57 protein-coding genes, 1 tRNA gene, 1 other RNA gene and 1 pseudogene (2 of these 60 running past the window's edge) are annotated in these 57410 nt (G+C 46.3%); 34 read left to right on the plus strand and 26 right to left on the minus strand.

Translation table 11 applies throughout. The annotated features are described in order from the left end of the window. Positions 1–993: the end of a glycoside hydrolase family 15 protein gene (locus CR164_RS06630; protein ID WP_110023153.1), read on the plus strand. 1665 nt of this gene lie to the left of the window's left edge; only the last 993 of its 2658 coding nucleotides appear in the window; its start codon lies beyond the left edge, outside the window; its stop codon occupies positions 991–993. A 56-nt stretch (positions 994–1049) separates the two neighbouring features. On the opposite strand, the gene lpxD is transcribed toward CR164_RS06630, so the two are convergent. After that, positions 1050–2132 (minus strand): UDP-3-O-(3-hydroxymyristoyl)glucosamine N-acyltransferase, encoded by a 1083-nt coding sequence (gene lpxD / locus CR164_RS06635; RefSeq protein ID WP_110023154.1) that lies wholly within the window; start codon positions 2130–2132, stop codon positions 1050–1052. 139 nt (positions 2133–2271) lie between these two features. Here lpxD and CR164_RS06640 point away from each other — a divergent pair, with 139 nt between their 5' ends. The 5 genes from CR164_RS06640 (at position 2272) to CR164_RS06660 (ending at position 6377) form a co-directional block, all read left to right on the plus strand. Then, on the plus strand, positions 2272–3267 hold the full coding sequence (locus CR164_RS06640; RefSeq protein WP_110023155.1) for a ribose-phosphate pyrophosphokinase: 996 nt from the start codon (positions 2272–2274) through the stop codon (positions 3265–3267). 1 nt (position 3268) lies between these two features. Further along, positions 3269–3886, plus strand: coding sequence for a 50S ribosomal protein L25/general stress protein Ctc (locus CR164_RS06645; protein ID WP_110023156.1), 618 nt, complete (start codon positions 3269–3271; stop codon positions 3884–3886). Positions 3887–4014: 128 nt separating this feature from the next. Beyond that, on the plus strand, positions 4015–5505 hold the full coding sequence (locus CR164_RS06650; protein WP_110023344.1) for an ABC transporter permease: 1491 nt from the start codon (positions 4015–4017) through the stop codon (positions 5503–5505). A gap of 3 nt (positions 5506–5508) precedes the next feature. After that, positions 5509–6096, plus strand: coding sequence for an NUDIX hydrolase (locus tag CR164_RS06655; protein WP_110023157.1), 588 nt, complete (start codon positions 5509–5511; stop codon positions 6094–6096). Then, positions 6093–6377, plus strand: coding sequence for a hypothetical protein (locus CR164_RS06660; protein ID WP_110023158.1), 285 nt, complete (start codon positions 6093–6095; stop codon positions 6375–6377). Before CR164_RS06655 ends, CR164_RS06660 begins: the two co-directional genes overlap by 4 nt. 17 nt (positions 6378–6394) lie before the next feature. On the opposite strand, the gene CR164_RS06665 is transcribed toward CR164_RS06660, so the two are convergent. The 5 genes from CR164_RS06665 to CR164_RS06685 all read right to left on the minus strand — a co-directional run bounded on the left by CR164_RS06665 (position 6395) and on the right by CR164_RS06685 (position 12970). Beyond that, positions 6395–6712 carry a cupin domain-containing protein gene (locus CR164_RS06665; RefSeq protein ID WP_193525192.1) on the minus strand — a complete coding sequence of 106 codons (318 nt, stop codon included), beginning with the start codon at positions 6710–6712 and terminating at the stop codon, positions 6395–6397. A gap of 40 nt (positions 6713–6752) precedes the next feature. Continuing rightward, positions 6753–7583 (minus strand): DNA-formamidopyrimidine glycosylase family protein, encoded by an 831-nt coding sequence (locus CR164_RS06670; protein ID WP_146204145.1) that lies wholly within the window; start codon positions 7581–7583, stop codon positions 6753–6755. A 45-nt stretch (positions 7584–7628) separates the two neighbouring features. Then, a complete protein-coding gene (locus CR164_RS06675) occupies positions 7629–8417 on the minus strand; it encodes an HAD-IIB family hydrolase (RefSeq protein ID WP_110023161.1) in 789 nt (262 codons plus the stop codon). A 152-nt stretch (positions 8418–8569) separates the two neighbouring features. Further along, entirely contained in the window at positions 8570–10189 is a 1620-nt protein-coding gene (locus CR164_RS06680) for a radical SAM/SPASM domain-containing protein (protein ID WP_110023162.1), read from the minus strand. A 603-nt stretch (positions 10190–10792) separates the two neighbouring features. After that, positions 10793–12970: a ComEC/Rec2 family competence protein gene (locus CR164_RS06685; protein ID WP_110023163.1), complete on the minus strand. Its 2178-nt coding sequence runs from the start codon at positions 12968–12970 to the stop codon at positions 10793–10795. 97 nt (positions 12971–13067) lie between these two features. Between CR164_RS06685 and metF the strand changes: the two genes are divergently transcribed. Beyond that, the gene (metF, locus tag CR164_RS06690) at positions 13068–13949 is read left to right on the plus strand and encodes a methylenetetrahydrofolate reductase [NAD(P)H] (RefSeq protein ID WP_110023345.1); all 882 of its coding nucleotides are present in this window, start codon (positions 13068–13070) and stop codon (positions 13947–13949) included. A 102-nt stretch (positions 13950–14051) separates the two neighbouring features. Here metF and lysA read toward each other — a convergent pair whose 3' ends face one another. Next, positions 14052–15305: a diaminopimelate decarboxylase gene (gene lysA, locus CR164_RS06695; protein ID WP_110023164.1), complete on the minus strand. Its 1254-nt coding sequence runs from the start codon at positions 15303–15305 to the stop codon at positions 14052–14054. 231 nt (positions 15306–15536) lie between these two features. On the opposite strand from lysA, the gene rpmG reads away from it, so the two are divergent. From rpmG to rnpB, 4 genes are all read left to right on the plus strand, one after another. After that, positions 15537–15716 carry a 50S ribosomal protein L33 gene (rpmG, locus tag CR164_RS06700; RefSeq protein ID WP_110023165.1) on the plus strand — a complete coding sequence of 60 codons (180 nt, stop codon included), beginning with the start codon at positions 15537–15539 and terminating at the stop codon, positions 15714–15716. A 66-nt stretch (positions 15717–15782) separates the two neighbouring features. Further along, a tRNA-Leu gene (locus CR164_RS06705) sits at positions 15783–15864 on the plus strand. 156 nt (positions 15865–16020) lie between these two features. Then, positions 16021–16830, plus strand: coding sequence for a zinc ribbon domain-containing protein (locus CR164_RS06710; RefSeq protein ID WP_110023166.1), 810 nt, complete (start codon positions 16021–16023; stop codon positions 16828–16830). 134 nt (positions 16831–16964) lie between these two features. After that, positions 16965–17466: RNase P RNA component class A (rnpB, locus tag CR164_RS06715), an RNA gene on the plus strand. Positions 17467–17470: 4 nt separating this feature from the next. Here rnpB and CR164_RS06720 read toward each other — a convergent pair. The 3 genes from CR164_RS06720 to CR164_RS06730 form a co-directional block, all read right to left on the minus strand. Then, entirely contained in the window at positions 17471–17956 is a 486-nt protein-coding gene (locus CR164_RS06720) for a DUF456 domain-containing protein (protein ID WP_110023167.1), read from the minus strand. A 2-nt stretch (positions 17957–17958) separates the two neighbouring features. Next, the gene (locus CR164_RS06725) at positions 17959–18891 is read right to left on the minus strand and encodes a phosphatidylglycerol lysyltransferase domain-containing protein (protein WP_161953499.1); all 933 of its coding nucleotides are present in this window, start codon (positions 18889–18891) and stop codon (positions 17959–17961) included. Between the two features lie 147 nt (positions 18892–19038). After that, the gene (locus tag CR164_RS06730; protein ID WP_110023169.1) at positions 19039–19269 is read right to left on the minus strand and encodes a hypothetical protein; all 231 of its coding nucleotides are present in this window, start codon (positions 19267–19269) and stop codon (positions 19039–19041) included. Positions 19270–19742: 473 nt separating this feature from the next. Here CR164_RS06730 and CR164_RS06735 point away from each other — a divergent pair, with 473 nt between their 5' ends. Then, a complete protein-coding gene (locus CR164_RS06735; RefSeq protein WP_204901797.1) occupies positions 19743–20828 on the plus strand; it encodes an IS630 family transposase in 1086 nt (361 codons plus the stop codon). Between the two features lie 200 nt (positions 20829–21028). Here CR164_RS06735 and CR164_RS13005 read toward each other — a convergent pair whose 3' ends face one another. Together CR164_RS13005 and CR164_RS06740 are read right to left on the minus strand one after the other, a co-directional pair. Further along, positions 21029–21184: a hypothetical protein gene (locus CR164_RS13005; protein ID WP_153303688.1), complete on the minus strand. Its 156-nt coding sequence runs from the start codon at positions 21182–21184 to the stop codon at positions 21029–21031. 144 nt (positions 21185–21328) lie between these two features. Next, positions 21329–21508: a chlorosome envelope protein B gene (locus CR164_RS06740; protein ID WP_239994487.1), complete on the minus strand. Its 180-nt coding sequence runs from the start codon at positions 21506–21508 to the stop codon at positions 21329–21331. Positions 21509–22129: 621 nt separating this feature from the next. Here CR164_RS06740 and CR164_RS06745 point away from each other — a divergent pair. From CR164_RS06745 to CR164_RS06765, 5 genes and pseudogenes are all read left to right on the plus strand, one after another. Continuing rightward, positions 22130–22360, plus strand: coding sequence for a hypothetical protein (locus CR164_RS06745; RefSeq protein WP_110023170.1), 231 nt, complete (start codon positions 22130–22132; stop codon positions 22358–22360). Between the two features lie 360 nt (positions 22361–22720). Continuing rightward, a pseudogene (locus CR164_RS06750) lies at positions 22721–22966 on the plus strand (B12-binding domain-containing radical SAM protein); the annotation flags it as partial. A gap of 72 nt (positions 22967–23038) precedes the next feature. Next, a complete protein-coding gene (locus tag CR164_RS06755; protein WP_110023171.1) occupies positions 23039–24037 on the plus strand; it encodes a UbiA family prenyltransferase in 999 nt (332 codons plus the stop codon). A 318-nt stretch (positions 24038–24355) separates the two neighbouring features. Next, on the plus strand, positions 24356–26998 hold the full coding sequence (locus tag CR164_RS06760) for a PAS domain S-box protein (protein WP_110023172.1): 2643 nt from the start codon (positions 24356–24358) through the stop codon (positions 26996–26998). Beyond that, positions 26988–27719, plus strand: a complete 732-nt coding sequence (locus CR164_RS06765) for a response regulator transcription factor (protein ID WP_110023173.1) — start codon at positions 26988–26990, stop codon at positions 27717–27719. The genes CR164_RS06760 and CR164_RS06765 overlap by 11 nt, the downstream gene beginning before the upstream one ends. A gap of 58 nt (positions 27720–27777) precedes the next feature. Here the strand turns inward: CR164_RS06765 and CR164_RS06770 are convergent, their stop codons facing one another. From CR164_RS06770 to hflX, 3 genes are read right to left on the minus strand one after another with little or no spacing between them, the layout of a single operon-like run. Next, entirely contained in the window at positions 27778–28059 is a 282-nt protein-coding gene (locus CR164_RS06770; protein ID WP_110023174.1) for a hypothetical protein, read from the minus strand. A 38-nt stretch (positions 28060–28097) separates the two neighbouring features. Further along, the gene (ybeY, locus tag CR164_RS06775; RefSeq protein WP_110023175.1) at positions 28098–28514 is read right to left on the minus strand and encodes an rRNA maturation RNase YbeY; all 417 of its coding nucleotides are present in this window, start codon (positions 28512–28514) and stop codon (positions 28098–28100) included. Then, the gene (gene hflX / locus CR164_RS06780; protein ID WP_110023176.1) at positions 28504–29805 is read right to left on the minus strand and encodes a GTPase HflX; all 1302 of its coding nucleotides are present in this window, start codon (positions 29803–29805) and stop codon (positions 28504–28506) included. The genes ybeY and hflX overlap by 11 nt, the downstream gene beginning before the upstream one ends. Positions 29806–30012: 207 nt before the next feature. Between hflX and CR164_RS06785 the strand changes: the two genes are divergently transcribed. The 3 genes from CR164_RS06785 (at position 30013) to CR164_RS06795 (ending at position 33316) form a co-directional block, all read left to right on the plus strand. Next, the gene (locus CR164_RS06785) at positions 30013–30945 is read left to right on the plus strand and encodes a phytoene/squalene synthase family protein (RefSeq protein WP_110023177.1); all 933 of its coding nucleotides are present in this window, start codon (positions 30013–30015) and stop codon (positions 30943–30945) included. 133 nt (positions 30946–31078) lie between these two features. Continuing rightward, complete coding sequence (gene lysS / locus CR164_RS06790) at positions 31079–32545, plus strand: lysine--tRNA ligase (RefSeq protein ID WP_239994498.1); 1467 nt, start codon at positions 31079–31081, stop codon at positions 32543–32545. A gap of 87 nt (positions 32546–32632) precedes the next feature. Next, complete coding sequence (locus CR164_RS06795; RefSeq protein WP_110023179.1) at positions 32633–33316, plus strand: AlbA family DNA-binding domain-containing protein; 684 nt, start codon at positions 32633–32635, stop codon at positions 33314–33316. Between the two features lie 246 nt (positions 33317–33562). Here the strand turns inward: CR164_RS06795 and CR164_RS06800 are convergent, their stop codons facing one another. After that, positions 33563–34579, minus strand: coding sequence for an NAD-dependent epimerase (locus CR164_RS06800; RefSeq protein WP_110023180.1), 1017 nt, complete (start codon positions 34577–34579; stop codon positions 33563–33565). A 31-nt stretch (positions 34580–34610) separates the two neighbouring features. After that, complete coding sequence (locus CR164_RS06805) at positions 34611–35129, minus strand: UpxY family transcription antiterminator (RefSeq protein ID WP_110023181.1); 519 nt, start codon at positions 35127–35129, stop codon at positions 34611–34613. 103 nt (positions 35130–35232) lie between these two features. Between CR164_RS06805 and tgt the strand changes: the two genes are divergently transcribed. Continuing rightward, positions 35233–36366: a tRNA guanosine(34) transglycosylase Tgt gene (gene tgt / locus CR164_RS06810; RefSeq protein ID WP_110023182.1), complete on the plus strand. Its 1134-nt coding sequence runs from the start codon at positions 35233–35235 to the stop codon at positions 36364–36366. Positions 36367–36370: 4 nt separating this feature from the next. After that, complete coding sequence (gene rimO, locus CR164_RS06815; RefSeq protein WP_110023183.1) at positions 36371–37681, plus strand: 30S ribosomal protein S12 methylthiotransferase RimO; 1311 nt, start codon at positions 36371–36373, stop codon at positions 37679–37681. A gap of 226 nt (positions 37682–37907) precedes the next feature. Here rimO and CR164_RS06820 read toward each other — a convergent pair whose 3' ends face one another. Next, the gene (locus CR164_RS06820) at positions 37908–38984 is read right to left on the minus strand and encodes a KamA family radical SAM protein (protein WP_110023184.1); all 1077 of its coding nucleotides are present in this window, start codon (positions 38982–38984) and stop codon (positions 37908–37910) included. 429 nt (positions 38985–39413) lie between these two features. Here CR164_RS06820 and CR164_RS06825 point away from each other — a divergent pair, with 429 nt between their 5' ends. Then, the gene (locus CR164_RS06825) at positions 39414–39857 is read left to right on the plus strand and encodes a methyltransferase family protein (protein WP_161953500.1); all 444 of its coding nucleotides are present in this window, start codon (positions 39414–39416) and stop codon (positions 39855–39857) included. Positions 39858–40054: 197 nt separating this feature from the next. Here the strand turns inward: CR164_RS06825 and glpK are convergent, their stop codons facing one another. Together glpK and CR164_RS06835 are read right to left on the minus strand one after the other, a co-directional pair. Next, the gene (gene glpK, locus CR164_RS06830; protein WP_110023346.1) at positions 40055–41506 is read right to left on the minus strand and encodes a glycerol kinase GlpK; all 1452 of its coding nucleotides are present in this window, start codon (positions 41504–41506) and stop codon (positions 40055–40057) included. Between the two features lie 26 nt (positions 41507–41532). Next, positions 41533–41754, minus strand: coding sequence for a cysteine-rich CWC family protein (locus CR164_RS06835; RefSeq protein WP_110023186.1), 222 nt, complete (start codon positions 41752–41754; stop codon positions 41533–41535). A 201-nt stretch (positions 41755–41955) separates the two neighbouring features. On the opposite strand from CR164_RS06835, the gene CR164_RS06840 reads away from it, so the two are divergent. Continuing rightward, entirely contained in the window at positions 41956–42555 is a 600-nt protein-coding gene (locus tag CR164_RS06840) for a shikimate kinase (protein WP_110023187.1), read from the plus strand. Further along, on the plus strand, positions 42548–43627 hold the full coding sequence (gene aroB / locus CR164_RS06845) for a 3-dehydroquinate synthase (protein WP_110023188.1): 1080 nt from the start codon (positions 42548–42550) through the stop codon (positions 43625–43627). Before CR164_RS06840 ends, aroB begins: the two co-directional genes overlap by 8 nt. Before the next feature lie 271 nt (positions 43628–43898). Here aroB and CR164_RS06850 read toward each other — a convergent pair whose 3' ends face one another. Next, the gene (locus CR164_RS06850) at positions 43899–44693 is read right to left on the minus strand and encodes a type III pantothenate kinase (RefSeq protein WP_146204146.1); all 795 of its coding nucleotides are present in this window, start codon (positions 44691–44693) and stop codon (positions 43899–43901) included. A gap of 13 nt (positions 44694–44706) precedes the next feature. Continuing rightward, complete coding sequence (locus tag CR164_RS06855) at positions 44707–45210, minus strand: hypothetical protein (protein WP_110023190.1); 504 nt, start codon at positions 45208–45210, stop codon at positions 44707–44709. Positions 45211–45324: 114 nt separating this feature from the next. Between CR164_RS06855 and CR164_RS06860 the strand changes: the two genes are divergently transcribed. Then, a complete protein-coding gene (locus tag CR164_RS06860; RefSeq protein ID WP_110023191.1) occupies positions 45325–45744 on the plus strand; it encodes a secondary thiamine-phosphate synthase enzyme YjbQ in 420 nt (139 codons plus the stop codon). 252 nt (positions 45745–45996) lie between these two features. Here CR164_RS06860 and CR164_RS06865 read toward each other — a convergent pair whose 3' ends face one another. After that, positions 45997–48198 (minus strand): glutamine synthetase III family protein, encoded by a 2202-nt coding sequence (locus tag CR164_RS06865; protein WP_239994489.1) that lies wholly within the window; start codon positions 48196–48198, stop codon positions 45997–45999. Then, positions 48176–48700 carry an Lrp/AsnC family transcriptional regulator gene (locus CR164_RS06870; RefSeq protein WP_110023192.1) on the minus strand — a complete coding sequence of 175 codons (525 nt, stop codon included), beginning with the start codon at positions 48698–48700 and terminating at the stop codon, positions 48176–48178. Before CR164_RS06870 ends, CR164_RS06865 begins: the two co-directional genes overlap by 23 nt. Positions 48701–48988: 288 nt before the next feature. On the opposite strand from CR164_RS06870, the gene CR164_RS06875 reads away from it, so the two are divergent. From CR164_RS06875 to CR164_RS06900, 6 genes are all read left to right on the plus strand, one after another. After that, positions 48989–49192, plus strand: coding sequence for a hypothetical protein (locus CR164_RS06875; protein ID WP_110023193.1), 204 nt, complete (start codon positions 48989–48991; stop codon positions 49190–49192). A gap of 127 nt (positions 49193–49319) precedes the next feature. After that, complete coding sequence (locus CR164_RS06880; RefSeq protein WP_110023194.1) at positions 49320–50681, plus strand: FAD-dependent oxidoreductase; 1362 nt, start codon at positions 49320–49322, stop codon at positions 50679–50681. Positions 50682–50783: 102 nt separating this feature from the next. After that, the gene (locus CR164_RS06885) at positions 50784–51377 is read left to right on the plus strand and encodes a TIGR04282 family arsenosugar biosynthesis glycosyltransferase (protein WP_110023195.1); all 594 of its coding nucleotides are present in this window, start codon (positions 50784–50786) and stop codon (positions 51375–51377) included. Positions 51378–51379: 2 nt separating this feature from the next. Next, on the plus strand, positions 51380–52063 hold the full coding sequence (locus CR164_RS06890; RefSeq protein ID WP_110023196.1) for a TIGR04283 family arsenosugar biosynthesis glycosyltransferase: 684 nt from the start codon (positions 51380–51382) through the stop codon (positions 52061–52063). Positions 52064–52215: 152 nt separating this feature from the next. Further along, positions 52216–52851 carry a hypothetical protein gene (locus CR164_RS06895; protein ID WP_110023197.1) on the plus strand — a complete coding sequence of 212 codons (636 nt, stop codon included), beginning with the start codon at positions 52216–52218 and terminating at the stop codon, positions 52849–52851. Positions 52852–53055: 204 nt separating this feature from the next. Beyond that, positions 53056–54372, plus strand: a complete 1317-nt coding sequence (locus CR164_RS06900) for a sigma-54-dependent transcriptional regulator (protein WP_239994490.1) — start codon at positions 53056–53058, stop codon at positions 54370–54372. Positions 54373–54404: 32 nt separating this feature from the next. On the opposite strand, the gene dut is transcribed toward CR164_RS06900, so the two are convergent. Next, complete coding sequence (gene dut / locus CR164_RS06905; RefSeq protein ID WP_110023198.1) at positions 54405–54878, minus strand: dUTP diphosphatase; 474 nt, start codon at positions 54876–54878, stop codon at positions 54405–54407. A gap of 64 nt (positions 54879–54942) precedes the next feature. On the opposite strand from dut, the gene bshB1 reads away from it, so the two are divergent. After that, entirely contained in the window at positions 54943–55686 is a 744-nt protein-coding gene (gene bshB1, locus CR164_RS06910) for a bacillithiol biosynthesis deacetylase BshB1 (RefSeq protein WP_110023199.1), read from the plus strand. A gap of 82 nt (positions 55687–55768) precedes the next feature. On the opposite strand, the gene CR164_RS06915 is transcribed toward bshB1, so the two are convergent. Next, entirely contained in the window at positions 55769–56710 is a 942-nt protein-coding gene (locus tag CR164_RS06915) for an NAD(P)/FAD-dependent oxidoreductase (RefSeq protein ID WP_110023200.1), read from the minus strand. A gap of 104 nt (positions 56711–56814) precedes the next feature. Here CR164_RS06915 and CR164_RS06920 point away from each other — a divergent pair, with 104 nt between their 5' ends. Beyond that, positions 56815–57410 carry the start of a peptide-binding protein gene (locus CR164_RS06920; protein ID WP_110023201.1) on the plus strand. The gene runs 1081 nt beyond the window's last position, so 596 of the gene's 1677 nt are visible here — the first part of the coding sequence; it begins with the start codon at positions 56815–56817; its stop codon lies off the right edge, out of view.

Raw genomic sequence — 57410 nt, forward strand, 5'->3', positions numbered from 1 at the left:
CTTGGACTGTTCTCCGAAGAATTCGACAGCAACACCAATGAAATGCTCGGCAATTTCCCCCAGGCGTTCAGCCATATAGGTTATATCAATGCTGTTGTGGCCATTCTGAGTTCACGTGGACGTTCATTCGAAAAAGAAGTCCAAACGACCCTTGTCGACAGGTTACGCAAACTCATACCGCTTCAGACAGCTTTGAATGACGGTTCGCAAACAATAACCGCAACCGATGCCGAAATCGCAGCCCGCCTCAAACAACTTCTCGGCCGGCTGCAAGGGGCCTTCTTCAACATCAGCATGGGAAGGGTCAACTATCGAGCCATGAAACAATCGGAACGTTTCCGTGAGTACCTGCAGCTTGCCGCCAGTCTCAAGTCGTTCAATCCTGAGTCACTCGACAACGATAACGAAAAAAAAGCCTTCTGGATCAACATCTACAACATTCTCATTATCCATGGCGTCATTGAATTCGATATCAAAAACTCGGTTCTCGAAATCATCAACTTTTTCGGAAGAATAGGTTATACCATCGGCAAAACCTTTTTCACTCCGGACGACATAGAACACGGTATCCTCCGAAAAAACCGTCCGCATCCCGCATTCCCGCTTCGACCGTTCTCCCCTTTTGATTCACGACTCGCGTTCATGGTTGAAACATTCGATCCGAGAATCCACTTTGCACTTGTCTGCGCTTCGAGTTCCTGTCCGCCTATAGAGTTCTACAATCCGGAATACATCGACGAACAGCTCGATATTGCAACAAGAAGCTTCATCAACCGTGGAGGCCTTGAAACAGACAACGTGGGGAATACCGTTCGTCTTTCAGAGATATTCAAATGGTATGAACGTGATTTCGGGAACAATAAAGAGGAACTGCTCAATTATCTTGCCCGCTATGCCGATGAGGGAACCGCAGAGTTCCTTATTTCAAATCAGGGAAAACTGAAAATTGAGTATTTACCCTACAACTGGAACTTGAACAGCACCCTCGAATAACCTTTTGCTGCTCATGAGCAGCAAAAGTCAAAAGGGTCAACTCTTTTCAGAACGGCTCACGTATTTTTGCCTTCTGCCTGTTGACCTTTACCTTTCTGCATCTGTCTCACTTCCTCCTCGAGCGCATCGAGCTTCCGCTTCATTTTGTCGAGACTTCTCAGCAAGGCTTCCTGGCGAAGCTGATCACGGATAGGCTGAGCCGGTATTCCCCTCAACGTTTGAGCGCTTTTCTGCAGAGACTTTGAAACACCTGCTTTTGCAGCGACATGGGTTTTGTCGGGAAGGGAAAGATGACCGGCGAATCCGGCCTGTCCGCCTATCATGCAGTGCTTTCCAATGCTCACACTTCCTGAGATACCCGCCTGTGACGCAATGACCGTATTCTCTCCTATTCTGCAATTATGAGCGATCTGCACAAGATTATCTATTTTTACTCCTTTTTCGATAACCGTACTCCCCATGGTAGCACGATCGATGGTATTGTTCGCCCCTATTTCAACATCATCGTGTATCTCGACAATACCCATCTGGGGAATCTTGATATATCCACCATCCGGCTGTGGAGCAAACCCAAACCCGTCAGCACCGAGAACCGTACCACTGTGTATCGTGACACGGTCACCAAGGATGGTTCCGTCATAGCAGATAACACCGGGATAAAACATGCAATCCCGACCGGTAACCACACGCTCCATCAGAACGGTATTGGGTCCGATTACCGTATTATCCCCAATGACGCAGTGATCACCGATGACCACATGATCACCGATAGAAACGTTTTTCCCCAGCATGACATTTTCCCCGATAACGGCAGAGGGAGAAACCCCATCGGAAGCGATTACCCGGGGAGAGGAGAACATCTGGAGCACAAAAACAAATGCAGTATAAGGATCTTTTACTTTCAGGAAACTCAGGCTGTCGCTATATTGTTTAGTAGGTGTTTGCTCGCCGACAATAAGCAAGGAGGCTTCGGTCGATTCTATGAACCTGGTATATTTTTCATTGGCGACAAAGCTTACATTTCCTTTTGCTGCACATTCTATTTTAGCCGGTCCGTCAATAGTGACATTACTACTGCCGACAAGCTCAACCTTGTCAAAATAACGTTCAAGGAGTGCTTGTATCTCGTATATCTTCATTGTTAAATTTTTGCCAATTTTTATTATATTCGTCGGCATTGAGGTTTTTTGAAAGGTCCACGGCACGCGTTTTGAACCACAGGGAGGAGCTCAAACACAGCCTTAATATAATCTGTTTCATTTGAAAAAGCAGGGAGCCATGGCAAATCCGATTAAAATTTTTGCGGGACGAAGCAATACTGCTTTGGCCGAAAAAATTGCCGAGTATCTCGGTACGTCCCTTTGCAATGCAAAGGTAGAAAATTTTTCAGACGGAGAAATCTCGGTCAACTACTTCGAGTCTATAAGAGGCTCCGATCTGTTCATTATACAGTCGACCAATCCTCCGGCTGATAATCTGATGGAGTTGCTCATCATGATCGATGCAGCCAGGCGCTCATCGGCAGCAAGAATTACCGCCGTCATCCCTTACTATGGTTATGCGAGACAGGATCGAAAAGATCGGCCAAGAGTAGCCATCACCGCGAAACTCGTAGCCAATCTGCTGACAGTAGCCGGAGCGAACCGCATACTCACCATGGACCTGCATGCAGCACAGATCCAAGGCTTTTTCGATATCCCGTTCGACCACCTTTACTCGAGTGTGGTACTTATCGACCATATTCTCAGTATGAACCTCAACGGCAATCTCGTCGTTGCTTCACCTGACGTCGGTGGCGTCAAACTGGCAAGAGCTTTCGCCGAAGCCCTTGGAACCGACCTTGTCATCGTCGACAAACGGCGTCCGAAGGCAAACGTTGCCGAAGTCATGAATATCATCGGTGATGTAAAAGGCAAAGATGTCCTTTTGGTTGACGACATGATCGATACGGCCGGAACCTTGGTCAATGCCGCAAAAGCAATACAAGATGCCGGCGGCAGAAAGGTGTTCGCAGCCGCTACGCATGGCATTCTTTCCGGACCGGCCATCGACCGCATCAATGGTTCCGTACTTGAAAAAGTCATCATCACCGATTCCGTCGTAACCGGTCACGAACCGTCTCCTAAACTCGAAACCGTAACGGTGAGCAACCTGTTCGGCGAAGCTATCAAACGGATTTCAGGTGACGATTCGGTCAGTTGTTTGTTCGACAGTAAAAATCTTTCAAAAATCACCAACAATCACACTCAAGCGATAAAAGAGATCAAGGAATAGCATGGAAAGTATAGTACTCAATGTAGAACCTCGTGTTTGCAACAAAAACGAAGTAAAAAGATTACGCAAAGCAGGGAAGGTTCCTGCGGTTGTTTACCATAAAGGTGAAGAAACCGTTCATGTTTGTGTTAACGAACTCTCTCTCGACAAACTGGTCCACTCTTCGGAGTCACACATCGTCGACCTTAAATTTCCTGATGGCGAATCCAAGCGTTCTTTTTTAAAGGATGTCCAGTTCGATCAGGTTACCGACAGGGTCATACATGCCGATTTTCAGTTTTTCTCTGCCGGAGAAGTTCTTGAAATGGAGGTACCGACAAGTTTTACCGGAGAGTCTCCCGGTGTTGTTGCAGGCGGAAAAATGCAGATTATCCAGCACACCCTGACAGTCAAAGGCACACCGTCAAATATTCCTCAACACCTCACTATCGACACTTCAGGCTTGGAGCTCGGCCAAACAATGCATATCAATGAGATCCCGGCTGAAACCTACAGCGGCAAGTTTGAGATAATCGGTGACCCTGAAACTCCCGTTGTTTCAATTCTCGCGCCTAAGGTAGATACAGGAACGACTGAGACCGACGCTGAAGAAAGTGCCGAAGAAAAAGTCGAAGAGTAAAACGACTTTCCAGTTGCAAACAGTGATAAAAAGCTGCTTTTTGGATGAAAAGCAGCTTTTTTTGTGGAAAAAAAACCTTTTCAAAGGCAGAAAAAATCAATATTGAAGTTGTAAAGCAAAAGCCTGTGATGCCTGTGAAAAAATCGCCTCCAAAAAAGCAGTTTCCACTCCACGATCTGATTGTACCGGGACTAGGCCTTCTGCGTTTACAAAAGATCGGTTCGGGACTTTTCTTTCTCGTCTCCACAATAGTCTTCCTTGCAGTCTTTCTATGGCGCCATGAGCTCGTATTCATCAGTTTGCATTCGCTTTTTACCGGTCTTTCGCTTCTGGCTGTGTCACAGGAAAACTTCGGACAGGTTTTTACCTTTGAAATCCTTGAGTTCTGGGTAGCTGCACTTTACGTCATTCTAGTGCCTTTGTTTCTTGTTTTTTTCTCCAACCGGACATTGAAAAAAGCTCTTGCCACCAAACGGGACCATATCGACGCAGAGCTCAGCCTCCGTGAAATCGGTTGGCAATCTTTTAAAAAACATACCATCGCTCTCCAGGCATCGGTTATTGTATTCATCCTTTATTCAACCGCTTTTTTAGCCCCACTTGTATCCCCTTTCAATCCGTTTGAACAACAGGACTTTCTCGTTACAGCTTACAAACCACCTCTCACCACTATTGATGCGCTTGTACTGGAAGAGCGAAAAGGGGTAACCATTCCACTGCGAGAGGGAAACAGTCTGGAAGAAAAACTCACAAACACCCTTATAGGTGATTTTCAGGTACTGAAAACCCGCAACGAACCTCAAAAACTGCGCTTTGTCGATAGCTATCGGTTCGAGGGTGAAAACATCATTTATCAGCAGGGGCCAAGAGAGAAAAGTATACCTATTGAAGCACTTGCAGGAGGCAAAGAATACTCTGGCGGCAAACCTGACTTCATCGTTACACGCTCTTTTTTTCTTGGAACCGACCAGTACGGAAGGGATATCTTGAGCCGGGTTATTTACGGGTCGAGAATCTCGTTATCGATAGGTTTTCTGGTTGTCTTGATTTCAGTTACCCTCGGAACTATTGTCGGCGTATCATCAGGATATTTTGGAGGAATTGTCGATAACACGCTCATGCGTATCGTCGATATTCTGATAGCGTTTCCTGCCCTCTTCCTTATCCTCATCATCATTGCGACTTTCGGCAATTCCATTTTCCTGATAGTGATCACACTTTCATTCACAGGCTGGATGGGCGTCGCCCGAATCGTTAGAAGTCAAGTCCTTTCACTCAAGGAACAGGAATTCATTCTTGCTGCAAAATCGCTCGGCCTTTCAAACCTGCGAATTATCTTTCGACATCTCGTCCCCAACACACTCACACCGGTGATTGTTGCGGCAACGCTGCGAATCGGAAGTATTATCCTGACCGAAGCCGGGCTCTCGTTCCTCGGCCTCGGTGTCCAGCCCCCAACCCCAAGCTGGGGCAATATTATCAACGAAGGACGCGACAGCCTGCTCAACCACTGGTGGATTTCAACCTTTCCCGGTATAGCGATTTTAACAACCGTCGTGTGCTTCAACCTGATCGGGGACGGTGTCCGTGACGCACTCGATCCCAGAATGCGAGGATAATCAATGGCAATGAACAAACACACCGATCCGGAACCGTGGGAAGTGATCGAATCCCGCTACCTGCATAAAGAACCGTGGTTGACCATGCGAAAGGATTCAGTCAGGCTTCCGAACGGAAAAAACATCGACGACTTTTATGTATGGGAGTATCCTCCCTGGTTGAACGTTATAGCAATAACGCAGAACGACGAGATTGTATTGATCCGGCAGTATCGCCACGGGATAGGAAAAGTTTCGTTTGAACTGCCGGCAGGAGTTCATGACAAGCCGGGCGAAACACTTCTCGATGCAGCAAAGCGGGAATTACTCGAGGAAACGGGTTACGGTGGAGGAACCTGGACAAAGTGGATGGAACTTTCTGCAAACCCTGCTTTGCAGACAAATATCACGCACACGTTCCTGGCAACCGGTGTCAGCAAAATCTCCACACAGAAGCTTGATGAAACCGAAGAGATCACGGTACATCCCATGACGTCTCAAGAATTGGCGGCGCTTGTCGAGCAAGGGGAAATAATCCAGGCCCTTCATGCCGCTCCGATCATCAAATACCTCTGTTCACGACAATCACAGCCAGGGGAACATTCACCATGAAGAAAACCAAGAAACTGGAACTCCTGGAAAAAACCATTACAGACAGCGGTTACAAGTTACGATACGAAAAAGGAAATTTTCTTGGCGGTGACTGCCGTCTGAGAGATGACAACATTATCGTGATCAACAAATTCCTGCCGACCGAAGGAAAGATATTCACCATTGCACGGGTCCTGCACAAGCTCAACCCCGCCAACTGCCCCCCCGAAGTCAAAAAAATTATCGAGGACTCCGGTTTCAACACCGGCAACCAGCTGTCACTGATCGAGAGTGAACCGTGAGTTCGGATCAAAGACGTTTACGTATAGAAAACAGCCAGCCAGATCGTCGGCCTGTCTTTGTCGGTCCGGAGCACTTTGTGCCTCGTATGTGCAGGAATATCGATATAATCCCCCGCCCGCAAAACGATCTCTCTCCCATTCTCGAACAAAAGAGATCCTGATCCGTCAAGTACAATCACCCATTCGGATTCATCCTGATCGTACCAGCCGGTTTCAGGAGAAGAGTGACCATACGAAACAATCCTTTCGATACGGACATTCGAAGACCGAACCAGATCTTCAACCACTTCCTGTGACACATCTTCAGGTAAAGCAGAAAAGACGTTTCGAATCATAATGAAACAAAGGCTTGCTTACACACAAAACTCCGAATCCTCATTTCTGACAGTTCGGACAAACATAACACGCCCCACCCAAATATTGAATCTTCTCTATCGTAACCCCACATTCAGGGCAGGGACGGCCAACCGCATTCTTGTCCATCTTGCGAATATAACCTCCAGGATTGTTGTAAAGATCATATTCATCATATCTTCCTCCCATCTCTGTAACTTCCCCAACAGTATCGGTAATGGCGTGGTATAAAACCTGCCGTTGATCTGCAGTCAAATCAGCAACCATATGCCTTGGATGAAGATGAGCTTTAAAAAGAATATCCTGGGCAATCGCATTGCCCAGTCCGGGGATGATCTGATCTTGCGTCAATAAGGCTTTGGCACTTCGCTTCTTTCCATCGATAAGCTCATCTATCAACTCAGAGAAATACGCAAAGGTGAACTCAGGCTCTATCGGTGTCGTTCTCATTCCTTCGACATATTTTCTCCCCTGCTCTTCCCCTTTTTCATACAGTTCCATGGCTCCCCACATCTGAGTGGTTACGGTGAAAAACGAATCATTTTCAAATGTGATGTACAGATGATACTTTTTCGGCACCTTTGTTCCGGAAGGATGATACAGCGCCTTGCCCCCGCATTCACCAAGCAGCAAGACATAGCCAGGCTCAAGGGGAACGAAAAGCCACTTTCCTCTTGCGTAAGCTTCTCCTACGGTTTTCCCTTTCGTCAGCCGATCAAATTCCTCATGCGTCCTGTTGTACCAGACAAACTTTTGAGGGCTGTTACCCAACTGACCCCTTTGGACCGTCTTGGCCTTAAGCGAATCATTCATCTGCCTGGCCAAGGTCATAAACTCAGGTAACTCGAACATATCGACCTCCTGTGTTTCATTTTTCAACTACCACGTTTCAAACAGTTAATTCAGCAGATTCTCTAAAGCCCATCGAACACCGTCGCCATAAGGCAGAGGGGTGATGTATTTCGCTGTTTCCCGCACAGACTCCCGAGCGTTTTGAACCGCAACGCCAATCCCGGCATGTTTCAGCATGCTCATATCACTCTCACTGTCGCCAATAGCCATGACTTCAGACATCTCTATTGACATCGACCGGCATATCAGATGAAGTGCGCTCCCTTTTTCAGCTTCGGGGTGAACGACCAACGTGGAAATATAGCTTTCATCGGCATTGAGATGCCTCATAAGAGACACCGAAGCCCCATGCTTTTCAAGACAGTAATGATAAAGCGCAGACGCTTCATCGGCTCCATTGGCAGCAATGAGTACCGGCGGTTTTTCTGAATCAACAACCTGCATTGCATGTTCAACGCTGACGCGCGGAGTAAAACTTTTTCTTACTTCATTCTGAGTATGATATTCAACATCATCACGAATAATGGTAAGACTTAAACGCCGTTTGTCCGCAAACCTGGCAAGATCCACAGCGACATCGATGCCGAGAGAAAGCCTTCTCAGCTCTTGCCGGCATTCATCATGTATGACAGCCCCGAAATAACTGGCCCGGTATACTCCTTTCGGGAATAATCGAGCCACTTCGTCTATGCCTTGAGGTGGCCGTCCGGAAATCAGGGCAACATGCATTCCCTCAGCTTGAACCCGCTGTATCCCGGATAAAACCTCCTGAGAGACAACACCTTGCGAATCTGTCAATGTATGATCTATATCCAGTGCGACAAGTTTAATCATAGCATCATCATATTCTTTTTCGATCGTCGGCAATCAACCTTACCGCAGATGCGTACCCTGCCAGGAAAAACTCTCGTTCAACGACCTTTGAGAAAAGATGTTGCTCGGTTCGCTATATAGTTTCTCTTCGTGCAGTAATGCAACAGATGTCATCAACTCCTCTGGTATGAACCTGTATCTCTAAACAGCCTCGTCGAGCACTCGTGCCTCGGTAACCCCCTTATCGTCCAGAACAAATCCGAGTTAGACCATATGTCTTTAAAGCTGTCAGGATTTGTATAATCCAAACGATCGTCCATATTACTTGTAAACGGGCATGTTCTCAACACCCCAAAAGGATTGACGACAACGCTCGAACGACCGCATGAACACCGCCATGCTGTGTCGGAGCCTAAAACAACTGCCTCGAAATCATAGATCTCCGATGAAAGAAAATTAGTCCATTCATTGCACTTTTCCAGCAAATGTTTTTTCTGGTCCGGGGTGATTTCCAAGCCGCTTTCCTCAGGTTTATCCGAGTAGTAAACGGAAAAGTAGATTTTATTGACCGAAGTCTCCCTTACAAAAGAAACCATGTCGTTCATCACCTCATCATAATTCTGAGCATTCACTGTTACCGACACGCCAACTTGGGGAATACCAGCCTGCTTTAAATGTGCAATGGCTTCTTTAGCCACCAGATGAACATTGACTTTAGGACATCCTTCTTTGACGATTCGTATGGCATTGTCTTTTTCCAGAGAAAAACCGTCAAAACTCACCTCGATCTTGTTCACCCCCACCTCGGCCAGCATGGATGCTTCTTCTTTACCGATCAGCGTACCATTCGTTATCACCTTAACGTACACATCGTTTTTTCGTAGCCGCCGGACCACTTCATACAATAATTCCGGCTTAAGCAACGGCTCACCTCCCAAAATAGTCACATAGCTCACACCGGAATCGATGACAGGCTGTAAAACCTCGGTGAGAAACCGCTCATCCGACAAGACATTCACTTTTTGTGAAAGATGGTTCGTATAGCAGATTTCACAGGCGAGATTGCACTCATAGGTCAACTCGAGCAACGTATACAAAGGAAGCTCCGTATAGGTCAACAAGTTCTGAATACGGGCAATATTGAGATCCCACACTCTCTCCCGACTCTTCAAACAAGCCAGGCTGTCCTCTGAAAGACGGGACAAAAGACATCTTTCCAAAAACCCCATAGTTTCCAAATCACAGATAAAGGCCATATAATCGTCTTCTTCAACAAAGTTACCATACTCCCCTTTCAGCCTCACATACACATCCTTATACGACTCATCCTGTACAAGAAAATTGTAAGCCTGTGCATACAAACGGCCAAGAGCCATCATGGGATTATCTTTCATCTGACACTCTGCAGAAGCTATTTCATGTAAAGCCGATGTATTGTGAAGAAGAGTAACATCCCCGGAAACCGGCACAACCTTTACACCTTTTCCTTTCCTTGCTTTCAATCCACCGATCTCATCAGAGGCCAGTGTACCCGATACAACGCAAGTGGAAACCTCGGGCACCGTGTAGAAATGGCTGCTGTCAAAACCATTTTGGAGTGATACATAACCATCTGTCTGAAAAACAGGCTCTCTCCTCAAATACCAGTCTGCGACAGGAGGAGCAACTTCCGTCCTTTCTCCGGTTTGCAAACAAAACACCTCGGCTTCACCATTTTGAGAACATTTCGCGGCCACATAACCCGGATGTTTCTGAAGATTTTCAATAGCGGGACAATTATCTTCTTCCCTCATACTTCTCCTCCTTCTTTCTTGGTTAATGTGAGTACTCCTGTAAAAAAAGAACGACTACATGCAGTTCGGCCATGCACAGCAGAACACCTACTTGTTGAACTGTCGTTTTGACAATACCTGACGATTCAGTCACATTCCTGACTGAACTATCAACCGATGTAATAATTTGCCGGGCCTGTGCCGGATGATGCTCTTCATCGAAACCTTACGGATCAATGAAATTCGGCGCTACCGGGTAAAAATGGGGTACTGATGAAAACGGGGTACTGATGAAAACGGGGTACTGATGAAAAACATTAAGCCCTATAAAAGAGCTCAATGAATCCCGGCGGGACCATTACGCAAAAGAGCCCCTCTCTTTATTTATCCAACGACTCAAATGCCTCGTTGATCCCGACAAGTAGGGACAACCCGGCAGCAGTGCTTCTTTCATCTTGCACTTGAACCGTTCATGACAATAAATAGAGGAGCTCTGAATAATAGCCTTCGCCTTCTTTTTTATTTCAACGCTATATGGCAGTTTAGTCATAACTGACGAAAAAATCAAGAAAATCATCGATCATCGCTGGTTTCTCGTTCTTAACACACAGCAATAACGTTCGTTCAATCGATAGTCACCATTTCATGCTTTTCATCCAAATATCTCAACAATCCCCGCTCTCTCTCCTTCAGTCCGGAGGAAGACAAAACGATACACTCGGAAGGCTGTACTGTATCAAGCCACCTTTCAAACCTGAGATATTCTTCAATCCCAAAACGTTTCACCTTGACAATGACCCTTTCTGCAGTGGCGCTGTCGAGACGTAAGAGCGCGTTTATGTTCGCTGCGAAAACAATTGATGAGCCATCGCTTATCCATAGTTTCAGGAGATGCTTATGCGGCCTTGCGAGGACAAAATCCGGCAGAACGAGGTACTTGTCACGGGAAAGCATGTAATGTGAAGCACCGATGGCAGCGACAAGTGAGTCTTGTGATGCAAATTGGACGGCTGCGTCGAGTTTTTCAACCCCTGAACGACGCATCTGCCGGTTGATTGTTCCCTGATGATACAGCTTCGATCCCGCATCGATCAGAATCGACGAGCCTGAAGCCGAAAAAAGCAAAGCGACATTTCTTCCGACAGTAACCGTTGCAAGAAGAGGAGAATTTCCTGCACGAAGAACAGGTGTCCAGACAAAGTAGTTCACAGTGCATAATAAAGTGGTCAGAACAAGCACAGGTTTTTGACGATGCAGAAGGTACAGTGATGCGAGAATAGCCATGTAGTAAACTGTAATATCGAAAGCATCCGGACGTATCTGAACGACGGCCCAGTGCTGTGAACCGAAAAAATCCGTTAACCCGAGCGTGATTTTCGCAAAGAACCAGGCACTCGATGCAGGATATATCGCCAAACCGGGTAGCACGAGATTCAAGACAAAAGCTGGCAGCATCGTATACAGCATACAGCTCACAAGAAAAACCACCGGCAGATTCGCAATGAGCCCTGCAAGAGAAAATGTCCCGAAAAACCAGGCGATAACCGGTGCCACACCTATTACAGCAGCAAGGCTCACACTGAATGCATTCCATACCGGTCTGAAGATAGCCTGTTTCAAACCATTCCGGTTTGTCGAAGACCGGCTGAGTGTCGGGTAGAGCAGAATAATGGACGCAACCGCTGTATTGGTCATCAGGAACCCCGCACTGAACAGTTCGAGAGGATCGAGCGACAGAATGACAAGATCCGCCGCAGCGAGCGAGTTCAGCGGAAAAGATCGGCGTCCGGTTACCGAACCGCCGATCAAAACAACAGCCATAATCGACGCCCTTCTAACCGATGGAGCGTTTTCCGTCACCGAGCAGTAAACCAGCAATACAAACGCAATGAACAGAAACACCATCCACCGCCCGGCAACGGTCGTCCTGAACCTTTGCAGCAACACAAGCATAGCAATAACGATCAATCCCACATGCAGGCCCGAAACTGCAAGCACGTGAGCTGTCCCGGCTGCCTGAAATTGACGATACACCTCTCTATCGAGCAGTTCTCTTTGCCCGAGAAATATCCCTTTCAGGAACTGCCGCTCATGCCCCGGAGGCACAAGCTCGTCAATGCTCCTGGAAATGTATCTTCTGACGGGACGTACAAGAGTAACTTCAAAAAAGTCATGTTCATCGATCCCGTAATTACGCATCACCCAAGGCCCCGGACAGAAAAGTTCAGCATGAACCCCTTGTTTCCAGTAATGTTCATGAGCATTGAAATCACCGGGATTTGCCGCACCAGGAATCCGTGCGGGGGAACCCTTGATTCTAATCATGTCTCCCACTTCGACATCCAGCTGCTCACCTTCATCCAGCCTCAGAAACACCTTGATTTTCCCGGTAGCTTTCCGGGATTCACCATCAGAAAAAACTTCACGAACATCGAAAATCCATTGAGCCCCGTTCCCATACCTGTGCGGTCTGGACACAACTTTTCCATAAAGCAGCACTTTCTTACCAAGCTGGCTCATAACGGTATCCGATGCAACATATCTGAATGCATAGTCCGAGAATGCAGCGAAGCTGCTGAAAACGAAAAAACTGTAGGCAACGACCGTGGTGAACGATAGGCCGTGTTCCGGTACCTGACGTTTCAGCTTTGAAACCAGCAAAAAACAAAAGAGGCACAAAGAGGCGAGGGATAAGACAATCCAGAAATAAACCGAAAGAGAAAACCATACTCCGGCTATTATTCCCATGCAGACGGTCATGAGTAGACGCAGTGCAGGGAAGGGTGCAGAAATTGTTTTCATAACCGTAGCCGGAGAACGATTCGGTATGATTCGCTAAACTTGGTTAGTTTGCTATATTATTGTCTTTTTAACAATGGACGCAAAAAAAGCACTCTGCATGTTAGTAAAAGAGATTCTTCAATCGGCCACCAAACCCGTATTCAGTTTTGAGTTTTTTCCTCCAAAAAAAACGGCTGACTGGGATAAGCTTTTTCATACCATCTCGGAACTCATCCCATTCAACCCGTCCTATGTGAGTGTAACATACGGCGCAGGAGGATCAACCCGAAACCGTACGCATGATCTTGTCACGAAGATCCAGAGGGAAACCGGCCTCAGCGTTGTCTCTCATCTTACCTGCATCTGTTCCGGAAAAGAAGAAATACGGCAAATCCTTGATGAATATAGCAAACATGGAATCAAAAATGTACTGGCCCTGCGTGGTGACCTTCCCCCAGGAAGCGCCTCTTATGAGGAAGCGACAAAAGACTTCCCCCACGCCGTAGATCTTGTACGGTTTATTGCCGAGAACTTCCCGGACATTGGAATTGGCGTTGCCGGATTCCCTGAAGGGCATCCTCAAACCCCCAACCGACTTCAGGAAATCGAATATCTGAAGGTAAAGGTGGACCAGGGAGCGGACTACATCGTCACCCAACTGTTTTTTGACAACAGGGATTTCTTTGATTTCGTTGGCCGCTGCACCCTTGCAGGCATAAACGTCCCCATTATCCCCGGAATTATGCCGGTAACAACAAAAAAAGGATTGATCAGGATGTCCGAGCTCGCTCTTGGCGCCCGTATACCTGCACCGTTATTGAAAAGAGTGCTGGAAGCCTCCGATGATGACGAAGTTGTAAAGATAGGAATCGAATGGGCAACCATGCAGGTTAACGATCTGATCGGCAACCACATCAAGGGCGTCCATTTCTACACACTCAATAACGCAGAAGCCACCCGCAGAATTTTTCAGAACATCGCTGAAAGCACGAAGACCTGATAGCGACTGAAAGCAAAAAACAAAACCATGCAAAGGCCGGGTCACCGCCGTGCAATAAAAAGAATATTGCACGGCGGTGACCCGGATGATTCAGCATCTTTTTCAGAACACCTCATTCTGAATGAGTTGTTCAAATGAATCCCTTTTGCGGATAAGTTTCGCATTGTCCCCGTCGACCATGACCTCTGCCGGACGTAGACGACCATTGTAATTGTTACTCATAACCGAACCATAAGCTCCCGCCGACAAAACAGCAAGCATTTCCCCCTCTTTTACCCTATCAACGGTTCTCTCTCTGGCAAAAAAGTCGCCAGACTCACACACCGGCCCGACAATATCGGCCACCATAACGGAGTTATGTTGTGAAACAGCCACAATTTCATGGTAAGACTGGTACAGTGCAGGCCGGATCAGTTCGGTCATCCCTGCATCGACAATCACAAATTCCTTTCCCGCATGGTTTTGCTTGCGATACAAAACCTTTGTTAACAAAACCGTTGAATTGGCAACGATAAACCTTCCCGGTTCAAACAAGATAGTTGTCCCTGTTTTTTCAACCAGAGGGATAAGCTTTTCAGCAAAATGCCCGATCGGTGTGGCCGGTTTCTGAGGCTCATAGGTAACCGGAAAACCGCCACCTATATCAAAATATCGAATATCGAAGCCGGCCGATCGGGCTGCGGCAAGAACATCGAGCAGTTTTTCCAAAGCTGCTTCATAAAAATTCGCATCAAAAATCTGTGATCCGATATGCATATCCAGACCTGTCAGATCAACATGTTCAAGTGTTTTCAACAAATCAAACACTTCATCCAGATCCGCCTCGTCAATACCGAATTTTTCTTTACTGTCCCCGGTAGTAATATAGGGGTGTGTTTCGGCCGTAACGTTCGGATTGACACGAATCCCTACCGAGGCTTTCATTCCGAGACGTCCGGCAACATCATTGACCAAGCGCAACTCTGATACAGACTCTGCCTTGAGCATTACAATACCCGACTTGACACCATACTCTATATCCGAAGCTGTCTTACCGACACCGGCCATAATAATTTTTCCAGGTTCAACACCGGCCTGAAGTGCCCGAAAAAGCTCTCCCCCCGAATTGACGTCACATCCACACCCCTCCTCTGAAAGAGTACGGATCACATGCAGGTTGAAGTTTGCTTTCACCGAATAACAGGTAAAATGATCCAGTCCTGCAAAAGCTTTTTCAAAAGCCCTGTACTGGTTGATAAGGCTGTTTCGGCTGGTCACAAAAAGAGGAGTCCCGTACTCTTCTGCAAGCTTTTCAAGAGAAACCCCCTCGCAATGCAGTGTTCCATCGCAATAGGGAAATAAGTTACTGTCTAACACGTTTCAGATTTTCTTTTACGGGCATTTTGCTGACTGTTTCGTGCCCTGATTAAAAAAAGAACCTCTCAGTCTCATGTGAGGATTAAACAAAACGTTTCAAATCAGATGCAGTATAGCTGTTATCGCGGAAGCAAGCAAATACAGATTCTATAAGACTCGTTTTGGTATTGCAAAATCGCTGCTGATAGCTTATATTTGCAGCTCTTTATAATTAATCAGACCAAGGCAGCGATGGCAAAAAAAGAAAACAGGATAATCATTACCCTTGAGTGTACCGAAGCAAGAAAAGAGGGCTTGACTCCTTCAAGGTACACGACGACAAAAAACAAGAAGAACAACACGGAGCGTCTGATTCTCAAGAAGTATAATCCTTACCTCAAGAGGCATACTCCGCACAAGGAAATCAAGTAAGCGGTTTTTGGCAAAATCCGTAAAAAGATTTTATTTAGTATAGACGTGGAAAGCCAAAGAATCGCTGCCCGAATGGCGGAATTGGTAGACGCACTCGTTTCAGGGGCGAGCGCCGCAAGGTGTAGGAGTTCGAATCTCCTTTCGGGCACTAAAAAGCTGAAAAAAATTGACTATGCTCAACACGGTATTTAGTGGAGATAAAAATTACAAGTTTTCCCTGACCATAAAAGATTCGACTTTATATCATGCACCTTTTTAGTGAGGTGCTTTTTTTATTTTTTCAAAATTTTAAATATCAGCTGTAGTGGACCATACAAAAATCAATCTGGTTGTTCGTCTGCAACACCTCGATAATCAGATCGAAACCATAGAAAGCTTGCAAAAAGGGCTTCCTGAGGAAATCGATGCACTGGAAGAGGATATCGCGTTCACTTCCCGCCAAATCGAAGCCCGAGAAAAAACTGCCGCAGAAAGGGAAAAAAACCGCAGCAATCTCACTGAAACGATTGAAAACTGCAAGTCAAAAATCAAGAGTTTCAAAGACAAGCAAACACTGGCGAGGAACAATAAAGAATACGATGCTCTTTCAAAACAGATCGAGTACGAAGAAAAAGAAATTGCACAAGCGGAAATTCAGCTCCAGGACATAAAACATCATGAAGAAAAGACAAAAGAACTGCAAGATCAGGGTCGTCAGTTAATTGCTGAAAACCGCTATGACGAAATTTCCGAAGAGATGATGCCGGACGACATTCTTTCTCAACAACTCAAAGACCTGAAAATACAGGTTGAGCAGAAAAAAGAAGAGCTGGAAAGTATTGTCGTGGAAACTTCAGGCGAAGTCAGTTCGCTGAAAAAGCAAATCGCGGAGCAGAGAAAAATCGTCGAGAAAGAAGCGAAGCGGTTGTTGTCAAAGTACGACCATCTGAAAAACGGAAACATCCGCAACGCCCTTGTCAAACTTCATCGCCACGCTTGCTCAGGCTGCAATACAAGGGTCCCGACCAACCGCCACACGATCATTGTCCAGGGAGGATTTTATCTTTGCGAATCATGTGGTCGTATAGTCGTCCATGAAAGACTTTTCGAAGAAGCCGCTTCCGAGAATAATTGATTGAAAAGCGCCATGAAATCTGCGTGGCGCTTTGTGTTTCTCGCCACAGTTCCCATTACACAAACAGACGGATTTCAGATTTTGAACGGAAGTTTTAGAAAACAGGTTGTATCTTATTGAAAATCTGTTTACTGAAACCAAAGTGTGCAGTCGCCGCTTATTTTTCAGGATATGCGGAGGAAAGTCCGAACATCACAGGACAGGGTGCCTGTCGAGAGCTTTTGCTCAAGACGGGGAGCAGCAGTGCAAACTTCTGCTACAGAAAGTGCAACAGAAAGTATACCGCCCCGGGGGTTTCCGGGGTAAGGGTGAAAAGGGGGTGTAAGAGACCACCAGACATGCCAGTAATGACATGTGCTATGAAAACCTCCCCGATGCAAGGCTGAATAGAGAAACTTTTCCGAAAGGAAAAAGAATGGTCCGTTCAATTCTGAAAGGACACCTTTTTTAGGTATCGTAAACGGCTTGAGTACTCCAGGCAATGTGTAGAAAAGCTGCCTGAAAAAGTATTCTGGACGCGGAGGATGCTTAAAAAGGTGTCCTCAAGAGAGTTTCCGGGTGAGCCGCATTAGATAAATGACTGCAGCTTTGCCGCAAGGCAGAGAACAGAATTCGGCTTATAGCTTTGGTTTCAGTTTTTTTATAAAAACCTTGCAAACACAAAAACCCCTATCATTATAAACGTGATGGCTATTTTTGCAGCCATACCCGCGATAAGGCCAACCCAGGCTCCAAAACCTGCGCGCCCTGCAGCCTGAAAATCTCTCCGCACATATAGCTCACCGAAAAACGCACCAATAAACGGGCCAAGAACAATTCCTGGTAAGCCGAAAAACAACCCTCCAATCGCTCCGATGGCTGCCCCGATAACCGAATATTTACCGGCGCCATATTTACCCGCCCCAAGAGACCCGGCAAGAAAATCAATGCCGTATCCCAGAAGACAGAGAATCAACAGCACTACAAGTGTACCCTGGCCGACATAAGCAAAATCTTCAGCCCAGGCACCGACAACCAGCCCTGCGAAAACCAGTACTATGCCGGGCAAAGCCGGGAGCAAAAGCCCCGCAATTCCCGTGAGAACAAGAATAACGGAAAGAAACCATAGAAGCAATGTACCATCCATAATCAGCGATCAGAAAAAAACGGTTCCTTCAAAACATTAAACACCTTTTGTCCGACCAATGCCGCGTATCGCGTTTTGACAGCCATATCAGCAAGAGTAAGTAACGAAATTCCCTGCAACGAATAAAGGTAAACATCTCGCCATTGTGGATAGAACTTATTCTTAAAATAAAAGAGACCTCTAAAATCGTATACATCCCGGAACAGTTCGGCAATCAAAACAACAATGCTCTCTTCCAGCCGCGAGGGAACATTTCTTCTTTGCCCGAGATGAAAAAACGGAACTTCACCGAGGCTCCATTCAAAAAATCCTTCCTGGCGAAGCACATCAAACACTCCTGCCAGCAAAAATTCCATACTCCCGGGCGGGGAATTATCTCGCTTGAGCATAAGCTCTGTGTGCGCCAGAGCATCTTCACGAGTGGTGATCGTAACTGCGGCAAGCCATTCATCGGCAAAGGAACACAGGACAAAACAGCGGCATGCGTCAAATGGGTATGTCCTGAAAACATTGGCAAGTTGTGGTTTGGCGCTGTGCCTTGCTTGCCGCTGTAACGCCAAAAGGTGCCTTTTGTTCTCATCATTCAAAGGCACTTCAACAATTCTGCCCTTCTTTTCAGCTTGATGCAGGAGTTTACGAAGAGATTTTTTTTCAAAATGGCCGTTTTGAAGGCACAGAACCGCTTCGGCACCTGTCCTTAAAACTGCACCACCTTTTTGCTTGAAAAAACCGGCAGTTTGCTTCGAACACCCTCTCACGAGAAATCCTTCCGGAAAAAGATCTTCAAGATCCTTTTTTACAGACGAAAGCGTGTAATTCTTCGGGATATTTGCGAAGGGAATCCATGTTGCCCTGCTCAGGGGTAACGAAATACTTCTGTAAACAGGCTCGCATGTACCGGACCTTGCCCAGCTCAATGGCAGCGGTTCTTGCACAGACAATGTTATTGTACTCTTTGCTCTTCCATCAACGTTACATCTGCAGAAACATCTTTTTTGTCGCCTGCATTAAACGAAAATGGAGTTTAATCCATGCTCTTTAACGGGACAAAAGAAAAAAGTTCGATCAAAGTGTGTGAACTCTCAAAAAACCTTTTGAAGTTTTTCCTTTGACTTTGACGGGGTATCAGCGATTTCTCCGCATGATCCTACAGCTTGGCGGACAACGGAACCGACAGCATAAATTCCCAATCCCACGACAGCGATACCAGCAAGCCCGTGAAGGGTTGGTACAGCCACCGGCGCAAACAATACTGAGCCACCGGCAACACCAACAGCAGTCGTGATGATTTTATCTGGCTTATACTGCTCCATGTTCAACATCGTTTTTTTATTAGTCAAATACGTTATAAACTTTCTTAGCCCAGCCGGATTTTTTCAGGCTTCGAAAATGTCTTTTTTTCTTTGCCTACTCATCAACAAAGACAAAACACAATCTCTCTTCAGAAACAACCATTTTAAGGAATGTAAGCTAAAACCGATCTGTTGCAGTTTTCTTCGATCCAACAGCATATGAACTCCCCGAAAAGAAGATTTCAAAAACCCGATCTATATATTAAAAACCTCAATTGAGCCTCATTTCCTGCTTTTCGCTTCCGATCATCAGCCTTTTGGCATATTTTTCTCCAGCGACAAAACCTTCGATAAAAACCATCTCCCCAAATTCTTCAAGGGTCATATCAAGATCGATCTTCTGGCCAAGGTAGCTATTGTCTTGTCCGGTTAATTAATAGTTATATCGATAGAGGAATTTGCTATATTCCATTGAATGGAAATGATATGGAAATATGGCACCCAAGAATAAACTTTATCCAGTTCGCCCATTAGATAAGCCCGTGCTGGAAAAATGCATCCGATCACATACGGAGTCGCGGAATCTGGTTTTTCGGTCGCAGATACTCTTGCGATGTGATGCCGGACAAAGCGTTCAATCGGTCGCTCAGGAACTGGAGACAACGGCGAATACGGTCTATAAATGGCTCAATCGGTATCAGCGCTCCGGACTTGATGGCATCAAGGACCTACCCCGTCCAGGACAGCCCAAGAAAGCATCGGGCCACAAAGTCAAGGAAGTGCTCAGGATGACCCAGACGCAGATTCCGCGTGAGGCCACGCATTGGAGCCTGCGATTGATGGCAAAGCACGCCGGGCTTACCATCTGGCAAGTCCAGCAGATCTGGCATGCCGCCGGCCTCAAGCCCCATCGGCTGAAGACGTTCAAGTTCAGCAATGATCCGGATTTTGCTGAGAAGGTGACCGATATTGTCGGCCTCTACATGAATCCGCCGGAGAACGCAGTGGTCTTGAGCATTGATGAGAAGACCCAGATTCAGGCTCTTGACCGGACACAACCGATGCTGCCGCTCAGGCCGGGACAGGTACAGCGACGAACCCACGATTACAAGCGCAATGGCACCAGGAGTTTGTATGCTGCATTTGACATTTTAACGGGCCAGGTGCAGGGCAGGGTGACCCAAAGACATCGCGCAAAAGAATTTCTGGATTTCCTGCGTCAGGTGGAACGCAATACTCCAAAAGAACTCGATCTGCATCTGATTCTTGACAACAGTTCAACCCATAAAACGAAGCCAGTGAAGGCTTGGCTTGAGAGTCATCCACGGATCAAGGTGCATTTCACGCCAACCAGTGCTTCCTGGTTAAACGCAGTCGAAGGATGGTTTTCACAATTGGAGCGTCGAGCATTGTACCGTGGCGTTTTCTGCAGTGTCAATGATCTTCGCGATGCGATCCATCAATTCATCAAAACCTATAACGAAAAATTGGCCAAACCTTTCATTTGGAATAAAAAAGCATCGGCCATTCTCGATTCAGTTCAGCGTGCAAAAAATACTATTATTGCAACAACTAATTAACCGGACAGGACACTATGCATATTCTGGGCCTTCGTACATTTGTTCATTTTTCTTATATATGAAGTCCATGCCGCCCTGACCGCCTGCATCCATAGTTGTCTTATCATCATGGGTGTCTGTTTTGTGATTAAGATTAGAAAATTGAAATGCTCACCCGACCACCCACTGATTCAGCAAGAGGTGATTTCAGGCCCATCTGTTCAAACAATGAGAGACCTTACCAATGCCCCTGAGCCGCCTACATCTGCCGGCTTTCCGGCATAAAACTCCGAAACTGAAAAAAACAAAACCGACTGTCGATTTTCTGCAGCAGAAACAGCATCTACCGCACGTTCACCGAGCGGCAAATCAACCATGAATACCACTTATCAGTCAGTTATTCTTGTGCGAAAAATCCCGCGGTAAGGTTACCGCAACTGAACATCATTAGTGACGGATAACGACAAAACGAATCGTGAAAGCACGTCTCGCTACCGCTTGACGTGCTTTCATAACAAAGCTTATTTTTTTGAAGTAGCGGCTGCCGTGATGTCCTGCAATACCTGATTGACGGTAGCAACAGCGTTCCCGGCAAGATCTGCGGATGTTTTGCTCAAAGGCTCCAGAGCACCACTGAAAGCGTTAATCCCATTGGAAATCAGTTCAACCTGCATCTGCCCCAGTTTCCCAACCGTTTCCATGAGATTGTTGATTGCGTTTAAAGGTCATTAGCTGTTTCGTTTGCCATAACTGTTTATTTTTGGTTTGAAAAGACATGAAGAGACTATGCGAAAAAAACCAGGCAACAAGTCAAACTTTTCCTTGTGAAACCCTCTATTCCACTCTGAACTCTCTCAATCAAATCCATCATTACAGCCACGACAAACTCCACCTAAACCTTAGAAATACCACCTCAAATTACCTTACAGCAATTAACAACATCACAAACCTTTCTTCACCCCTAATAACAATCAAGGCTCAAAGGAAAAACAAAAAAATCACATTTATCACAAACAAAAATAACATAATTTTTGTAAGTTAAAATATTATTTGGCGCCGTTCCTCACGAAACAGACGACTTTTAAATTATTACACCAAGACGCCGGGTATTGGCAATGCTTTTCGATCGACAATACAAGCAATCCCCCCTCATTCATTCATCAAATTCACACAAAACCAGCAGCTTATCGGCAGCCAGGGCCAAACCCTCACAACCCGCTCCTTAATAGCAGGCAGGAAATGGAAACGCTGAGTAGCATAACAGAAAACTGAAACATCTCCTGCTGCACAGGACTAACCGCAACAATCAACAATGAAACGATATGACTATAGCTCAGTCAAAGCTCTTGTTTGAAACCCTCCTCTCGGATGAACCATTTCGCGATAGCATTCTTTCTGCCGGAAGTATGCTGGAATGCAAGGTATTGATAGAAGCCCGAGGCTTTGATTGTTCAATGTCTGAACTCAGAATGACACTCGAAAAGTACATCGAAGAACGAAATTTCGACAAGGAGCACAATTTTTCCTTATGGGAAAGCATCTTTCCGGAATAGCCAGTGCCACCATTTCAAGGAACGATTCGCTCAATCAGATACAACCAGGGCGTTTCCGCGCGGTATCAAGAAACACACCGCATTCCTCTTCAGCAGTATCGGTAGTAATTATTTCGCACCGGAGAGTTAACCTACATGCAAGTAAGCGCATATCAATCGACCGAAGTAACCGGTCACTTCGACAAAAAGTACAATGAGCAGTCCCTCCGACAGTTCACGCCCAAACAGAAATCCCGCAAGAAATGGCTTATAGTACAACCTGTAAGCAACACTAATATGATGGTTGATTCCGGCAGCGTGAGTATGCCGTCAAATCTCTCGATGGTCACTACACTTGCGGCTCATCTCTTCGATGTGACATTCGAAGAGCTGAAACCAAGACTGCGCCATTTCGACTGGGATAAGTACGACACCTATCGTTATATGTTCGCACCTGAGAACATGATCGGCGAAAAGCCACCCAAAAACTTCGTCAAGCTGCAAAAAGAGGTTTACAGAGGAGCCATCCCGCAGCGCATGCAAGGAAAGCCTCTGAATTGGGTCTGGCTGACCAATTACAAAATGAACCGTTTTACCGGCAAGCTGAAACCGGACCTTTACCTTTGATTCGATATCACTACGGTACATTCAGCCAACATTACGACAAATTGCAATCACTTTCTAAACACCGTTTTTATCATGACAGTAACAAAACGTTCAGGTATTATCGACAAAGCCAAAGCTCATCTCGAACTTCTCGACCCGGTTACCTGGATCAGTGCGTTTCCCTGCCTGGCTGGCGGGGTCATGGCTTCAGGTGCTATGCAGTCAAGCACCTACGATTACCTGCTTCTGTTTTTACTTTTCGTCATCTGGGGGCCTCTTGGTATTGGCTTCAGTCAGTCGGTCAACGACTACTTTGACCTTGAACTCGACAAAGTCAATGAACCTACACGTCCTATTCCGTCAGGACGCCTGACAGAGAAGGAGGCAATCTGGAACTGGAGTATCGTCCTGTTATTAGCTATTCTTATCAGTACCTGGATCGGCGTCCACATTGGAGGACAGCGCGGCTTTATTTTTACAAGCTGTCTTTTCATTGCACTTATTTTCGGCTACATTTACTCCGCCCCTCCTCTCAAGCTGAAAAAAAACATTTTCTTCTCGGCTCCTGCTGTAGGACTTTGTTACGGTTTTGTCACCTATCTCTCTGCCAATGCACTGTTTGGCGAAATTCGCCCGGAAGTTATCGGTCTGGCCGGGCTGAACTTCTTTATGGCTGTTGCACTTATCATTATGAATGATTTCAAATCTCAAGATGGTGACGCCAAAAGTGGAATGAAATCACTCACGGTCATGATCGGCTCGAGGAATACCTTTTTGGTTGCCTTTCTCATCATAGACCTTGTCTTTGCCGTGTTCGCCATTCTTGCCTGGACATGGGGCTTCCATATTTTGATGTATCTCATACTTGCCTCTCTCGCCGTGAACATCTTCATCCAGATTCCGATATACCGTGACCCGAAAACCGGGGCATCATTTATGCAAAATGCCGTTGATGACGGATTCGGAAACACCATAGGAAAAAGCGAAGTTCACGAACATAATGCCTTCCTGCGTTTTCAGGTCGTCAACAACATTCTTTTTCTCGTGAATCAGTTTTCCGCAGCGACCCTGATCGGTCTGAAGTATCTGTAATGCTTGTCACCATGCCACCATGCTCTTGGCTTGTCTTTACTTCCCCGCTCTTCCGGGGAAGTAAAATCTTGACCAAACGATCCTGCTCCTTGTGCTGAACGTTACTTCCGATAAGAGCCAGTAGCTTTTCATCTAAAAAATGTAACTTCTTCAATTGAGCGGCATTTAAATCAGTCTTATCGTTCATCAACAAACCATATTCATACAGCAGTCATTCGATACTCAACTTGAGGATCACAAACACAGTCAATAAGCCAAGAATCCTCCCTTTCATACAGTTTATTCCGTGTTCGATCCCAACCACTGGAGTCTAAGAACATGACCCATCCAGCCGACAACCAATCCGACACTACCGATTTCGCATTACTGGAATCTTTTGTGGAAGCCGTCTTTCTGATTGATATGAAAGGCTGTATACTCAATGCAAACTCATCATTTGCCAGAGAGTTTGGTAAATGCCGAAACGAATGTATCGGCGCTGATATCCATGCTCTCATTGTTACCCGTTTCAATTCATCGGCACTTGCTGAAAAATTCAAAACAAAAATTGAGAGCGTTTTCTATTCCGGGAAGAGAGCCGTTTCGGAAGAACAAATCAACGATACTTACAGGAAAATCACTATCAACCCTGTGCTCTCTCCAGAAAAAGAAATCGAACGACTGCTGGTAATCATCGAAGATATATCCGAGCAGAGGCACACTGACATTCAATGTAAAAAAGAACATTCCCTGAAAAATGCTGTGCTCGATATGATGCCCGGCTGCGCTGCAGCCCTGGATGCTGAAGGCCGATTACTTGTGTGGAACCAGTTCGCTCGCAAACTGATTCTTGGCAAGGGAACAAACAAAAAAAACGTTTCTGCAGATGATTTTTTCCCTGTAAAAGAAATTTTTCTCGACATCCTGAGTACCGGCAAAGAGAACAACAGCGAAGTAAAAATGTCCCCACCCGGCACAGGCGAGGAGCTCTGGATTGCAACCAGGGGAAAACGAATCACCATAAACGGGCAACAATGCGTTGTCGCTGTCGGGATCGATATCACTGAACAGAAACAAGCGGAAAAAGAGACTGAAAAAAGCCGGACAAGACTCACGATGGCGCTGGAAGCTGCTAAAGCCGGCGTCTGGGAATGGAACCCGAAAACAGGTGAAAGCATATGGTCGGATGAAATATGGGCATTGTACGGCCTTGAACCCTGCTGTAAAAAAACATCTTTTGAACTGTTTGCCAGCAGCATTCACCCTGACGACAGGAAAAGCACTCTTGAAACCTTACAAGCTGCAGCAGAAAACGAAACCGATCTCAATACCGAATACAGAGTTTGTCATCCGAACGGCTCTGTCCACTGGCTGATGTCCCGAGGAAAACCCTTGTTCGACTCAAAAGGAAAGATCGAACGTTACCTCGGAACGATCATCGACATCACCGAACGAAAAAAAATGGAACAGGCGCTGGCAGAAAGTAAAAAAAGATTCACGTTTGCACTGGAAGCCACGAATGCAGGAGTTTGGGAATGGGATCTGAAAGCCGACAATGTCTTCTGGTCGGACCGTATCTGGGCTTTATACGGTCTCGAACCCGACAGCTTGCCGACCGACCACAAGCTTTGCCAAAGCACCGTTCATCGTGCAGACAAGGATAAAACGTTTCAGGCTGTCATGTCTGCAGCAAGCAAAGAAATCGAAATCAATGTCGAATACCGTGTCTGCCATCCCGACGGCTCTATCCGTTGGCTTGCCTGCCGCGGCATGCCGTTGACCGATGCCGACCATAACCTGACTCGTTATATCGGAACGGTTATGGATATTACCGAACGCAAAGCTCTGGACACTTCTCTCAAGGAAAACGAGTTGCGGTTCCGAAGCATTTTCGATCACGCTCCTCTTGCCATAAGCATAGAAGATGTTGAAACCGGCACCTTGATCGATGCAAACACATCGTGGCTGAGTCTCCTCGGATACAGTGAGGAAGAAGTGATAGACAAGCCGGTATCACACCTCGGAGTCTATGCTGATATCAGTGAATCCGAGTACATCTCCGCTGCTTTTGAAAAGCGTGAAAAGATAAGCAACAAACCGGTAGTTCTTCGGAAAAGAAATGGCGAAATGATCAACGTTCTGTACTCATCGGAATTCATCACGCTCAATGAACAAGCTCTGGCTCTCGTTATGATGACGGACGTGACACTGCAAAAAACCCAGCAACAGAACATCAATCAACTTGAAAAGGCCGTTGCCGACCGCACAAAACAATTACAGGAAGAAGTGAAGCGACTCCAGCGTTTCCTGTCGATGATTTCTCATGAATACCGCACTCCCCTGGCCATTATTCGCACCAATCTTGACCTCGTTACGATGAAAAACAAGATGGGCGATTTTTCAAATAAAGAAGAATTCTTTAAAATAAACCGTGCCATTAACCGGCTCGTAGAGGTGTTGGAAGAATCCATTCAGGAAAGCCGCATTTCTGAATCGCACAAAAAATCAACATTAACCCAGTTCCAGATCGCTCCGGTCATCACTTCGCAGGTCGAAGTTTTTCGCAACATGTGGCTCGAACGCCCTGTAAAATATTCCGAATGCCTTAACCGGTGCGTAATGATAGGAGAACAATCCCAAATCAAGTTTGCAATTTTCAATCTACTGGACAACGCCCGGAAATATTCGCCAAAAGACTCAACTATTGAAATAGAATGCTGTTCCGAAGCCAGTGATGCTGTCATCAAAATACGAAACCAGGGAAACCGTGTTTCTCCGGATGAAGTAGAAAAGTTTTTTGAAAAGTATCAACGTGGCAGAAATTCCGTAAATACCGCTGGTGCAGGTCTCGGGCTATGGCTGGTAAGAAATATCATCGATCAGCATCACGGCAGCGTTACTCTTTCAACCAGCGACTCAGAAATCGAGGCAACCGTCCGTTTGCCACTTGTAAAAACAATCGCTCCCTCTTATGAACAATAACAAGCGAATCATCATTGTTGAAGATGACAAGGATTTTCGTGAAAGCATGGTAGAATCGCTTGTACTGTCCGGGTTCGATGTTACCGGTGTTGCTTCCGCCCTGGAGTTCTACCGTGAGCTCGCCACGAACAAATACCTTCTTGCCATTCTTGATCTCGGCCTTCCCGATCAGAATGGCATGGTACTTACCAAGTACATTCGAAGCAATACCGATATGCGTATCATTGTGCTGACAGCACAGTCATCCCTCGACAGCAGAATCACTGCCTATCAGGCCGGAGCGGACATCTATCTTCTCAAACCGGTTGACTTCTCCGAACTGGCGGCTTCAATACACAGCATCCTGGGACGTCTGGATTATCAATTCTTCGTTTCCCAAAAAGGAAACGATATCGAACCGGATTTGCTGAACAAAGAAACGAGAGAATGGCAGCTGATTCGCAGTGACAGGGACCTTTACAGCCCAAAGCATGAAATCATCAAACTCTCATCAAAGGAATTTGATCTGATCGAAGCACTGGCTTCATCCTCGAGCAAGATCGTTGCACGCCAGGATCTTTTAAACACTCTCGGCTATTCAAACAACAAATACGGCAACCGTTCTCTTGACGTCCTGATCTACCGCCTGCGCAAAAAAAAGGCAACGGGCAAAACAAGGATCCCTATTAAAACCTTTCACGGTTCCGGCTACGGTTTCTCAGCCCCGATTGCGATTGTCTGACAACCGTACTAACTGCATAGCAATGTTATCCAGCCTGCACAAAACGGGAGGGATTCCCTTACACTCTCTTCATATTGAAATTGATGCTGGTAAATTTCGCTGAGCGTTTCAAGGCAATTCCGGCGTCCTTCTTCAACGGATAAGATGTCCGAATAAGCTCCTCAAACGCCTGTTCACTTGTCGCCCCGACATCGTCATTTAAAAAAATAACACTGTCCCCGGTGACATCATCCGCATACCATTTCTGATAAAGCACCTGATAATCGCCAAGCGTTGTTTCCTGCTCAAAAATAACTGTAACCCCGTTTTCCTCAGGAACATTGTTAAACCTGGATGACATAAGAGATCAAAAAATAGTTTTAAAGAATTCTGCCCCTTTTATAGCAAACTCAGTTGGTCAAGGTAATAATCTTCCTTTTTTTTCATTACTGCTCTGGTACTGTCGTCACTATCCTCGTAACCCGTCAAATGCAATGCCGAGTGAATAGTGACGCGAAACAGTTCATTTTGAAAACTGGCGCCAAAACGTTTTGCATTTTTGTTAACGACATCAAGGGATATATAGAATTCACCATCAACGTCTTTTGCGGCACCATACTTGAATGTAACAGTATCAGTAGGATAATCATGTCCAAGAAAATCCTTGTTGATTCGATGTATCATCCTGTCCCCGCAAAAAACCGCAACAACCGACCCCACGGCATAGCCCTCGGATTCAATAACTTTTTCGATAATCACTTCAAGCTTTTTGTGCGGAATATCCCTTCTTGTGGTGTTGTAAAGCTCAAGCGACATGACTGCTTTCCTTTTCGACCGCCGCGATCCGGGCATCGATTTGTTTGAGGTTTCTGTAATGCGCCCTGTATTTCAAAATAACATCTTCATCAACATACTTTTTACCAATGACTTCAGTATGATCATAAAGGTACCCGATCAGCTTGTAGTTTGAAATGTGGGTTCTGAGGGTGCGTAATCGATAATCTCTGGAAATGTAATCGCCGATAGCGTCCTTGAGAACGCCGAGGTTAATACCCCGTTTGGCCGAGACGAAAAGAGCCTCCGGATATTTTTGGCGAAGCGAGCGAAGGGCCTCCTTATCTTCTACGGCATCAACTTTGTTGAAAACATTGATAATGTTCGTATGTTCTACCCCTATCTCCTGAAGCGTCTCGGTAACGATTCGTATTTGCTCTTCAAATCCTTCATGGCTCGAGTCGATCACGTGCAGCAGAAAATCAGCCTGCAAAACCTCGTCAAGCGTCGATCGGAAACTTTCAACAAGTCGATGAGGAAGCTTTCGAATAAATCCAACTGTATCGGAAAGCAACACCACTTTGTTGATTTTCAGCTGAAGTCGACGAGTCTTGGTATCGAGAGTTGCAAACAATCGATCTTCGGCATAAGCTCCTGTATTGGGACAAAGTCGGTTCATCAGAGTTGATTTTCCGGCATTCGTGTATCCAACAAGAGCTACACGTGGAATTTCACCACGCTCCTTTGTCTGTGTTGCATGCTGAAGAGCAACATCTCTGAGCTTTTTTTTCAGAAAAGAAATTCTCTTACGGACAAGCCGACGGTCCGTTTCTATCTGCGTTTCACCAGGCCCTTTTGTTCCGATCCCACCCTTCTGTTTTGAAAGATGGGTCCATAAACGTGTCAACCTGGGAAGCAGATATTCAAGCTGAGCAAGCTCAACCTGCATTTTCGCTTGTGCTGACTGAGCCCTGGTAGCAAAAATCTGCAGGATCAATTCGGTACGGTCCAGAACCTTGCAACCGAAAACACGCTCAAGATTCCTTGCCTGAACAGGGGAAAGATCATCGTCGAAAATAACAATATCGATCAGCCCACCTTTGATGAGGTGCTCCATTTCCTCAACTTTACCTCTGCCGAGAAACCATGCTGGATCTTTCTGTTTTCGCTCCTGAATAACACGTGAGACCACCTCTGCACCTGCAGTATCCGCCAGCAGTTCAAGTTCATTCAGATACTCTTCAGCGACCGATCTGGTTAGTTGCGGAAGAGAGCTAATGCCGACAAGCAGAGCTCGTTCCTTGGTTACTTCTTGGGTGATATAGGTATCCAATATCAAATAAATAATAAAAAGAATTAAACTACACGATGAAAGGCACTCCTGCCTCTCATCTTTACATATTGTTATATTAAGTGCTTTATTATATCTTGCCAACACTCCTTATAACTTAGTCGGCCTTTAGAAAGTTACACATTCTTTTCTTTCTTTGCTTTTAACGGGTTCCGGTGAAAGCCACGCTTACCAAAGCAGAAGATTTCAATGAATTACAGCTATAATGGAACAACAACTGTAAGTAGTTCTGGTAAAGAGCTTACGCTCGCAAATGCCTACCGATACTGCCGTCAGATAACAAGGCATCATGCGAAAACTTTTTACCTTGCAACGCTTTTTCTCTCGAAAAAACGGCGCAATCCAATATATGCTATGTATGCGCTGCTGAGAACAGTTGACGATCTGGTTGATCAGGCAGAAGACAAGCTGACCAACGGCAAGCTGGCCAAGGCGGAAATGAGCTCCATGATGGCTGACTGGAAAACCAGGCTAAACGAATGCTACCAGGGAAACCACCACAACGACCCGATCATGATGGCTTGGCAGGATACTCTTGAAAGCTGCCATATACCAATTGAGCTACCTCTGGATCTTATGGATGGCGTAGCTATGGATATTGATTTCAAACCATTTCAAACATTTGACGACCTCTATGTCTACTGTTATAAGGTAGCCTCGGTTGTCGGCCTCATGTGTTCGGAAATTTTCGGGTACCGCGATAAAAAAGCCCTTGATCATGCGATTGAACTCGGTATAGCCATGCAACTTACCAACATTCTGCGTGACGTCGGTGAAGATGTCGACCGGGGCAGAATCTATCTTCCTCTTGAAGATCTTGATCGTTTCGAGTACACACAGGAAGAATTTATGCAAAAACGGATAAACGAAAATTTCATAGAGTTGATCAAGTTCCAGATTGCCCGCGCTCGAAGCTACTATACCGCATCCGAGCAAGGAGTCCCAATGCTGGAAAAAGACAGCAGGCTTGCGGTTAAAATCAGTAGCCTGAATTACAGTGACATCCTAAGGACCATTGAAGACAACAACTACGATGTTTTTTCCCGAAGGGCTTACAGGTCTCTCTACCAGAAACTGCGGACCATCCCTGTTATCTGGTACAAAATGCACGCTCCCGGGTAGAGCCATATCATCATCAACACACAATAAAATAATAAGTTAACAAAGTTCTTACATGAACAAGGCACAAGAAAACAATATACAACATAATGCATCGGTCGAAGAGAGTGCAGAGTTACTTGCTTTGAACGATCAAATGAAAAGACGAATCGAAGAACGAAACCAGCTTGCCGAAGAAGGAGTCGAGCCATATCCCTATGGGTTCGACATCACCGCATATTCAAAACAAATCATCGATCGGTACCAGGATGACAAACCTGAAACCGTTTCGGTTGCAGGCAGGATCATGACCATAAGAAAAATGGGAAAAGCCTCCTTCTTTCACATTCTTGACAAAGAAGGAAAAATACAGATCTACATCAAAAGAGACGAAGTAGGCCAGGAAACTTACAGAGTCTTCAAACTGCTCGATATCGGAGATATTGTTGGTATAAAAGGGTACACCTTCCGAACGAAAACCGGTGAAATCTCAATTCACGCCGAAGAGTTCCAACTGCTCAGCAAATCGTTACGGCCTATCCCGATTGCAAAGGAAAAAGAGGTTGACGGGCAAAAAGTCACCTACGATGCATTCAGTGACAAGGAAATGCGTTACAGGCAACGTTACGTTGACCTGATCGTTAACCCGGAAGTTAAACAAACCTTCGTGAAACGTTCCGCCATCATCTCTTCGATGCGGAATTTTTTCACCGAACGAGGCTATCTCGAAGTTGAAACACCGATCCTTCAGCCTGTTTACGGCGGTGCGGCAGCAAGGCCGTTCACTACCCACCACAACGCGCTGAATATGGAGCTCTATCTCAGGATCGCCAACGAACTTTATCTCAAACGTCTTATCGTCGGGGGGTTTGACGGAGTTTTCGAATTCGCCAAAGATTTCCGCAACGAGGGCATCGACCGTTTTCACAATCCGGAGTTTACCCAGGTAGAACTTTACGTCGCTTACAAAGATTATTACTGGATGATGAACCTGGTCGAAGAACTGATCTATACAACAAACCTGTCGATAAACAACAGTGACTCGACCTGTTTTCTCGGCCACGACATAAACCTGAAACCACCCTATAGAAGGTTGACGATCGCCGATACGATACTTGAATATTGCTCTGTCGATATCGCGGGAAAATCTGAAACCGAGTTGAGAAACATGGCAAAGGATCTCGGCCTTTCGCTCGACCCTAAAATCAGCTCCGGCAAGATCATCGATGAGATTTTCGGAGAATTTGTCGAACCGAAACTGATTCAGCCAACGTTTATCACAGATTACCCGACCGAGATGTCACCCCTTGCAAAAAAACACCGCTCCAAAGATGGGTTGGTCGAACGTTTCGAGCTTATTGTAGGCGGCAAAGAACTTTGTAACTCGTTTTCCGAACTCAATGATCCGGTTATACAACGAGAACGGCTTGAAGCCCAGGCAAAACTACGCCAGCGCGGTGACGATGAAGCGATGGTTGTCGATGAAGATTTTCTTCGTGCCCTTGAATACGGCATGCCTCCTTGCGCCGGCCTGGGCATCGGTGTCGACAGACTTGTCATGCTGCTGACAGGGCAGGATTCCATAAGGGATGTCATATTTTTCCCGCACATGAAACCGGAATGAGTCGACTGGTTTCGTTTTTCAGAAGTACTCCGGAAAAGCCTGTTCCGGGAAACTTTTGTGCTCTTTTAACTTTAAGATTCAAGCACCATGTCACTCACCTGGTCTCAGCTTGAAGATATGCCTCTGCTCGACATCATCGGGCAGGGGGAAACAAGACACATCGAATTCAAACGGTTGGTACATTCCCCGAAAAAAATAGCCAAATCCATCGTCGCTTTCGCCAACACCGAAGGCGGTATTATTCTTATCGGCGTGGACGATGATAAAAGGATTACGGGTATTCACAGCGAAAAAGAGATGCTCGAAATCGTACATGATGCGGTAAAGTGGCATGTAGAACCGGTACTTCGAATTGAAACGGAAGTGGTCGAGTATAAAAAGCGGCTGGTGCTCATGGTCATCGTTCCTGAAAGCAGCGATAAACCCCACTACCACATTTCAACCGAACACGATGACAACCCTACCCTGAAAAAAGTACATACAAAGAAAGTGTACCTGCGAGAAGAAAGCCATAACAAGGTTGCCTCTCCCGACAGGATCTTTCTCATGGAATCGGCAGGCGATCCCTTGAAACTGTCCTTTGGTACAAATGAAAAAATGCTGCTGGGCTACCTGGCGAAAAACGCAACAATCACAGCCCAGGAATTCAGCTCACTTGCGGGTATCCCTTTTCAGAAAGCCATGCAGACTCTCGTTGCTTTGGTACGGTCGGGGGCCATCAAACTCTGCACTGATGGCCAGGAAAGCTACTATTGCCTGCAGGATGCGTGATGTTCGTGACGAGTAACAAGTAACGAGAAAAGAGAGCAGGTTAATCTCCATCAGACCGTTGGCTTTTTGCTGGAGCGAAAAAAAGAAATAAACGGTTTTCCGAATCACTTTCTTCTCTGGTCACTCGTCACTGGTCACTCGTCACTGGTCACTCGTCACTGGTCACTCGTCACTGGTCACTCGTCACTGGTCACTCGTCACTGGTCACTCGTCTCTGGTCACTCGTCTCTGGTCACTCGTCTCTGGTCACTCGTCACTAATCCCATAATACTCCCGATACCAGTCAACAAACTTCTGTATCCCTTCCTCGACAGGAGTCTGAGGATGATAGCTCACATCCTGAATCAGCTGTGCTACATCGGCGTAGGTATCCGGTACGTCGCCCGGCTGTAAGGGAAGAAATTCTTTTTCCGCTGTTTTCCCCAATGCCTTTTCGAGAGCTGCTATATAATCCATAAGCTCAACCGGCTCGCTGTTACCTATGTTGTATACCCGCCAGGGCGCCTTGCTTGATCCCGGGTCGGGTTTGAGCCCCGACCAGTCAGGGTTAGCAACAGCCACGTGATCGAGGGTACGAATCACCCCTTCAGTAATGTCATCGATATAGGTAAAATCCCTGCGGTGCTTTCCATAGTTGAACACCTTGATCGGCTTGCCGTCAAGAATAGCTTTGGTAAAGAGAAAAAGCGCCATATCGGGCCTTCCCCACGGGCCATAAACCGTGAAAAAACGCAGCCCTGTCGTCGGAATTCCGTAAAGGTAACTATATGTATGCGCCATGAGTTCATTTGATTTCTTTGTGGCGGCATACAATGAAAGAGGATGATCGACATTGTCGTGAACAGAGAACGGCATAGTCTCGTTCGCTCCGTAAACGGAACTCGAAGAGGCATAGACAAGATGTTCGACGTGATGGTGCCTGCACCCTTCGAGAATATGTGTGAAACCGACAATATTGCTATCGATATAGGAATGAGGATTTTCAAGCGAATAACGCACACCGGCCTGTGCCGCCAGGTTCACGACCCGGTTGAATTTCTCAACGGCAAACAGCTCTTCTATTCCCTCTCTGTCAGCAAGATCGAGCCTTATGAACCGGAAGTTCTCCGATTCCTGCAACAGTTCGAGACGGGCGTTTTTCAATGCAGGATCATAATAACTGTTGAGGTTATCTATACCTACAACCTCGTCTCCTCGTTCGACAAGGCTACGGCTCACATGGAAGCCGATAAAACCGGCCGCTCCGGTAACCAATATTTTCATAAATGTCAATGGGGTTAGTGGAATTAGGACGTCAGTGATTTTGTATAGGCTGAAGGAACTCCGGATTGATAAGGACTTCGATCCCCTGCATAATGCTGTCGAAATATACGACAAGTTTCGCCCCACGCCCCTCTTTTCGAACAACACCTTCAAGACCGAGAAATGGACCGGTAATCACCTTGACTTTCTGGCCGGAAGGCATCCCTGGAAAAACGTCCTTGAGAGCATCAGGTTCGCCTGCAAGAATTTTAATCCATTCAATATCCCTGTCGACAATAACCGAAGGGACATTCCGTATACCGACGAACTTCACGACACCATCGGTATCGAGAACCCTGTAATGATCACTTTTGTAAGCTATTTTCACAAAAACATAGCCTTTGAAGAGAGGCAAGCTTACTTTTTTCTTCCGGTCACTCCACTGGCGCCAGGTCTCGACAAGCGGCAGATAGCTGGTTATTCCTTTTTCCAGAAAAAACTGGTGAACTTTTTTTTCAAATCGCGAACGCACGTAGACAGCATACCAGTACTGGCCCTTTTGACCATTCATAGCGTAAAACTAATAATTTTTACTTCTCAACCGAATTCGATACACTATGCTGCATATCGTAGATTTCGTATAACGTGAAACTGCATCATTCTATTCACATATAATGAATTTTAGCGTTATCCACAAAGATTCCCGCACCGCGGCACGCAGTGGGCTCCTGCGAACCGATCACGGAGAAATACCAACCCCTGTCTTTATGCCGGTCGGTACAAAGGCAAGCGTGAAATCGGTTGAACCTGAAGAGCTCACAGCACAGCAGACGCATATCATCCTCGCCAACACCTATCATCTTTATCTCAGGCCCGGAAATGGTATTGTCGGTAAGGCTGGTGGTGTACATCGATTCATGAACTGGCACAAGCCCCTTTTGACCGACAGCGGAGGATATCAGGTTTATTCTCTTTCCGAGCTCAGAACCATCGATGAAGAGGGCGTCCGTTTCAAGTCGCATATCGACGGTTCCATGCTGTACTTTACACCCGAAAACGTTATCGATACACAGAGAATTATCGGCAGTGACATCATGATGCCTCTTGACGAGTGTCCGCCGTGGCCGGCAGAAAAAACATATGTGCAAGAATCAGGTGATATGACGGTGCGATGGGCAGAGCGGGCAAAAAAGCATTTTGAATCAACACAACCCCACTACAATCACAGTCAAGCCCTTTTCGGCATTACCCAAGGTGGCACCTATGCTGACTTGCGAACACAGGTCAGCAAAGAGCTTGTCGACCTGGATTTCGACGGCTATTCCATCGGTGGCCTTGCCGTTGGCGAGCCTGCCGAAGAGATGTACCGTATCCTCGAACTTTCCCATACGGTTCTTCCTGAAAACAAGCCCCGTTACCTGATGGGGGTCGGCACGCCCGAGAATATTCTCAACGCCATCGAACGGGGTGTCGACATGTTCGATTGTGTCATTCCCACCCGTGAAGCCCGAAACGGACGGGTTTATACAAGAAACGGCCATATCAATTTGCGTTCCGCGCGATTTGCCGAGGATTTCACGCCAATCGACGAAGGATTCGACAACCACGTCTGCAGAAACTATTCGAGAGCATACATACGCCATCTGCTCAATGTCGGAGAGATACTCGGACTCAAGCTCTGCACCCTGCACAACATCTCATTTTTCATGTGGCTCACCCGTACCGCAAGGGAACAGATTATCCGGGGAAGTTTCAGAGAGTGGAAAGACAGTTTTCTCCAGACATTCAACGCCGGTAAACAATCCTGATACCATGCTCCGCAACAACAGATCGATCTTTCTCCTGAGCCTCGGCTGCTCCAAGAACACTGTCGATTCCGAAAGGCTCATCAATCAGGCAGAGAAAAACGGGTTACGCTTTGTAGAAAATGCAGACGATGCCGACATCATCATCATCAACACCTGCGGGTTCATTGCAGATGCCAAAACCGAATCGATAGATGAAATGCTGGCTGCCGCAGAAAAACGAAAACAAGGCGAAATAGCGGCACTTTATGTCATGGGCTGCCTCAGCGCCTTGTATGCACAGGAACTTCGAGCCGAACTGCCGGAAGTCGATCACTTTTTCGGCACTTCCGATATGGAGAAAATCATCGAAATTCTCGGTGGAACCTTTTCCCCAAAGCATCTGCATGAACGAACCTTGCTCACGCCTCCCCACTACGCCTGGCTGAAGATCGCCGAAGGATGTAACCGCACCTGTTCATTTTGTGCAATCCCGAAGATGCGCGGCGCCTATACCAGCGAATCTGTCGAAAACCTGCTCGAAGAAGCCATTCTGCTCAGGAACAAAGGTGTACAGGAAATCAACCTGATTGCTCAAGACATCAGCGTCTATGGTTACGACCGCTACGGTTCATCCCGACTGAACGCCCTTTTGCTTGAACTCTCGGACCTTGACTTCCACTGGATCAGACTGCTCTACGCCTATCCGCAGAACTTCCCGACCGAGGTTGTCGATACCATGCGTGAGCGTGAAAACATCTGCAATTATCTCGACATGCCGGTTCAGCACATCAACGACCGCATCCTCAGTTCGATGAAACGCGGAATCGGCAAAGAAGACACTGTCCGCTTGCTGGAATCGATCCGGGAAAGCAATCCTGATATCAGGCTACGAACCACCATGATAACCGGTTATCCGGGAGAAACGAGGGAGGAGTTCGAAGAACTGATCGACTTCATTCGGATATTCCGCTTCGACCGGCTCGGCTGCTTTGCCTACAGCCATGAGGAGCATACCTCTGCCTACGCAAACCTCGAGGATACTGTACCGGAAAAAGAAAAAGAGAAGCGGGTACAGGAAATCATGGAGCTGCAGGAAAACATTTCGAGAGAGAACAATAAAAAATTCGAGGGACAGTCAATAGAAATCCTGATCGATGAAGTTGACGGTTCAACCGTCTACGGTCGAACGCAATATGATGCTCCGGAAGTTGATAACGAATGTATTGTGAACATCGAAAACAATGCTGTCAAACCCGGAGACTTCTGTACAGTGTATATCGAGGACAGTACCGCCTACGAGCTATATGGGGTCATCGAACCGGCCAACCTTGAATGACAGACAACAAGCAGCAAACAACTGCCTTACCTCGCCTATTCGGACAGCTCAATCTAAACAACAATAAAATAGAAAGTTAGAATAGCAGCTCAATTTCTCATATAGCTGCTGCGCAATAAAAATTTTATCACGATCGATTAACAACAATCAACAACTTAGCACGTCTCCCCTGCTCATTTCTATACTTTTTGCCCCGTTATCACATTTAAATAATCTACGATGACATTTATTCAGGAATATTGGGAATTGTAGTGGTCTTTCCCTGGTGGTTTCGCAACGCGTATTCTTTTTCATTTTTATCGACGATGTAATAGTCCGGCATCAATGGAATCTTGCCAATGTTGGTTGCCAGGACATACATCGGTTGTGCAAGACCAGTGGTATGACCGCGCAATGCATCACGGATCAACTCGGCTCCTTTTTCTACAGGCGTTCGGAAATGATCGATGCCAGGAGCAGGTTCACAGTAAAAAACATAATATGGTCTGATGCGAATGCGTAGTAGTTTCTGATGCAGCTCTCTAAACGTCTCGACATCATCATTGATTCCTTTCAGTAAAACCGCCTGATTTCCAACATTGATACCACAGCTCATCAGTTCGTAGACGGCTTTCTCTGTTTCATCCGTAATCTCTTTTGGATGATTACACTGCGTATTAATCCAGACGGGAACTTTATGAAAGCCACCGATAGCCTTCTTCAAGCCTTCAGTGATCCGGTGCGGCAACACTATAGGCAGACGGGAACCTATACGAATCATTTCTATGTGCGGTATCTCGCGAAGCCTCCCTATCAGATGCCCCAATTTATCGTCGGATAAAAGCAATGGATCGCCTCCCGTTATAAGTACATCACGAATTTCAGGATGTTCGGCGATCCAGGCCAACCCTTCATCCACATCCATACGCAGTTGCAGATCCTGATCGACAACGAGCTCCTTGCGGAAGCAATGTCGACAATAAATCGCACACGTTTCGATAACCGTAAAGGCAATACGATCGTGGTATTGACGGGCAATACTATCGGGCCGGACTTCGTCGGTTGCCCTGTTTTCTTTCCAAACCAGATAATTATCCATTCCGAATTCGTTAACCTGTTCCTGCATCGATGGAATAACCTGTTTACGAATTGGGCAGTTTGGATTATCGTTGTCCATCAATGAAGCAAAATAGGGAGATACACCCCATTTCGTTTGTAACGTTTCAATAGCGTGCCTTTCGTCCTCAGTTACATTGATGTACTTCTCCAGCTTCTCAAGTGAATTTACTTGATTTTGCATTTGTCTCACCCATTCTTCCGGCATTGTTTCTCCTATAATATTTGGTGATTTCAGCGCTATAGTCACAGAAGAGCCATGAATTATAATAAACCTGATTATTTCCGATTTTCAAGGAACGGTTTTTAAGTGGCACGTGAAATATTCAGGGTATTGACGATTTCAGGTAACCATCGCTTCGAACAAAGAATCAAAGAAACAGTAAGTATCCATAAAAAAAGATAGTAGGAAGAAGGCCAAAGAAAGAAAAAGGCCTTTAAAACACAATTCAGAAGGGCGCTGAGTTATTGTATTTTTGCGTTATGGAGAAGTCGACCCTGTCCTCTGCAGTGTTTATTTGGATCTCCCAATCAAAGTGTTCAAATGTTTTGTTTCAGAGAACCGAGTCCCCTATGTTTGTTGTCTCAGAAGTTTATTACAGGAACACGGCAAGTATTACAGATAGCCCGGAAAAGTATGAAAAAAATCACACCTCCTTTTTTGTTTATTATCTGTATAGTTATCATGGCAGGGCTTTGGTGGATGCTCCCCCTTGTTCGTTTTGTCCCATTCCCGATAAACCTGCTTGGAGTTCTTGTCTTTGCCGTCGGGCTGGGCATCGCCAAACGCGGTTCGGATGTCTTCGAGAAAGAAGGAACGAATATAGAGACATTCAACAATCCGGATATATTGGTCACCGACGGCCTCTTTCGAATAAGCAGAAACCCGATGTATCTCGGTTTTCTTACAGCTCTGGTTGGAATGGCTGTTATGCTGGGAAATTTGTCATCCTTCCTGGTTGCTTTTGTTTTTTTTATCGTAACCGACCGTTGGTACATCACATTTGAAGAAGACGCCATGGCTAAAGCGTTTGGCAAACGGTATGCGGAATACAAAGCGAAAACAAGGCGCTGGCTGTGACACTTTACCGCAAGTCCGCTTCTTCTCATACCACTCGTCATTCTCTATTCGACCTCACACCTCTATCCACCCTAACTCCACGGTCGATCATCCTCTTTTTTACCTTGACCGCGCCATATCACTGCCAGCAACAACACTGCGTTGTCATTCGTAACAGTATAAGAGAGAAACTCTGCCATACACCACAATATTGTGCATCACCCTGCAAGCGTCTGCCGCACCGCGCGGTTCCAACCCTCGAGACACTCTCCCCTTCTTTCCTCATCCATTTCAGGCTCATAGCTGCACTGGAGATGGCGTAGTGACTGCAGCTCATCCGCTGAACCCCACACGCCGGATCTCAGACCGGCAAGAAAAGCGGCTCCGAGCGATGTCGATTCGGTATTGTGCGGCTTATGTACGGCCACACCGAGCATGTCCGCCTGGAACTGCATGAGTAAGCTGTTTTCCACCGCTCCTCCATCCACGATAAGCGATTCCGGCAATACCCCTGAATCCGCAACCATGGCGAGGAAAACATCATAGGACTGATAAGCGATCGACTCGAGTGCGGCTCGGACTATATGGTTCTTGTTAGCTCCTCGTGTCAGACCTACGATGCTCCCTTTTGCATCAGCGTGCCAATGCGGCGCTCCAAGACCGGTAAAAGCCGGAACGATGTAGACTCCCGCGCTGGATGCCGCCTCTTTCGCAATCGCTTCCGATTCCGCGGCATGCTCAATAAGTCCCATCTCATCCCTGAGCCATTGCATCACTGCACCGCCGATAAAAACGGATCCTTCGAGCGCATAACAGGGCTTTCCCGCAGCATCGATGGCAAGTGTCGTCAAAAGACCGTTCTTCGAACGAATGAAGCGGTCTCCTGTGTTCATGACCATAAAACAGCCTGTTCCATACGTATTCTTGACTTTGCCTTGTGTAAAACAGCACTGCCCGAACAAAGCAGACTGCTGGTCACCGGCTACCGCTCTTATCGGAACGCCGCGAAGCTCGCTTATGGACTCTACGGTTCCGAAATCATCCATCGGATTTTTCACTTCCGGTAATAATGAGCGTGGCATGCCGAAAACTTCCAAGAGATCATCATCCCACTTTTTTTCCCTGATGTTATAAAGAAGCGTTCTCGAAGCATTGGTATAATCGGTTGCGTGGACTTTTCCACCCGTCAGATTCCACAAAAGCCAACTATCGACAGTGCCGAACAGCAGGTTTTCCGGGTTGTCAACCGGGCAGTGTTCGAGAATCCAGCGGATTTTTGTCGCACTGAAATAAGGGTCGAGAGGCAGACCTGTTTTTTCTGTGATCATCTCCGCTTCTGCTGCATACCGGCTACATAGGTCATTGGTCCGCCTGCACTGCCATACAATTGCATTACAGATTGGACTGCCGGTTGTTTTATCCCATACAATTGCCGTTTCCCGCTGGTTCGCGATGCCTACAGCCGTAACTTCCCCGGGAAATGCAGCTTTCAGCTCAGCAACCGTATCGACAACGGTTTTCCAAATTTCAACCGGATCATGTTCAACCCACCCTTCCTGGGGATAGATCTGGCTTATCTCCCGGTAGCTATCGGCGATGATATTACCACCCGAATCGTAGAGAACCGACCTCGTTCCGGTTGTTCCCTGATCTATTGCGAGAATACTCATGCCGCGTTGAACTTCGTTAACAGATTTCATGACAATTCACCCGCACCTGCTTTTTTCACCAGCTTTTCAAGACAGTCCCTGCATAAACAGGTATCATAACGATCGGCGAGATACTCTCTGACTTCCGATGGTACGTTTACCGAAGAGCACCAGCATTCCGCCGAGAGCTTGCATTCAAAGGAAGCTCCGCATACCGGGCAGGTAGCATTGCCTCCTTTTCCATCGCTTTGCCTGTCATGTTTTTCCATTGTAATCCTGTTTTTGTTCGTGATTCAACCAATATAGGTTACCACCTGCTTTTTTAACGTATATTCCGCCTATAAAGCCCACCCCTTCTGCAATCTCTTCAGGCAAAAACGTTGCAGGTTTACAAAGAAAGTATTTTTATTCAGTTATGTAGATCAAACATACTTTGAAACGCTCGATTCAATGGTCAAACAGAGCATGAAATGAAACAACCTTCGCTTATATTCCTCACTGGCTTCAGCGGCTCCGGTAAATCAACTATCGGGCCGTTGCTCGCCAATTCGCTGGGCTACGATTTTCTGGATCTCGATAAAGAAATCGAGCTGTTTGCCGCCAAATCCATCAACAGAATATTTGCTGAAGAGGGTGAAGCACATTTCAGAGATCTTGAACATACAGTCCTCGAAAAGCTTGTCGGCAGAACCGAACTGGTTGTTTCGCTGGGTGGTGGCGCCTTGCAGCACAACCCATGTTTTTCTCTGATAATCGCTTCCGGAACTCTGGTGTACCTCCACTCGAGTCCTGAAATTCTCGCTAAACGGTTGAGCCATAAAACAGACCGGCCATTGATGAAAGGCGACAATGGCGAACGTCTATCCAAAGAACAGATCGAAAAAAAAATTTTTGCCTTGCTTGAACAGCGTGAACCCCGTTATAAAACCGCACAGATTATCATTGAAACCGACACAAAAAGAATAGGTTCAACGGTAGAAGAGCTAACGAGAAAGATCGAACGGTACGTCCGAAGAGCAGAAAAACGGCAATTTGTAAACAAACCAAAAAAGCATACAAAAAGTGAGTGAAATTATCGTCAGCACCCCTGTCCACAACCGACTGGAGCAACTGTTTCTCAAGCACAATCTGTCAAAAAAAACCGTCGTATTGTTTGATGAAAATACAAAAGAACTGTTCGGGCGGGACATTCTGACAGCTTTGAAAAATCAGGGCTTTACTTTTGTTGAACTGGTTGTGCCCGCCAGGGAAACTTCAAAAAGTTTTCGTACAGCATACCGCCTTTACGGAAACCTGATCGAGGCCGATGTTGACCGAAGCTGGAACCTCCTTGCTGTTGGAGGAGGAGTAGTTGGCGACCTGGGCGGTTATATTGCTGCAAGTTACTACCGAGGCATACCAATTGTTCAGCTACCGACAACGTTACTTGCCATGACTGACAGTTCCATCGGCGGCAAGGTTGCAATCAATCATCCGCTCGGAAAAAACCTGATCGGCTTTTTTCATATGCCTGAGCTGGTACTGATCGACCCGTCATATCTAAAATCGCTTCCTGAGCGGGAAGTATATGCAGGTATGGCCGAAGTGGTGAAATACGGGTTTATCGCCGACATGGAGTTCCTACGATATATCGAAAAGCATTTCGATGACATTGTTGCCATCAAAGATCCTTACGTGTCGGAAGCTGTCCGCAAAAGTGCAAGCATAAAAGCGGATATTGTGGAACAGGATTTCAAGGAGCAAAGCGGCTTACGGGCGACACTGAACTTCGGGCATACGTTCGCTCACGGTTTTGAAAAGCTTGCCGACTATCGTCATATTCGTCATGGAGAAGCCGTTGCGGTAGGCATGATCTGTGCGTTGCACCTTTCACGCAAACTTGAAAAAATAAGTCAGGATGAATTGCAACGGGGACTTGCCATATTGAGCAAATTCAAGTTCCGCAGGGGCCTGGTACAGAAAAGGTTCAAGGATATTCCGGCCGAAACCATTCTGGAAAGCATGCTTTCGGATAAGAAGAAGGTGGACAAACAGCTCCGCTACGTTTTGCTTGAAGGACTTGGCAAGGCGTACCTTCACCCGGAACCTCTCGATGACGGTATCGTCATCGAAGCAATCGAGAAAGCAAAGAAATGCTGTTGAGCATGAAAGAATCAAGGAGCCAGAGGTCAGTACTTGACACGGGAATTCATCCACTCGGGGCACTCAGAAAACCGCAGTGAACGTATCGAGAGCAGATTACAAGCTACCACCAGAGGATATATTCACAAACAGATGGCGCTGAAAAAGAGAATTGTTGTTCAAGTTCAGGGAGTGTCCAGACGCCGGAGCTGAATGTAGTATAAGATACAGGAGCATCGGAAAAGCCTGGAAAGATGCAGAAATTGGGCAAAACGGTCTTTTTCAACACCATCTAAAGATTCATATCCAACAATACCTTTGCCCCTTTCAACACCGCCTGCTCATCAATTACCGGTGGATTTTCCATGACCGAAGCAACAAGCCTGCTGTTTCCGCCTGTTCCGATAATTCTTACCGTATTCTCTTGCAACTCATCAGAAAGGAAACGGTGAACACGGGAAAGCAGCCCTTCAACCTGTTTGACACACCCCCAGAATACCCCGCTTTGCATACAATCGGCTGTTGACTTTCCAAGAAGCGGTATCGGCTCCTCCGTTATTTCTACCAAAGGAAGCTTCGCCGTACGATCATGCAGCACTGCGGTCATCAGGTCGAGCCCGGGCAAAATCATCCCGCCAAGATAAACACCTCGTGAGCTTACAACATCGAAGGTAATGGCTGTTCCGATATCAAGAGCGATAATAGCTTTATCTGGCCAGCTTCTACAACTCAACGCGCAAAGAGCCAGCCGATCGGCACCTAGAGTATGCGGGGGATCGTAATCAAGCGCAAACGGCAAGGATAACGAACTGTTGATCTCCACAACCTTTCCGGAGAGAGTGCTCGCCAGGATACTTAAAAACAGCTCACCGACAGAGGGAACAACACTACAGACAGCGGCATGGTAAACGGAAGGATGGTTGTTGAGAATCCTTCTGGTCTGATCCAGAACCTCTTTCCTGCCCTCGAGTTTTTCTGTCTGGATTGTATAAGTCGCAATACACTGCTCTCCTTCAAAAACCGCACAGTCTGTAACAGAGTTGCCTATTTCTATAATCAAAACGACCATCATTGACAAAGATACCACCGAAGGAGGCTGCTCAGCGCTCAAACGGAACGTTGGTAAGAACGGACAACTCGTCGAGCATTTTCTCGAAACCCGGCAGGTTTTTTGTAACGAAAACAGAATCCTTTGTTTGACCGGTCTCGGAAACCACAAAATATTTCGATGGGGGATTGAAGGTGACAGGTTCTTTATAGATCCTGACGATATCGCTTAGAGCAAAATTTTTATCAACACCTCTCCGATAGTTGTACGAAAGTGTATTCTCATCAAGCGTTATAACATCCCCTGCCTGTCCATGCTCGGCAATAAAACGTGTGTTGTACGCTTGAGGAATGGCGAATGAAACCGTTGTCAACAAAAGAAGAACCGTACTTTTCCACAAACACCCCAGGTCGATACCATAACTGAACTTGCCGAACCTGAAAAAAACACCCCAGCCGACAGCAAGCAGCGAAAGCCCTAAAAGCCAGGTAAAAAAATAATAGCTGTCAAGCCACCACGTGGGGTAGGTTAATGGATATTGAAAAACCTGCTGCATTATATTCTTTTTCTGAAACCTTTTATTAAAGCCATAAAAAATAAAGGTTTTTAACCTGTAGTTTACAATAAAACGATATTTCAGCAATTCTCTCAAACAAAAGCATGCACAACCATGAAATCATTCCACAAAGAGCTCTGGATGAACGTACCTGACCGGATGGGATTCGTGAACATTACCCGGAACGTCGAGCAGGCGCTTTCTGAAAGTGGCATCAGTGAAGGTCTTTGTCTTGTCAACGCAATGCATATTACCGCTTCGGTGTTCATCAACGATGACGAACCTGGGCTTCATAGTGACTACAAACGATGGCTCGAAGAACTGGCACCTCATGAACCGCTCAGTCTTTATCGGCATAACCTGACAGGCGAAGACAACGGTGACGCACATCATAAACGCCAGATCATGGGAAGAGAGGTTGTTGTCGCTGTAACCCGGGGAGAACTGCATTTTGGCCCATGGGAGCAGATTTTTTATGGCGAGTTCGATGGAAGAAGAAGAAAAAGACTGCTGATTAAAATAATAGGGGAATGAGAATGGTCGGTTGACAGCACGGCCAGTTAACAGAAAAGCTTTCTGGAAAACAAGGAGTCAAGCAAAAAAAGAGGCTCTCTCGAAAGAACTGCTTCACGACTATCGATCACCATGCATACGTTTCCGGTAGAGAGTCATGCCGCACTTGATGCGGCATCCATACTGACTTTCTTTGAAAGATGGATCCCCGGGTCAAGCCCGAGGATGACTATGTAAAAAAAATTGTATGACTAATGAGACAGCCCCGTTATTTTAGTGTTCGAAAAGCATTTCCGAGTAAGTCGGCAGCTCCCATTTATCCCTGTCCACCATAAACTCGAGTTTGTCAGCAACTTCGCGGACTTTGTCCATAGCTGGCAAAACGACATCGGCAGAGTAATCCGCCATGTCGAATCCTTCTTCCAGAGTATCCATCTTTTCGATGACCGCGTCAAGCTCGGCAGTCAAGTCGATAACTGCCCCAAGGCTTTCGGCGAGTTCCTTGAGATGACCGCCCTGGCTTTTAAGGGTTTTACCCGATACCCCGACCCTCTCGGCAGCATCCACCAGTGCGTTGAAGGAAATGGCAATTTCTCCCTGATACTCCGAAACATTCGGAATAACGAAGGTCTTGAGCATCAGTTGCAAGGTTCTTGCCTCGATATCGATACCCTTGACGTAACGCTCGAGACGAGTGTTGAGCCTTGCGTCAAGTTCTTCCTGTGACAAAACGGAATACTTGACAAACATCTCACGTGTATCGCTGTCACGCAGCACCCGCATAGCCTGCGGCGTGTTTTTAAGATTCGGAAGCGCTCTGTCAGCCGCAGCTTGCTGTAAGTTTTCACTGTAGTTATCGCCCTGGTAACGAACAGGTTTGGTTGCAGCGATCTCGGCACGAAGAACTTCCTGAATCGCCGCGTCCTTGTCAACTCCGGAATCGATCTTGCTTTGAATCTCATCTGCAAGCTCATCCATTGCTTCAGCCATAAGTGTGTTCAGCACCATGTTCGGCACCGAAATAGGCTGGGAAGAACCTACCGCGCGGAACTCGAATTTGTTTCCGGTAAACGCGAACGGTGATGTACGGTTACGATCGGTATAATCCTTGTTCAGGACCGGCAGATGAGCAAGGCCGAGGTTAAGCACCTGTTTTTCGGTTGCGAAATCAACTTTGCCACTCTCGATAGCGTCAAGCACCTTTTCAAGCAGTTCACCGAGGAAAACCGTCACAACAGCCGGTGGGGCTTCGTTTGCACCAAGACGGTGGTCATTGCCTATACTGGCAATTGAAGCTCTCAGAACACCTGCACGTTTGTAAACACCTTTCAGAACGGCAACAAGGAACACAAGGAACTGTATATTCGATTCAGGAGTATCCCCGGGCTCGAGCAGGTTCATGCCTTCAGCTGTTCCGATCGACCAGTTGTTGTGTTTACCTGAACCGTTTATACCTGCAAAAGGCTTCTCATGCATGAGAAGTGCGAAACCTTTCCTTTCGGCAACTCTTCGCATCACTTCCATAACAAGCAGATTATGATCCGCCGCAATGTTCGCACGCTCGAAAATCGGAGCGATTTCAAACTGATGCGGAGCGACTTCGTTATGACGGGTTTTTGCGGGAATACCCAATAGATAGAGCTCTTCTTCAACCTCTTGCATGAACTCGAGAACCCTGTTTGGAATGGCACCGAAATAATGATCTTCAAGCTGCTGGCCTTTCGGAGGCATAGCACCAAGAAGCGTGCGCCCGCTCATCACCAGATCGGGACGCATCGAGTAAAACTTGCGGTCAACAAGAAAGTACTCCTGCTCCGCCCCCGCATAGGTATTGACACGGCTGATGCCGGCCACACCAAGAATACCGAGCAGTTTGATCGCTGATTTGCTGACGGCATCCATGGAACGAAGCAGTGGTGTTTTTTCATCGAGTGCTTCACCATGGTAGGAGATAAAGACCGTTGGAATACAGAGCGTCAGCCCTTTACCGCCTTTCATGAGAAAAGCCGGGCTTGTCGGATCCCAGGCTGTATAGCCGCGCGCCTCGAAAGTAGTTCTCATACCTCCTGAAGGAAAACTCGATGCATCGGGTTCGCCCTGAATGAGCTGTCCACCCGAAAAGCGCTCGATAGGAGTTCCATCCTTATCAAAAGTCAAAAACGCATCATGCTTCTCTGCTGTCGCACCTGTCATTGGCTGAAACCAATGGGTATAGTGGGTAGCCCCGCTTTCCATAGCCCATTCTTTCATGCCGTGAGCAACAGCTCCGGCAATTTCCTCGGAAAGCTTATTACCGGTTTGTATGGTTTTCTGCAATGCTCGATAAACCTCTTTTGGAAGTTTTTTTCGCATCGCCTTGTGATCAAAAGTCAAAGCACCGAAATACGATGATACCGCATTTTTGTTATTGTTTTCCAACAGCTCCTCCTTTATGGTTTTTATGGTTTCTGTTTTACTTTCTTGATTTTTTTTCATCAAATACAGCCAGAACCTGCCTATCCTGCAAGTTCCTGCGGACGATATCGGAACTGATCTTCGTATTTCTCTTTATCTGTGATAAAACAAAGCTTGTGTTGGTCCCGAGCACCCCGGGCCAGCTCTGCACCCTTGAAAGAAGTTGTTCAAGCGATTCGGTATTATGTGTCATGACCCGCAAAATGTGCGAACCTTCTCCGGTTACGGCATAGCACTCCATAATCTCTTCCTCACGGAGCACATGTTCCATAAAGGACTTGTAATGCTTGGATGAATCAACTCTTGCCCAAACAAACGCCTGGATATCAAACCCCAAACGCCTCTCATCCACTTGGGTCGTAAACTTCTTGATAATTCCTTTTTTCTGAAGTTTATCGAGACGCTCGCTGACTGAAGGGATCGACAAACCAACAATTTCAGCCAATTCGCTCAGTCTTATACGACCATTATCACCGAGCGCTTCAACAATTTTCAAATCGATAAGATCAATGTGACCCGACATAAACCTACAATTTTGTATTTGTTCACCACAACGTTACAAAAATAATAAGATTATTACAAACAATATCTAAAATTATCACTAACAAGTCGCGATGAACCTAAAAAAATAAGGACACAACTTTTCTGTCCCGCTGATTTGGATACTATTGCAAGATCTTATATTTCTTTCTGGATTTCCAGAAAAATGCGTAACTATTTCCTTGCTTCACTCTTATAGATCTTTACCATAGCGGCACGCACTCGAAAATTTCAGGGGATTCGTACAATACCCCGAAAAAAACGTTCACTCATGATTGAACTTGAACCTGACGAAAAGCATAACGACCATGGCACATCCGCTCAAAACCGGGAAAGAAGTGATATGGGAACTACGCGCCCTCCTGCGATTGATGATTTACGGTTTTTCGTAAAAGGCTCCCTCTCCCTTTTCGCAAAATTTGTCCATGACGTCGATTGGTTTTTGACGAAAATCAAATCCGGTGACAGATCCTGAAAAAGAATATGAACTTTGCCCCGACCAACCTCTATACTGAAAAACAAATTATCATTATATTCAGCTCATGAATTTTTGCCGCTCTTAATTTTTTGCTCGAGCGTATAACTTATAACTGCATCTAACAGTGAAAGTAGCAATTTTTGGAGCTGGCATTGCCGGCTTGAGTGCAGCCCTTGAACTGGTCGACCTCGGATATAACGTTGAAATCTATGAGAAACGAAAAATTCTCGGCGGCAAGGTTTCTGTTTGGAAAGATAACGACGGTGATTCGATCGAGTCGGGGCTGCACATAGTTTTCGGTGGTTATGAACAATTACAGACCTATCTTGATAGGGTTGGAGCCGGCGACAACTATCTTTGGAAAGAACACTCTCTCATCTATGCCGAGCCTGATGGAAAACAGTCGCTTTTCAAAAAAGCCAACCTGCCGAGTCCCTGGGCCGAGGTCGTTGGCGGCCTGCAGGCTGATTTTCTTACGATGTGGGACAAAGTTTCTCTAATCAAAGGCCTCTATCCCGCTCTCGCCGGAAATGAAGAATATTTTCGTAGCCAGGATCATATGACGTATTCGGAATGGCACCGCTTAAGAGGCGCCTCCGAAAACTCCCTGCAAAAACTCTGGAGAGCAATTGCGCTTGCAATGAACTTTATAGAACCGAATGTCATCAGCGCGCGTCCGATGCTGACAATATTCAAGTATTTCGGTACAGATTACGCTGCGACAAAATTCGCTTTTTTCCGCGAAAACCCTGGGGACTCCATGATCGAGCCCATGCGCCGGTATATCCAGAGTAAAGGGGGCAGAATCTTTATCGATGCCAAACTTTCCCATTTTGACCTCAACGAAAGCGGTTCCATTGAACGGGCCGTCCTCAGCGATGGTCATCCGGTTGAAGCCGATGCCTATATCTCTGCTCTCCCGGTACACAATGTCAAAAAAATATTACCGAAACAGTGGTTGCACCATAATTATTTCTCCGATCTTTATCAGTTTACAGGCAGCCCTGTAGCCAATTGTCAACTATGGTTCGACAAAAAAATAACCGATACCGATAACCTGATGTTTTCTCAGGGAACGATTTTCGCAACCTTTGCCGACGTATCCATCACCTGCCCGAATGATTTCCAGCAAGGTACTGGTACAGCAACAGGGGGCAGCGTCATGAGTCTGGTGCTTGCACCGGCACATCATCTCATGGATATGCCAAACGAGGTCATTACAGAAATGATCATGAAAGACATCCACGATCGTTTCCCGAAGTCAAGGCATGCCAAATTGCTGAAATCAACGATAGTAAAAATACCCGAGTCAGTCTATCAAGCAGTTCCTGATGTGGACAAGTTCAGACCCGATCAAATCAGTCCGATCGACAATTTCTATCTTGCGGGAGACTATACTTATCAGCGATATCTCGCATCGATGGAAGGCGCTGCGCTCAGCGGTCGTCACGTTGCTGAAAAACTGCATGTAAGAGTCGGGAAGTAAGCATCTGCAACCCCAAGAAAACCTGTTTTCACCGGCAAGTTCTGTTATTTTGAAAGGCGTCGCGTATCCTTGTAAACTTTGCAGTGTCATATGTAACGGCTTATGGACACTCCCCTGCTCATCGTTTTTACGAGAAACCCTGTAAAAGGGCGAGTCAAAAAACGCCTTGCCGCAGCGACAAGTGACGACTTTGCATTGAAAGTTTACAACAAACTCCGGAGCATCACCCAAGAAGCATCATCAGCAAGCGGAGCCGACATTGCAGTCTACTACGATAACCACTTGCCTGATGATGATATTTTCCAGGGAGCGAAAACCAAGACTTTTTTACAGGAGGGGAATGATCTCGGCACTCGCATGTTCAATGCCTTCAAGCAGGGTTTTTCAGAAAACTACCGTCGCATAGCACTGATAGGAACCGACTGTCCCGAACTTACAGGAACAATAATCAGAAGCGCTTTTGGCGCCCTGGAGCAACACCATGCGGTACTTGGGCCGGCAAAGGACGGCGGTTACTATCTCATAGGGTTGCGTGCGCTCCTTTCTGAACTTTTTATCGGCAAGCAATGGAGCACCAGTACTGTCTGTCGGGAAGCGAAGAATGAACTCGATCGTCATGGCCTTGATTATGCTTTGCTACAAACCCTTTCCGATATAGATACCGTTGAAGACCTCGGAAATTTTACACTGGATTGATCATGGACATAAGCATTATCATTCCAACGTATAATGAGGCCGAAACCATTGCCGGAACACTTTCCAACATCTGTAACGCCAATGGTGCAGGAAACAATATCGAAGTCATTGTCAGTGATGCCGGCGATGACAACACGATCCGCATTGCCGGCAAATTCCCCGTCAGAACCTGCCGCTCGCCAAAAGGCCGCTCGATACAGATGAACCGGGGAGCACAAATCGCAACAGGTCAAATACTATACTTCCTTCACGCCGACACTGTACCGCCTCCCGGGTTTGCAGACAGCATTGTAAGCGCTGTAGAACAGGGTAAATCTGCCGGTTGTTTCCAATTGTGCTTCGACGATCCTCACTGGCTTATGCAAACCTATGGATGGTTTACACGGCTTCCCCTGATGGTCTGCAGGGGTGGCGACCAGTCTCTTTTCATCACTCGTGATCTTTTCAGCCGGATCGGCGGTTTCAATGAAAAAATGCGTATAATGGAGGATATCGAGATAATTGAACGCATCAACAGACACACTGTATTTACCATACTTGATGATGCTGTAATCACATCCGCAAGAAAATATGCTGTAAACGGCAGAATCAGGTTACAGGTGATTTTCGGGACGATCCATCTGCTCTATGCACTGGGATTCGATTTAGACCTTTTAACAAACTTCTATTCTCGAAACATCTCCTGAAACCACCTTATCCAGCAAAGCAAAAGAGCAGTATAAACTTTATAGCCCATCTTTTAAGGTGGTATATGTTATATTGGCTAATAATAGCATGTTCGCAAGCAATGAAATAAAGCAACATTACCCGCAGTCACTGATCAAATCTGAACCTAACCATGACCCAAGAGAAAAAAGAACAACAAGCGATTCAAAACGCAACATCACAAGATGATATTGCCGGCAGTAATGAAGCCAGTATCCCTCTGCTTATGGAAAACATTGGCATACTTCTCGATTCTGCATTCAGCTCAATGGCAGAAATGGTTGACTCAGTAAATTCACTGACCGGACAGATCACAGACAATGTTAACATTACAGTAAATTCCGAATCTGTTCAGGATGTTCTTGAGGGCTTGAGTTCTGCTTCGCAATCACTGATTTCAGGTGTCAATTCTACAATCAAGGGAGTCAATACAGCACTTGAATCCAAGGAGCTAAAGGAAACCTTTGACAGCTTGGGACAGTTATGGAATACAGTAACTGGAAGTTTTGGTTCAGTGATACAGGCTGCGCCCGTGCAGGAAATCATAGAAAATGTCAGTGCCGGAATCGGTCAGGTTACAGGAAACGTTGGTGGAATGGTATTTCAACAGGAGGCGGACACAAAACATCCCAAGGCTGTTGAAATACCGTTCACTCAAAAGGACCCCTGCTGCGGACATGAGAGTAAAAAAACCACGATTGATACGGAAAAGAACCATACAAGTCAGCCTCTGCAGAAAAATGTAAAGAAACACAGAAGAAAAAATTGACAGGGCCAAACCGGAATTCATTTCTCTACCCTAAAGAGTTATCAGTTTCCCCATATGCCCCCAAGACAGGAAAAGTTTGTGTTACGTTCAGAAAACAGCCATAAGAAACCCCCATCAAGCTCCAGTACAGCAAAACAGTATCGGGTTTTAATCGCCGACGACGATAAATCTACCCGTATTCTGTTAAACCATTTTCTAAAAAAAATGGGTTATCTGCCTGTTGACGCAATCGACGGAGAGGAATGTATTTCGATTCTCGAAAGAGAAAAAATAGACATCCTTCTCCTGGATATCAACATGCCGAAAAAAGACGGTTTCGGAGTCATGTCGTATCTCCGAAAAAAAGAAATTCCGATACCGGTCATCATGATTACCGCTCTCAATGACATACCCAATACGGTAAAATGCATTAAAATGGGCGCGTACGAATATCTCACCAAGCCGCTGGATGTGGACCGGCTTCAGATCGTCATGAGAAATGCAATCAGTGAATCGGAACTTCACGATGCAGTTTCCCAGCTAAAAAAAGAGCTGAAAACCAAGGAAATCTTCAGACAAATCATTGGAGAAAGCTCTTCGATCAAACAAACAATGGAACAGGCTCTGCAGGTCATGGAAACGGACCTCAATGTCCTGATAATCGGAGAAAGCGGAACCGGCAAGGAGCTTTTCGCTCAGGCCATTCATGAAGGCAGCAAAAGAAAACACGGCCCTTTTATCTCTGTCAATTGCGCAGCTATTTCTCACGAACTTGCAGAAAGCCTTCTTTTCGGACACTCCAAAGGCTCATTTACCGGTGCGAACAATGACCACGAAGGATTTTTTGAACAAGCCGATCAGGGTACGCTTTTCCTTGATGAAATCGGAGATATGAACGCAGATATACAAGCAAAAGTACTCAGAGCCATTCAGGAGAAGAAGATTCGAAGGGTCGGAGAAAAAATCGAACGCAGCATCAACTTCAGGGTCATTTCCGCAACCCACTGGAATTTCGCTCATGCACTCGACAGCAATTCCTTCAGAGACGACCTCTATTATAGACTCGAAGAGTATCCGCTTTACATCCCACCACTTCGGGAGCGAAAAGAAGATATCCCTTTTCTGGCAAAGCACTTCCTCGAAAAGTTTTGCAGTGCAAATAACATCAAACAGTTGAGCCTTACGCCTGAAGCTACCGAGGAAATGGTGGAATATCACTGGCCTGGCAATATTCGCGAACTTAAAAACGCCATTCAGCGAACAGCGATCAGTAGCAAAAACATTGGAGAAATAACCTCGATATTACGGCACAGAGGTGGACATATCAGAAAAAACGATCAAAAGATCGCCACTCCGAATAACTGTACCCACCTCGAAACATCTTGTAAAAAAGAAAAAATTCAGAGCCTCGAGGAAATCGAACGCCGCGCAATCGAAGAGGCTTATAAAGCCTGTGAAGGCAACCCGACAAAAACCGCTCAAGCCCTCGGCATTGGAAGAGCCACGCTTTATCGAAAACTCAAGAAATTCGGGCTCAACTAAAAAACGACGAGCAGCACGGCACCGCCCTTTTTTCACTCGTCGTTCACTACCGGCATAGACTTTCCGGTGCTGATTCCCGTATGTCCGAAACCTCCATTGCCACGCTCTGTCTGTGATAGTGAATTCACTTCTTCGAGCGCCACATGTTCGTAACGAGCAACAACCATTTGAGCAATTCGATCACCATGTTGAACCGTAAACGGCTTTTTTCCATAATTGACGAGAATCACCTTGACCTCTCCTCTGTAGTCTGCATCGATGGTAGCCGGTGTATTGGGTAGAGAGATCAAATGTTTGAGAGCCAAACCGCTGCGCGGTCTGAGCTGAGCCTCAAAACCTTCGGGCAGCTCGATACACAACCCCGTGGGAATGAGCGCTGTTGTGAAAGGATCGATTTCCAAAGGAGCATCCAGACATGCAGCCAGATCCATGCCAGCTGCATTCGCCGTTGCATAACGAGGAAGAATGGCTTTTTGATTTATACGGACTATCTTTACCGTAGACATTGCAGTATGCGATTTTTATTGGTTTTTGTTCAAGATAACTCATTCAGACAATACAACATTGACCGTGGATAATAAAACAGAAAAGGTTTACGCTCTTGCTTTCGGTGCTCATCCCGATGATGTAGAGCTTTCTTGCGGGGCAACATTGCTGAAACTCATCGATGAAGGCCAAACTGTTGCCGTATGTGATCTCACTCAGGGCGAAATGGGAACCCTCGGTTCACCGGAAACAAGAAAAACAGAATCCGCCAAGGCAACAAAAGTCATGGGTTACACAAAACGCATAACGCTCGATCTTGGAGACTCAAAACTCCACGACACCGAAGAGGCACAGAAAGAAATCATCCGGGTCATTCGTCATTTTCAACCCTGCGTGGTGTTCACCAACCCTCCAGACGAACGACATCCTGATCATATCAAAGCATCGCGCCTGGTTTATGATGCGATTTTCTATGCCGGACTCAAAAAAATCACCACGCTGCACAACGGCAAGAAACAGGAACCTTACAGACCGCCGCATCTGCTCTACTATATGCAGTTCAAGCACTTCGACCCGTCTATCATCGTCGATGTCACAGCAACGTTCGAACGATCCAGAACAGGAATCCTCGCTTTCGGTTCACAATTCTACAGGGAAGGTGAGACAAACGAACCGGAAACCTTGATCCAGCGAAAAGAATTTCTCAGCGGACTCGAGGCCCGAGCCCGATATCTCGGAGAACAGATTGGAACCGGATATGGAGAAGGTTTTAGTGCACCAGGTCCTATCAAAGCAGCTACGTTCACTGCCCTGTTTCCAGAAAACTGACCGCTCTCTCAACCGAACATCTCAAAACCCACATTGCAACCCACCGGACACGTCATCCGGCTGTAGAGCAGTTACTTCCTCATCAATTATAATCCATCTTCGCCGTGCTTCTTCCTCTCAGAAACTTATCCGCATACAGAGCGGCACGGCACCCTTCAGAAGCAACAATAATCGCCTGCTTGATATCCTTGCATAAAATATCCCCTGCGGCAAAAACACCAGGTACGGATGTAGAAAAATCCGCCCCTATCTTCAGACAACTTTCTTCGACACAATCAAGCTGCCCTCCCGCGTAATCGATAATCGGAGAAGAACCGCTCAGATAAAGAAAAACGCCGTCTACTTCGAGTGGAGCATTCTCTCCACGGATTGTAAGAGACTCAACTGCTTTGTCCCCGTTAATCGCAACAATGCTTTGGTTATACCGCACTTCAATATTCGGCTGAAAATCGAGTCCCTCGACCATTTCGGACGGTGCCGAAAACGAGGATGTCGGACAGAGCAAATACACTTTCCCTGCAAAGCGTGAGAGCACCTTCGCTTCTTCTACCGCTTCTCCGGTTCGGCCGGCAACGGCAACAACCTGTCCCTTGTAAAATGCAGCATCACAGGTAGCGCAATAGCTGACACCAACCCCCAAGAGTTCCTGCTCTCCCTTTATCTTCCTGCTCTTTCCCATCGAACCGGTAGCGAGAATCAAAGCTTTTGCCCTGAACACCTTGCCGCTTGCCGTAAAAACATTCTTTTCTCGTTTGCTCAGATCCAGGCCGGTTACTTTTTCTCTGAAAAACTTTGCCCCGAACGATTCAGCCTGACTTTTCATCGAATCAAGCAGTTCGATACCGGAGATATCCGAACGAACACCGGGATAGTTGGCGATAACGTGAGCCATACCGAGAGCACCTGCATGGGGGTCCTTATCAAGGACAACTGTTCGTAATTCAGCCCTTGCGGCATAGATAGCTGCGGACAAACCTGCAGGCCCTCCCCCTACAATCACAACATCATAGTGTTCTGTATTCATGAAATATTACCTGTTTATAACTGTTCTTTCTATCAATCGTTTCATATTGTCAAGAATTCCCTAAATTTCTCAAAGGTATCATTTCCTTGCAAAAAACACAGGTCATGCAAAAAATAGTAGTCTGGTTATCATTTTTTTTTCTCTGCAGCACGCTTCCCTCTTGCAGTAGTCCACAGGAATACCGTTCGGATCACATTACCATAGGTATCGATGGCGACTTCGACCACCTCAACCCCCTGCTCATACAGCTCTCTCTCTCTCGAGAGGTTTGCACGCTTATATTCCCATCCTTGACAAAACCCTCCTATGACCAAGAAAAAGGAAGTATCGAATTCAAACCAAACGCAGCCGAGAGCTGGGAGTTCAGTGATGACGGGAAAAAAGCAGTGTTTTATCTCAGAAAAGATGCGGTTTGGCAAGACGACGAACCGTTAACATCGGAAGACTTCAAGTTTTCGTACCAGCTCTACGCAAATCCTGAAATTGCCAGCACTCGCCAACACTACCTCAACGACCTTTTGGCGCTCGATGATGGCAGCATCGATTTTGAAAACAGTGTCGAAACACCTGACGATCATACTCTGGTTCTGAAGTTCAATAAACCGATGGCTCCAGCCATTATCCTCGATCATTTCAATGATCTTATGCCGGTCGCGAAGCATATTTTCGATTCGATTCCTCCCGAAGAAATCCGTATGCG

This window comes from Prosthecochloris marina, assembly GCF_003182595.1.
GTDB classification, from domain to species: Bacteria; Bacteroidota; Chlorobiia; order Chlorobiales; family Chlorobiaceae; genus Prosthecochloris; species Prosthecochloris marina.

Bases quoted from the DNA above. Each gene is read 5' to 3' on its own strand.
- CR164_RS06890 (WP_110023196.1), top strand. From the start codon at position 51,380: ATGGACATAAGCATTATCATTCCAACGTATAATGAGGCCGAAACCATT.
- metF (WP_110023345.1), top strand. From the start codon at position 13,068: ATGTTAGTAAAAGAGATTCTTCAATCGGCCACCAAACCCGTATTCAGT.
- CR164_RS06900 (WP_239994490.1), top strand. From the start codon at position 53,056: ATGGGTTATCTGCCTGTTGACGCAATCGACGGAGAGGAATGTATTTCG.
- CR164_RS06720 (WP_110023167.1), bottom strand. From the start codon at position 17,956: ATGGATGGTACATTGCTTCTATGGTTTCTTTCCGTTATTCTTGTTCTC.
- CR164_RS06765 (WP_110023173.1), top strand. From the start codon at position 26,988: ATGAACAATAACAAGCGAATCATCATTGTTGAAGATGACAAGGATTTT.
- CR164_RS06835 (WP_110023186.1), bottom strand. From the start codon at position 41,754: ATGGAAAAACATGACAGGCAAAGCGATGGAAAAGGAGGCAATGCTACC.
- CR164_RS06885 (WP_110023195.1), top strand. From the start codon at position 50,784: ATGGACACTCCCCTGCTCATCGTTTTTACGAGAAACCCTGTAAAAGGG.
- CR164_RS06855 (WP_110023190.1), bottom strand. From the start codon at position 45,210: ATGCAGCAGGTTTTTCAATATCCATTAACCTACCCCACGTGGTGGCTT.
- CR164_RS06740 (WP_239994487.1), bottom strand. From the start codon at position 21,508: ATGGAAACGGTTGGGAAACTGGGGCAGATGCAGGTTGAACTGATTTCC.
- CR164_RS06820 (WP_110023184.1), bottom strand. From the start codon at position 38,984: ATGCCGGAAGAATGGGTGAGACAAATGCAAAATCAAGTAAATTCACTT.
- lysS (WP_239994498.1), top strand. From the start codon at position 31,079: ATGAAAAGACGAATCGAAGAACGAAACCAGCTTGCCGAAGAAGGAGTC.
- CR164_RS06670 (WP_146204145.1), bottom strand. From the start codon at position 7,583: ATGTTCGAGTTACCTGAGTTTATGACCTTGGCCAGGCAGATGAATGAT.
- CR164_RS06755 (WP_110023171.1), top strand. From the start codon at position 23,039: ATGACAGTAACAAAACGTTCAGGTATTATCGACAAAGCCAAAGCTCAT.
- rpmG (WP_110023165.1), top strand. From the start codon at position 15,537: ATGGCAAAAAAAGAAAACAGGATAATCATTACCCTTGAGTGTACCGAA.
- CR164_RS06640 (WP_110023155.1), top strand. From the start codon at position 2,272: ATGGCAAATCCGATTAAAATTTTTGCGGGACGAAGCAATACTGCTTTG.
- CR164_RS06685 (WP_110023163.1), bottom strand. From the start codon at position 12,970: ATGAAAACAATTTCTGCACCCTTCCCTGCACTGCGTCTACTCATGACC.
- CR164_RS06735 (WP_204901797.1), top strand. From the start codon at position 19,743: ATGGCACCCAAGAATAAACTTTATCCAGTTCGCCCATTAGATAAGCCC.
- CR164_RS06870 (WP_110023192.1), bottom strand. From the start codon at position 48,700: ATGTCGGGTCACATTGATCTTATCGATTTGAAAATTGTTGAAGCGCTC.
- CR164_RS06645 (WP_110023156.1), top strand. From the start codon at position 3,269: ATGGAAAGTATAGTACTCAATGTAGAACCTCGTGTTTGCAACAAAAAC.
- CR164_RS06660 (WP_110023158.1), top strand. From the start codon at position 6,093: ATGAAGAAAACCAAGAAACTGGAACTCCTGGAAAAAACCATTACAGAC.
- CR164_RS06785 (WP_110023177.1), top strand. From the start codon at position 30,013: ATGAATTACAGCTATAATGGAACAACAACTGTAAGTAGTTCTGGTAAA.
- CR164_RS06650 (WP_110023344.1), top strand. From the start codon at position 4,015: ATGCCTGTGAAAAAATCGCCTCCAAAAAAGCAGTTTCCACTCCACGAT.
- CR164_RS06655 (WP_110023157.1), top strand. From the start codon at position 5,509: ATGGCAATGAACAAACACACCGATCCGGAACCGTGGGAAGTGATCGAA.
- CR164_RS06800 (WP_110023180.1), bottom strand. From the start codon at position 34,579: ATGAAAATATTGGTTACCGGAGCGGCCGGTTTTATCGGCTTCCATGTG.
- CR164_RS06795 (WP_110023179.1), top strand. From the start codon at position 32,633: ATGTCACTCACCTGGTCTCAGCTTGAAGATATGCCTCTGCTCGACATC.
- CR164_RS06730 (WP_110023169.1), bottom strand. From the start codon at position 19,269: ATGGAGCAGTATAAGCCAGATAAAATCATCACGACTGCTGTTGGTGTT.
- CR164_RS06865 (WP_239994489.1), bottom strand. From the start codon at position 48,198: ATGAAAAAAAATCAAGAAAGTAAAACAGAAACCATAAAAACCATAAAG.
- glpK (WP_110023346.1), bottom strand. From the start codon at position 41,506: ATGAGTATTCTCGCAATAGATCAGGGAACAACCGGAACGAGGTCGGTT.
- lpxD (WP_110023154.1), bottom strand. From the start codon at position 2,132: ATGAAGATATACGAGATACAAGCACTCCTTGAACGTTATTTTGACAAG.
- CR164_RS06665 (WP_193525192.1), bottom strand. From the start codon at position 6,712: ATGATTCGAAACGTCTTTTCTGCTTTACCTGAAGATGTGTCACAGGAA.
- CR164_RS06840 (WP_110023187.1), top strand. From the start codon at position 41,956: ATGAAACAACCTTCGCTTATATTCCTCACTGGCTTCAGCGGCTCCGGT.
- ybeY (WP_110023175.1), bottom strand. From the start codon at position 28,514: ATGTCGCTTGAGCTTTACAACACCACAAGAAGGGATATTCCGCACAAA.
- CR164_RS13005 (WP_153303688.1), bottom strand. From the start codon at position 21,184: ATGGTTGATTTGCCGCTCGGTGAACGTGCGGTAGATGCTGTTTCTGCT.
- CR164_RS06915 (WP_110023200.1), bottom strand. From the start codon at position 56,710: ATGAATACAGAACACTATGATGTTGTGATTGTAGGGGGAGGGCCTGCA.
- CR164_RS06860 (WP_110023191.1), top strand. From the start codon at position 45,325: ATGAAATCATTCCACAAAGAGCTCTGGATGAACGTACCTGACCGGATG.
- CR164_RS06675 (WP_110023161.1), bottom strand. From the start codon at position 8,417: ATGATTAAACTTGTCGCACTGGATATAGATCATACATTGACAGATTCG.
- CR164_RS06760 (WP_110023172.1), top strand. From the start codon at position 24,356: ATGACCCATCCAGCCGACAACCAATCCGACACTACCGATTTCGCATTA.
- CR164_RS06875 (WP_110023193.1), top strand. From the start codon at position 48,989: ATGATTGAACTTGAACCTGACGAAAAGCATAACGACCATGGCACATCC.
- CR164_RS06770 (WP_110023174.1), bottom strand. From the start codon at position 28,059: ATGTCATCCAGGTTTAACAATGTTCCTGAGGAAAACGGGGTTACAGTT.
- rimO (WP_110023183.1), top strand. From the start codon at position 36,371: ATGCTCCGCAACAACAGATCGATCTTTCTCCTGAGCCTCGGCTGCTCC.
- CR164_RS06745 (WP_110023170.1), top strand. From the start codon at position 22,130: ATGACTATAGCTCAGTCAAAGCTCTTGTTTGAAACCCTCCTCTCGGAT.
- CR164_RS06825 (WP_161953500.1), top strand. From the start codon at position 39,414: ATGAAAAAAATCACACCTCCTTTTTTGTTTATTATCTGTATAGTTATC.
- CR164_RS06680 (WP_110023162.1), bottom strand. From the start codon at position 10,189: ATGAGGGAAGAAGATAATTGTCCCGCTATTGAAAATCTTCAGAAACAT.
- CR164_RS06805 (WP_110023181.1), bottom strand. From the start codon at position 35,129: ATGAATGGTCAAAAGGGCCAGTACTGGTATGCTGTCTACGTGCGTTCG.
- CR164_RS06895 (WP_110023197.1), top strand. From the start codon at position 52,216: ATGACCCAAGAGAAAAAAGAACAACAAGCGATTCAAAACGCAACATCA.
- tgt (WP_110023182.1), top strand. From the start codon at position 35,233: ATGAATTTTAGCGTTATCCACAAAGATTCCCGCACCGCGGCACGCAGT.
- dut (WP_110023198.1), bottom strand. From the start codon at position 54,878: ATGTCTACGGTAAAGATAGTCCGTATAAATCAAAAAGCCATTCTTCCT.